Origin of the sequence: Limnohabitans sp. G3-2, from assembly GCF_002778275.1 — a bacterium.
Taxonomy (GTDB): Bacteria; Pseudomonadota; Gammaproteobacteria; order Burkholderiales; family Burkholderiaceae_C; genus Limnohabitans_A.
Window position 1 is genome coordinate 280,996 of the sequence record NZ_NESG01000005.1, and the last position, 55,306, is coordinate 336,301.

Here is a 55,306-nt window from a genome sequence, read left to right on the forward strand (position 1 = left end):
ATATGAGCACCACGTCGTAGGCGGTGCAGCCGCCTGTACCGGCCAAGAGCATTTCCATGGGGCGTGGCGCCAAGTTTTGGCCGCCGTTTTCAGGTTTCGCGGCGTCTGGTGCCCCATCCATGACGACCATGTGCCCAGAACCGGTCTCGGCCACAAAGCCCATGCCTGAGCGGGTACCGGCCGCGCCGGTCCAAGAAACTGTGCATTCCATGTCGTGGTTCCTAGAATTTGTCCGTGTTGACTGTGTTTTTCAGGGCCGCTCAGCTTTGCAGCGCTTTCCACATCTCCATGTCGCGCTCGGCGGTCCAGATGCGGGGGTTTTTGATGCCACTGGCTTCGTCATACGCGCGCGTCACGTCAAACGGCAGGCAGTGCTCATAAATGAACACATGGCCAAACACCGGGTCCATGCTCTTGCGGGTGTGGGCCATGGCCGCTTTCAGGTCCATCTTGCCTGCTACGGCTTCCTTGCCGGCCTTGTAGAGAGTCTCGACCCAGCGCTTGGTGTAGTCGAGCGCCTTGTTGACATTGGCGTTGCCCTTCATGGCCTCGCCGCGGCCGGGCACGATGAACTCGGCTTTCAGGGCGCGCAGGGCTTCCAGGGTGGCCGGCCACTCTTCGAGTTGGGCGTCGCCCGTGTACACCCCGGCTTCGTACTCGACCAGATCGCCCGAGAACAGCACTTTTTCTTCCTCGACCCAGGCGATGGTGTCGCCACGGGTGTGGCCGGGGCCTGGGTGCCAAATTTGCACCACCACGCCGCCCAAGTTGATGCTGAGCTTGCCGGGCACTTCGCCTTGTGTGGGCTTGCCGCCGCCCACCACCATGGTCGGCCAGGTCAGGCCCGGGATGCTGTCGGCACCCCGGAACAGGCGCGGGAAGCGCTCCATCTCGCTTTGCATGTCTTGCGCGCCGCGCTCTTGGATCAGGTCCAACGTGCCTTCGCTGGCGATGATCTCGGTCGCGCCTTCGGCGGCGTAGGCGTAAGCGCCCAGCACACGCACCGCGTGGTAGTGGGTCAGCAACACATATTTGATGGGCAGGTCACTGACGGTACGGATCTTCTTGATCAGGTCTTGCGCCATGGCAGGGGTGGCTGTGGCGTCGCTGACCATGATGAAACGGTCACCGATGATCACGCCCGAATTGGGGTCGCCCTCGGCGGTGTAGGCCCAGCAGTGCTGGCTCAGTTGCTCGAATGTGATCTTCTTTTCGGTCAAATCGGCTTGGCTGGCAAATGCCTTGGTTGGGGCCTTGGTTGGGGCCTTGGCAGGGGCTTTGGTGGGGGCGGTGGACATGGCAGTTTCTCCGGTCAATGAATGGGATCGATTTTACTTAAACGAAATGCGTTACGCATTGGTAAATTTGAAAGGTGGATGCTGTGGCACAACTCTGCACTGTGTGAGGCCCCCTCAGTGACCGATTGTCTGCTCTGCCTTGGCCCACATTCGCGAGCAGGGGCTCGCTCCTACTCAAATACCGCCTGAGCTGGCTTTCTTGGGGAAAACCCGCTCTGTGTGGGAGGCCGCCCCTGCGGCCGAATGTCTGCTCAGCCTGGGCCCACATTCGCGAGCAGGGGCTCGCTCCTACAGGGATGCCGCATCAGCTGGATTTCTTGGGGAAGACCCGCTCTTCGTGGGAGGCCGCCCCTGCGGCCGAATGTCTGCTCAGCCTTGGCCCACATTCGCGAGCAGGGGCTCGCTCCTACAGGGATGCCGCATCAGCTGGCTTTCAAAGGGAAGGCCCGCTCTTTGTGGGAGGCCGCCCCTGCGGCCGAATGTCTGCTCAGCCTGGGCCCACTTTCGCGAGCAGGGGCTCGCTCCTACGGGATACGGCATTCGCTCGGGTTTTGTGGGCATCCCACTCAACCCAGGCCCTTTTCCAGCATGCCAATCACCTCGTCGGCAAAAGCCGCGTAGCTGATCGGACCGCCCGGGCGCAGCCAGGTGAAGGTCCAGTTGATCATGCCCAGCAGCATCATGGTCAGCGCGGTCTGGTTGGTGGGGGTCAGGCGCTCGGGATAGGCCCGCTTCATGAATCGGGTCATGGCCGCGACGATGTCACGCTGGCGGTTCAGGATCAGCTCGCGCGGCGACACACCCGCGTGGGGCAAGGAGGCATCGGCGGCATCGCTCAAAAACTGTGTGTCGTTGAGCAGCGCCGCGTGGCGTGTGGCCGAGGTTTCGTACTCTTGCAAAAACGCCCGCACCAGCTCATGCAGGGTGGCGCGTTCGTTCAGGTCTTTGCGCTGGGCCGTTGCTTCGGTTTGCGCGATCACCGCCAGCAAGCGCTGGGTGTGGCGGTCCAGCAGGTCGAACAAAATGGCTTCTTTGCTCTCGTAGTAGTGGTACAGCCGCGCCTTGGAGGTGCCGCAGGCTGCCGCAATTTCGTTCATGCTCGCCGCTGGGTAGCTGCGCTGGGCAAAGCATTGCGCCGCGATGTCGAGGATCGCGTCGCGCTTGATGTCGTGGGTGGCTGATTTGGGTCGGGCCATGGTGTGCGAAGGGCGGCCTCAAACCGGCCACACCACCCCGTTGTCGTTCAAGATAGCGTCGAGCGGCTCGTCGTGGGCTTCGGGCTCCAGATCGTCCACAAAGCCTTGGGTAAAGCCCAAGCCCACGGTGAATGGCTTGGGCTGCAAGGTGGCCAGGGTGCGGTCGTAAAAGCCGCCGCCGTAGCCCAGCCGGTAGCCGCCTGTGCCGTAGCCCACGCAGGGCACAAACAGCAAGGTGGGCACAATGACTTCGGTGTCTTTGGGTTTGGGGATGCCGTAGGCGTCTTCCTCCATCGCACAACCGGGGTACCAGGTGTGGAAAGTCAGGGTTTTGTGGAGCTTGTTGACCACGGGCAAGCCAATTTGGCGGCGCTGGGGTGCACCATGCAGCTCCCCGTCCTCTTTCCAGCGGTGCAACACGGGCAAAGGGTCAAACTCGCCCTTGATGGGCCAATAAGCGCCGATCACCGTGTCCGGGCGGTCAAACAGCCAGATGCGCAGGATGCGCTGCAAGGCTTCGGCCCGCTCCAAACGGTCTGGCAGGTTCAACCTTTCTGCCACCAAGGCTTTTCGCAAGGCTCTTTTAACGTCAGCTTTGTCCATAATCGACCCATGAAATTCCATCCGATTCTGACACTGCTTTGTGCCATCGCCACGACAGGCTTGTGCAGCCCTTTGGCAAACGCCCAAGTTCCAGCCCCCAACAAGGGGGATGAGGTCATCCTGGACATGAGCCAGGCCTTCAAAAAGAACGACAAAACCCGCCTGTCTGCCCTGCTGCCCAAGTCCAGGGGCCATGTGCTGGAGCCCTTGGCGGCCTATTGGGAAATGCGCGCGCGGCTGGACACGGCCCCTGAATCGGAGATCCGCAGCTTTTTGAACAGCTACGCGGGCAGCTACTACGAAGACCGCTTGCGCAACGATTGGCTGCTGCAAATGGGCAAGCGCCGGGATTGGACAGGCTTCACCGCCGAATACCCCCGCTACCGCATGCGCGACGACCGTGAATTGCGCTGTTACGCCCTGGCCACCGAGGCCATGAACAGCAAAGCCGACGTGGCCGATGAAACCAAACGCCTGTGGTACAGCCTGCGCGAGGCCGACGACGGCTGCACCTACGTGGCCGACCACTTGCACTCGGGCAAACAAATCAACGGGCTGGACCTGTGGCGCAAGGCGCGCATCGCCATGGACGCCAACCGCCCTCGCGCGGCGCAAGCGGCGGTCGACATCGAAGCCCCCCGCTTGTCAGAGCAGGTGGCCCTCATCCACGCCGACCCGGGCAAATACCTGGACAAACGCATCCTGGCCATCACCAAGAGCCGCAAAGAGCTGGCGGTGTTGGCCCTGATCCGTTTGGCGGCCAAGGACCCGGACGAAGCGGCCGATTTGCTCAGTCGCCGCTGGTCCGTTCAGCTCAGCCCCGAAGAGCGCAACTGGACATGGGCTGTGATTGGCAAACAAGCCGCCTGGAAACTGCAGGACAACGCCGCCAGTCACTTTGCCAAGGTGCAAAAAGACAGTGACCTGAACGATGACCTGCTGAGCTGGAAGGTGCGCGCTGCGCTGCGCCAAGGCCAATGGCGACAGGTGTTGAGCGCCACCCAGGCCATGAGCCCAGAATCCCAAAAAGACCCCGCCTGGGTGTATTGGCGCGCCCGCGCCTTGACGGCCACGGCGCAAGACACGGCGCAAAAGCAAGAGGCGCAGGCTTTGCTGCGCAGCATCGCCAGCGTGAAGGGTTTTTACGAGCAACTGGCACTGGAGGATTTGGGCCAGCCCATCACCGTGCCCGAGCGCCCCATGGCTTTGACCCCGCAGGAGAAAGCGGCGGCCCTGGCCAACCCCGGACTGCAGCGGGCCCTTTATGCGATCCAGATCGGCCTGCGCCCCGAAGGCAACCGCGAGTGGAACTACAGCACCAATTTGCACACCCCAGGGGGCATGAACGACCGCGATCTGCTGGCCGCCGCCGACTTGGCCTGCCAGCGCCAGGTGTGGGACCGCTGCATCAACACCAGTGACCGGACCAAAGAGGCGATCGACTTTGACCAGCGCTTCCCGATGCCGCTGCGCGACATCGTGGTGCGCCGCGCGGGCGAGATCAAACTCGACCCGGCTTATGTGTACGGCCTGATCCGGCAGGAAAGCCGCTTCATCATGGACGCGCGCTCTCACGTGGGTGCATCCGGCCTGATGCAGGTCATGCCCGCCACCGCCAAATGGACCGCCAAAAAAATCGGCTTGACCAGCTTCACGCCGGAGCAGATCACCGACCGGGAAGTGAACGTGGCCATTGGCACGGGTTATCTGAAACTGGTGTTGGACGACTTTGAAGGCTCCATGCCCATGGCGACTGCCGCCTACAACGCGGGCCCCAGCCGTCCGCGCAACTGGCGCAACGGCCCGGTGCTCGAAGCCGCCATTTGGGCCGAGAACATCCCGTTCCAGGAAACGCGTGACTACGTGAAAAAAGTGCTGTCGAACACGACCAACTACGCGGCCATCCTGACGCGCCAGCCGCAATCGCTCAAAGCCCGGCTGGGGATGATTGGGCCGCGCAACTCGCCCTTGAGCGAAGTGAGCAAAGATTTGCCCTGAGGCCTGCAGATCAGGGCCAACCTGCCTTCGCGAGCAGGGGCTCGCTCCCACACACATACCGCTTCAGCGCTCTTCGGGCCTTCGCGAGCAGGGGCTCGCTCCCACACACATACCGCTTCAGCGCGCTTGGGGCCTTCGCGAGCGGGGGCTCGCTCCTACAGGCATGCCGCATCAGGGGGGTTCGGTGGGGAAGGCCTGCTCTTTGTGGGAGGCCGCCCCTGCGGCCGAATGGGGACTCAGGCCTGGGGCTCTGGCCCCAACAACGCATCCAAGTTGGCGTTGATTTTTTCGACGATCTTGCCGCTGTAGGCGCCCAACAAAAACCCCAGCTGGATCTGCAGGTCAAAACGGGTGTCGGTCACGGTCAGTTCGCCGCTCACGCCGCTGCGCTCAAAGCGCATGCGGTCCGCCGACTCACCGGGCGCTGAGGTGCAGCTCATGCCCCATTCTTGTTCCGCTTGTTCGCGCCAGCGCTGCGCAACCAGGCGTGCGCCAGCCATGCCCAAGGTGTGTTCGCGTTCGATTTTCAATTTGGGCATGTCGCCACCTCCACCAAACAGTCGTAAAACACGGGCGCTCGGCCCAAATCGGTCAGGTGCTGGCTGGTCAGTTCGTTCACGTTGGTGCCGTTCAGGCCCAGCTTGCGCCACCAGATGCCCAGGCCATGGACCACGCCTTGGCGCGCCCGCTGGTTCAGCCGCGCTTTGCAGTGGTACGTGCCACGGTCGTTGAACACACGCACCACCGCGCCGTCAGAAATGCCCCGCTGGGCCGCATCCTCGGGGTGCATCTCCAGCACGGGCTCGGCCTCGATGTCGCGCAGGCTTTGCACGTTGACGAAGGTCGAATTGAGGAAGTTGCGCGCAGGCGGCGAGATCATGGCCAGCGGGTAGCGCCCCCCGGGCGTGGCCAGCTCGTAGTTGGGCAGGTGGTCGGGCAGACCGTCCAGACCCTGATCGGCCAAGCGTTGGCTGAAAAATTCACAGCGCCCCGAAGGCGTTGGAAAGTCGCCCTGCGCAAACGGCGCATCGGGCACGGGCAGCGAAGCAAAGCCGTGGGCCAGCAGCTGCTCAAAATCCTGCGCATCACCGATGGCGCTGCGGCACAGGCTTTCGTCGCTTTCGGCAAAACACGGGTTGTCAAAGCCCATGCGCTGGGCCAGCGCCCGGAAGATGTCGGTGTTGGTGCGCGCACCGCCCACGGGCGCAATCGCGGGACGGTTGAGCAGCACATCGGTGTGGCCGTAGCTGGTGTGGATGTCCCAATGCTCGAGCTGCGTGGTGGCAGGCAAGATGAAGTCGGCGTAGTCGGCCGTGTCGGTTTGGAAATGCTCCAACACCACGGTGAACAGGTCTTCACGGCCAAAGCCCTGCACCACCCGGCCCGACTCGGGGGCCACGGCCACCGGGTTGCTGTTGTAGACGATCAAGGCTTCAATTTGCGGGCCAAACGTGGGCGATGACGGACGCAACAAGTCGTCGCCAATGGTGGTCATGTTGAGGGTGCGGGGGCGGCGCTCGCCCAGCAAATCAGGCCGCTGCAAAGCCGCCCGCCGCACGGGAAAATGCCCCGAGCTGCTGAGCAACACCCCGCCGGCCCGGTGTCGCCATGCGCCGGTCAGTGCAGGCAGGCAAGCGATGGCCCGCACCGCATTGCCGCCGCCGCGCACACGCTGCATGCCGTAATTCAGCCGAATGGCTGCGGGCTGGGTGGTGCCCCAGTCGCGAGCCAATTGCCGGATTTGCGCCACCGGAATGCCGCACACCTCGGCCGCTCGCTCAGGAGACCATTGCAAGGCACGCGCTTTCAAAGCGTCCCAGCCCAAGGTGTAGCGGTCAATGTAGTCGGGGTCGAGCCAGCCGTGCACGATCAGCTCGTGCATGACCGCCAGCGCCAGCGCGGCGTCGGTGCCTGGGCGCAGGGCGATGTGTTCGTGGCATTTTTCGGCCGTCTCGCTGCGACGGGGGTCGATGCACACCAGTTTGGCCCCCTGGCGCTTGGCCTCCTGGGCGATGCGCCAAAAGTGCAGGTTGCTGCCAATCGAGTTGCTGCCCCAAATGACGATCAGTTTGGATTCGGCGAAAAACTCGACCTTCATGCCCACCTTGTTGCCCAAGGTCTGTGTCAGGGCTTCGGCCCCAGCAGAAGCGCAAATCGTGCGGTCCAACAGCGATGCGCCGAGCTGGTGGAAAAACCGCGCGGCGATCGACTCGCTTTGCACCAGGCCCATGGTGCCCGCGTAGCTGTAAGGCAAGATGGCCTGCGGATCGCGTGCGGCAATGGTTGTGAGCCGAGCGGCGATGGCGTCCAAGGCTTCATCCCAGCCCACAGGCTCAAACTGGCCAGCGCCTTTGGGCCCCACTCGGCGCAAGGGCACAAGCAAGCGCTCAGGGTGGTAAGTGCGCTCGGCGTAACGCGAGACTTTGGTGCACAACACGCCATCGGTCGGCGCGTGCGCAGGGTTGCCCTGCACTTTGGTGGCGCGGCCGTTTTCAACGGTCGTGAGCAAGGCACAGGTGTCGGGGCAATCGTGCGGGCAGGCACCACGCACCACAGTGGCAGAGGTATCGTTCATGGGTCGGTGGCGAGCAACAGGTCAAAAGCCGATTGTCGCGCAGCCCGGCCATCTGTGGTCAGACCCTGGTTTCAGGGGCTGCCCAGGTACCCCATGCGCGCACCAGCTCTGCGCACATTCGCGAGCAGGGGCTCGCTCCCACAGGGATGCCCATCCACAGCACAGGGGTGGGCTTGTGGCTTGTGGCTTGTGGCTTGTGGCTTGTGGCTTGTGGCTTTGGCTTTGGCTTTGGCTTTGGCTTTGGTTTTGGTTTTGGTTTTGGTTTTGGTTTTGGTTTTAGTTTTGGTTTTAGCTTTAGGTTTTGGGCTTTTGTGGGAGGCTGCCCCTGCAGCCGAATGCGGGCACCTGCGGCGCGCTTCAATCAGGTACTGCGGCGCCTGGTCAACGCGGCTGCACCCGCTGACCCGCGACGCACTGCCCCACCGCCTGATCGCCGCGCTGCCAGCAGGGGCTGGCTGCGCGGTCGTCGCGCTCAGGCACACCATCCATGCGGATTTGGGCCACAAGGGTGTCGAACCCGCGCACGCCCTGCTTGTCCAGATCCAAGCGCAGCACCCAGCCCCGGCGCTGGTTGGCGTTGTCGGTTTCTTTCATGACAAAGTTGCCAACGCTGTAGATCACGGGCTTGCCCTCGATGTGCTCGATGTCTTGCGTCACATGGGGGTGCCCACCGATCACCGCGTCGGCACCCGCCTCGACCATCAAGCGGGCGAGTTGCCGCTGGCGGACATTGGCCACCAATTCGTTTTCCCAGCCCCAATGCATGATGGGGATGACCAGGTCTGCGCGGTGCACTTGGCGCGCCTTGCGGATGTCGTCCACCACCTGCTCGTCCTCGCTCCAGGCAACGCCTGGGGCGTTGTGGTCGGCTTCAAAGCTGCGGGGCATGAACTCGTTGTAGCTCAAAAAGGCGATGCGAAGGCCTTGTCGCTCCACGATCCACGGGGTGTGTGCTTCACGCAGGTTCATGCCGCCCCCCATTTGGGCCAGGCCTGCATGGCGCAACAAGCCCAGCATTTGGGCAAAAGCCTCCCGGCCAAAATCACCCGAATGGTTGTTGGCCAGCGCGACCGCATCGAAATGGGTCTTGAGCACAGGCAAAACGCGGGGGTGGGCCCGGAATGTGAAATTCTTGTCGCCCGAGCTGCCCACCGTGGCCACCACGCATTCCAGGTTGGCGATGCGGATGTCGGCAGCTGCAAACACCGCAGCAAACTCGGCAAAGGGGTCTGCACCACGGGCGATCAAGGCGCCCGGCGCATCGTCCAGCAAGGTGTCGCCTGCAAACACCAAGCGAATGGGCTTGTCCGACAGGGGGGCGGTTTCGGCCAGGGCCGGTGCCGCACCCCAAAGGGAGGCCCAGCAGGCCAACACCACCAGCCAGGGGGTGATGCAGGTGCTGGCCGAGGCTGGGAGTTTGGGAGCCTGTGTCATGGTGCCCAACCCTCCAAACGGCAGCTGTAGATCAATTCCCGCTCCAGGGGACCGCCGTAGACGTGGTTTTGCCCGGTGATCGGCACGGGCGTCTTGGACGCGGGGAACGGCGGCAAATATTTCACCTGGTGCACCAACAGCGGCTGGGTGGGCGTGTCCAGATAGCTGTAAATCACAATCCGATCGATCTTTTGGGCCGTGCCCACCACGATCGGTTTGAACCCAAATCGCCCGCCAATGTCCACCGAAGGCACCGGGTAAGGGTCCAGCACCGGGCGGGCCACCACGGTCTGCGTGGCCCCGGCATAAGTGACTTGGCAAGTGAGTTGGGGCTGGGCCTGAGCCTGCGCCGCGTTCCCCACCGCGAACATCAGGGCCAAGCCCCAAGCCCAAGGCAGAGGTTTTGGAAGAATTTTTTTCAACATCGAACCCTGATTTTGCACGCAGCCCAAGGCACCCAGGTGACAGCCCGAACCCAGCCGCTGTGTGGGGCGATTGGCAAAGGAAGGCAAGTCCCGCTAGACTGTCTTCATGAAAATCATCGATTCCATCCTCACCGACGCGGCCAGCATCGCGGCCATTCGCAAAGACATCCATGCCCACCCCGAGTTGTGCTTTCAAGAAGTGCGCACCGCCGATGTGGTGGCCCAGCAGCTGACCGACTGGGGCATCCCCATCCACCGCGGCATGGGCACAACGGGGGTGGTGGGCATCGTGCACGGGCGCGACGGCGGCGCTTGCGGGCGCGGCATTGGCCTGCGCGCTGACATCGATGCCCTGCCCATGCAGGAATTCAACACCTTTGCCCACGCCAGCCAACACCAAAGCAAGATGCACGCCTGCGGCCACGACGGCCACACGGCCATGCTGCTGGCTGCGGCCAAACACTTGGCCAAGCACCGTGACTTTGACGGCACGGTGTATCTGATCTTTCAGCCGGCCGAAGAAGGCGGCGGCGGCGCCCGCGAAATGATCAAGGACGGCTTGTTTGACAAGTTCCCGATGCAAGCCGTGTTCGGCATGCACAACTGGCCGGGCGCAGCGGTGGGCACTTTTGCCGTGAGCGCGGGCCCCGTGATGGCGTCGAGCAACGAGTTCAAGATCACCATCCGCGGCAAGGGCAGCCACGCTGCACTGCCGCACAACGGCATCGATCCGGTGCCGATTGCTTGCCAGATGGTGCAAGGTTTCCAGACCATCATCACCCGCAACAAAAAACCGGTGGACGCAGGCGTGATCTCGGTCACCATGATCCATGCGGGTGAAGCCACCAACGTGGTACCCGATTCCTGCGAATTGCAAGGCACGGTGCGCACCTTCAGCATCGAGGTGCTGGATTTGATCGAAAAACGCATGCAGCAAGTGGCCGAGTCGATCTGTACGGCTTTTGACGCGCAATGCGAATTTGAGTTCCACCGCAACTACCCGCCGACCATCAACAGCGCCGCCGAAGCCGAATTTGCACGCCAAGTGATGGGCGGCATCGTCGGTGCTGAGCAGGTGATGCAGCAAGAGCCCACCATGGGCGCAGAAGACTTCTCGTACATGCTGCAAGCCAAGCCCGGGGCTTATGTGTTCATCAGCAACGGCGACGGCGCCCACCGCGAAATGGGGCACGGCGGCGGCCCTTGCACCTTGCACAACCCGAGCTACGACTTCAACGACGACCTGATCCCGCTGGGCGGCACCTACTGGGTTGAATTGGCCACGCAGTGGCTGGCCCACCCCACACAAACCGCCTGACAGGACCCGCCCATGACCGACATCCAAACTGGCTTTTCCAAAAGCTACGCCCAAGCCCGCGAGAAATTTTTGAACGCCGCAAAAGCTGCAGGCCTCGCGGTGGATTCGAACATCCACCCTTTGAAGGGCCGTGACGGCGAAGAGCTGGCCATGGACGTGGTGCTGGACGGCGCGCCCGATGCCAAGCAACTGCTGATCATCAGCAGCGCCTGCCACGGGGTGGAAGGCTACTGCGGGTCAGGCGTGCAAATCCACGCCCTGCAAAACACCGCCTGGCGCGATGCCGCCAAGGCCAAAGGCGTGGCGGTGCTCTACATCCACGCGCTCAACCCGCACGGCTTTTCGCATGTGCGCCGCGTGACGCACGAGAACGTGGACATCAACCGCAACTTTCAGGATTTCTCCAAACCCCTGCCCGAGAACGCGCCCTACAAAGAAGTGCAGCCGCTCTTGTTGCCAGAGGTCTGGCCACCCGACAACGCCAATTTGACCGCCGTGCAACAGTACATCGCCGAGCGCGGCATGGACGCGTTGCAGGCGGCCGTCTCGAAGGGCCAGCACGACTTTCCGGAGGGTCTGTTCTTCGGGGGCAAAGCCCCCACCTGGAGCAACCTGACGCTGCGTCAAGTGCTTCAAAAATACGGCCAAAAATGCCAAAAGCTGGCGTGGATTGACCTGCACACAGGCCTGGGACCCAATGGCGTGGGTGAGCGGATTTTTGCCTGCGCCGACGACGCCGCAGCCTTTGCGCGGGCCAAAACCTGGTGGGGCCAGGGCATCACGTCCATTTATGACGGTTCATCCTCCTCGGCCTTCCTCACCGGCTTGATGTGGATGTCGGCTTACCAAGAGTGCGCGCAAGCCGAGTACACCGGTATTGCCATGGAATACGGCACGCAGCCGCAATTGCAGGTCATGAACGCCCTGCGCGGCGACCATTGGCTGCACTTGCACCCCGAAGCGCCTGAACCCCTGCGGCAAAAAATCAAGCAAGACCTGATGGACGCTTTCTACACCGACACAGACGCCTGGCGCACCCAGATCGTGGACCAGGCCATGGACGCGATGCACCAGGCCGTCACGGGGCTGAGCACCTGAATGGCCGCCCCTCGCGTTCTGGTTTTGGGTGGCAGCGGCTTTGTCGGTCGCCACGTCTGCGAACAACTCGCCCGCCTGGGCTGGCAAATCACCGTGCCGACCCGCCGTGCCGTGAATGCGGCCAGCGTGCAAAGCTTGCCCGGGCTGACGGTGATCGAGGCCCAGATTCACCAAGCAGCCGATTTGGCGCGCTTGATGCCCGGCCATGATGCGGTGGTCAATCTGGTGGCCGTGCTGCATGGCGATGAAGAGCGCTTCGAGCAGGTGCATGTGGACTTGCCCGGAAAAATCGCCAGCGCCATGAAAAAAGCGGGTGTGCAGCGCTTGGTGCACATCAGTGCCTTGGGCGCTGATCCGCAAGGCCCTTCGATGTACCAGCGCAGCAAGGCGCGGGGCGAGACGGTTTTGCACAACGCGGGGCTGCAGCTGACGGTCTTGCGCCCCAGCGTGATCTTTGGCGCCGAAGACAAATTCCTCAACCTGTTTGCCGACCTCCAAGCCGTGGCGCCCTTCATGCCACTCGCGGGCAGTGGCACGCGCTTTGCCCCGGTCTGGGTGGGCGATGTGGCGCGCGCCGTGGTCGTTTGCCTGCAAAAGCAGGACACCGTGGGGCAAACCTACGAACTCTGCGGCCCAGACGTGATGACCTTGGGCGAATTGGTGCAGCGCGCGGGTCAGTGGGCGGGTGTGAACAAGGGCCGAGGCCGCCCCGTCATGGGATTGCCGATGTGGGTGGGCTGGCTTCAAGCTGCGGCCATGGAGTTGGCCCCGGGTGAGCCCCTCATGAGCCGGGACAACCTGGCCTCGATGAAAGTGGACAACATCGCCACGGGCCAATATGCAGGCTTGTCCGCGCTGGGCATCACTGCGGCATCTGCCGCGGGTGTGGCGCCCAGCTACCTCGGTCACCGCGGCCCACGCAGCAAGTTGAACCGCTGGCGTGCGGGTGCGGGGCGCTGATTCCACTTGCAAGGGCTTGGGGTGGATGTGCGAGGGGAAGCGGCGTGCCCCTTTCCTGGCCTTTGACCGTTAACATGCAGGGTCTGATTTCCGGGAGAAACCCATGATCCAGCTCTACATTGCCAACAAGAACTATTCGTCCTGGTCCATGCGCCCTTGGGTGCTGCTGCGCCAGGCGGGCATTGACTTTGAAGAGGTCTTTGTACGCTTTGACAGCTTCGCGCCCGACTCCAACTTCAAGACCAGCCTCCAGGCCGTGAACCCTGTGGGCAAAGTGCCTGTGCTGGTGCACGATGGCCTGGCCGTGTGGGACACCTTGGCCATTGCCGAGTACGTGGCCGAGCAGTTCCCCGACAAACAGCTCTGGCCGCAAGACCGCGCCGCCCGTGCACGCGCGCGCAGCGTCTGCGCCGAAATGCACAGCGGCTTTGGGGGCCTGCGCAGCGCCTGCCCCATGAACATCGAGGCGCACTTGCCCGAAATCGGCGCTTTGGCGCTGCGCGACAAACCTGCTGTGCGCGCCGATCTGGCGCGCATCTGCAGCCTGTGGAGCGGGTTGCTGCAGGAACACGGCGGCCCCATGCTGTTTGGCCACTTCACCGTGGCCGATGCCTACTTTGCCCCGGTGGTCATGCGCCTGAAGACTTACGCGCTGCCTGTGCCACCCGATGTGGCCGCCTACATGGCGCGCGTGTGCGCCCTGCCCGGCGTGAAGGCCTGGATCGACGGCGCTTTGGCCGAGCAGGACTTCATTGACTTTGAAGAGCCTTTCCGGCTTTCTCGCTGAGCAAAGCGCTGGACATGAACGTGTTTGTCGTCGGCGGTGCGGTGCGCGATGCCTTGATGGGCCTGCCCGTCAACGACCGCGACTGGGTGGTGGTGGGCAGCACGCCTGAAGCCATGACCGCGCAGGGCTATGTGCCCGTGGGCAAGGACTTTCCAGTGTTTTTGCACCCCCAAACCCGCGAGGAATACGCCCTGGCCCGAACCGAGCGCAAAACAGCGCGGGGCTACAAAGGCTTTGCGGTGCAGGCTGCGCCCAACGTCACGCTCGAAGCTGACCTGGCCCGCCGTGACCTGACGCTGAACGCCATGGCCGTGCCACAGGCTTTGGCGCACCAGCCGCCCCACACATGGGCAGGCCACATCGTGGACCCCCATGGCGGCCAGCGCGACTTGCAGGCCAAGGTGCTGCGGCATGTGACGGGGGCCTTTGCCGAAGACCCCGTGCGCATCTTGCGGCTGACGCGTTTTGCGGCACGCTTTGCCGACTTCTCTGTCGCCGACGAAACCATGGCGCTGATGCGCCAGATGGTGGCGGACGGCGAGGTGGACCACCTGGTGCCCGAACGCGTGTGGCAGGAGCTGGCCAAAGGCCTGATGGCGGCCCAACCCTCGCGCATGTTCGAGGTGCTGCGCGCATGCGGCGCGCTCAAAATCCTGCTGCCCGAGTTGGACCGCCTCTGGGGCGTGCCCCAGCGGGCCGAATACCACCCCGAAGTGGACACAGGGGCTCACATGATGCTGGTGATGGACATGGCTGAGCGGCTGAACATGCCGCTGCCCGTGCGCGTGGCTTGCCTGATGCATGACCTGGGCAAAAGCACCACGCCCGCCGATGTGCTGCCCCGCCACATCGGTCACGAAGGCCGCAGCGTCAAGCTTTTGCAGAAAGTCTGCGCGCGCCTGCGCGTGCCGAGCGACTGCAAGGACCTGGCCGAGGTGGTGGCGCGTGAGCATGGCAACATCCACCGCAGTGGCGACTTGAATGCCGAAGCCCTGATGCGCTTGCTCGAGCGCTGCGACGCCATTCGGCAACCCGAACGTTTTGCGCGGGTGCTGCAAGCCTGCGAGTGCGATGCGCGAGGGCGACTGGGCTTGGAAGATGCGGCTTACCCCCAAGCCGCACGCTTGTTGAAAGCCCAACAGGCCGCGCTGTCCGTCGAAACGGGGCCGATTGCCCAGGCCGCGGCAACGCAGGGCCTCCAAGGCCCTCAAATTGGCGCGCAGATCACCCAAGCACGAATTCGAGCCATCGCGCAGGCGTCGCTATAACCGGGTCCTTGTGGGAGCAGGTCCTTGTGGGAGCAGGTCCTTGTGGGAGCAGGTCCTTGTGGGAGCAGGTCCTTGTGGGAGCAGGTCCTTGTGGGAGCAGGTCCTTGTGGGAGCAGGTCCTTGTGGGAGCAGGTCCTTGTGGAAGCGGGTCCTTGTGGAAGCAGGTCCTTGTGGGAGCGAGCCCCTGCTCGCGAACGTGCGTGTTGGCCATGCCTGCATTCGGCCGCTGGGGCAGCCGCCCACCAAGACAGGCAACCCTTACGCGTGAAGGCCTGAACAGTCAACACCCCTTCGAGAGCAAGGGCTCGCCCGTGCAAAGCAAAACCTCCATGGGTGCAGACGCCGATCTGCACATCCGCCTCAAAGGTGAGAACGTGTCCAGTCAGCGATGTCTTGTGCCGTGCGCAAAGCGCCCGCCTGACGGGCGACTTCTTTGCCGCCGACAAACAGCGCCAAAGTGGGGATGCTGCGGATGTTGAAACGGGCGGCGATGGCCTGCGCTTCTTCGGTGTTGAGTTTGGCCACCCGCACTTGGGGCTCCAAAAGGCCAGCGGCCTGCTCATAAGCCGGGGCCATCATCCGACAAGGACCGCACCAAGGGGCCCAGAAGTCGACCAGCACCGGCAGATGGCTGCGGCCGATGTGTTTGTCAAAGCTGCCAGCGTCCAGCGCCAGCGGATGGCCGTCAAAAAGCGGTTGGTGGCACTGTCCGCAATCGGGTGCGTTGTGCCTATCGGCCACACGCACCCGGTTGGTGGTGTGGCAATGCGGACAAACAATGTGCAAGGCGTTGGTTGTATCGGTCATGGCATCCCTTGTGGTTCAAAAGCACTTGGGGGCCTTGCTGCGCGATTCAAGGGCCTTGCGCGTTGACTCAGATCAACGCGAGGAACCAGACAAGATCAACGTGCTGGGGGGCGGCGAGGCGCCATGGGTGCACGGCCAGCCAGGTGACGGAAGCTGATGCGGCCTTTGCTCAAGTCGTAAGGCGAGAGCTCCAGGGTCACACGGTCACCCGCCAAAATGCGGATGTGGTTCTTGCGCATCTTGCCTGCGGAATAGGCGATCAATTGGTGGCCGTTGTCCAGCGTCACGCGAAAACGGGTGTCGGGCAACACCTCGTTGACCACGCCCATCAGTTCAATCAGTTCTTCTTTAGCCATTTAAAACGTCTTTCTCAAAGCAGGATCGGTTTCGTCGTCTGGCGCTCCACCCACAACATCCCTTCATCGAGGGCGTATTGGCTGGCGGCTGCCGGTGTGGCGAATTCGGGCACAAAGCGCATCACGCGGTCGGTGCTGGCGCTGCCACGGCCACTGGCCACGGACACTTGGGCGCCAAATGCGCCATTGGGCAAAGCCCTAGAGCACGGTTGAATTCGGAATTTTCCCATGGAGATGGGTTGGTGTGAACAGTAAAAGGTAGTCATGTATTTTAACGAAGGGGGTCGGGCCGCTTTTTTCGGCCCTCTTGGGGGCTGTGCAGCGGCACGGGTCTTGGCATGTCCTGCTGCCAAAAAAGCGCCTCCATACGCAGACCGCAAGGCCTGCCCAACAACAGCACCGTGCAGAGGTGTGTCAAAAAGGAAGCAAAAAAATCGTCTGGGCCCAGCTCTTCAAAAGCATGGCGGGCGATGTGCACAGTGGAGGACAAGACTGGCATCCCTCTGCCGGGATGCGCTATCGGCTCGCAAGGAGCTAGATGGGCATAAGTCGCCAATGGCGTGCCGCACTGTAACACGTTTGGCTCAAAAGCCCTTGAAGCCGGCCTCAAACCCAGCGCGCAATGGCCGCGGCCACCATGCTCAGCAGCAAGGTGCTGGTGATGGGAATGAAGAACTCACGGCCGAACAGGCGAAAGCGCAAATCCCCGGGCAGGCGACCAAAACCGAGTTTTTGCAGCCACTTTTGCAGGCCACTGAAAATGATCAGTGCCAAAAACACCACGATGAGCCAACGCAACATAGCCAGCCTTTGCGCCGCTCAAAGCCGGTGAGAGCGGTCACCCCGGGCAAAGCCCTGAGCGGCCCAATCGGTGGCGGTGGAAAAACCGATCACTTTGAACAACTCGCCCATTTCGTGCTCGTTGATCAAGCGCTGGGCTTGGCTGCGCTCGGCCAAAGGGGCGGCGGCCATGCCTTCGGCCAAACCCAGGTTCAGCAAAAACCAGGCTTGGCTGGCGTAACCCAAAACATTCAAGCCTGCGTTTTGCCCAGCCATGGCCACACCCGTGAAATTGACGTGCGCGGTGATGTCTTTTTGCCCCACCGCCACCAGCGGGTTGTCGTCGGCCTGGTGCAGCTGGTGGCACATCACGGTGCCCATGTGGCGCTGGGGGTGAAAGTACTCGGCCTCTGGGAAACCATAGTCCAGAAAGAACGCCGCCCCGCCTCGCCCTGCCAGCAGGCGCTCGGCCAGACTGGCCACAAAGGCCTCGGCCTGGGGATGGATCTCGGTCAGGTAATCGTGCGTCCCGCCCATGTCGAGCGGCGGGCGCAGGTCGGTGGGGCGGTCTTGCCATGCAAACGCCTCGCCTTGCCTCGTCACCCCACGCTCGTGCCAGACGCCGTTCGTGCGTTGCAACAGTTGCACGGGCATGGCATCGAGCACCTCGTTGCCCACCACCACGCCCTCGATCGCGTCGGGCCAAGCGTCCAACCAGCGCACTTTGTCGGCATGTTTCAGCAAGGCATCGGCCTGACGGGCGCGCAAGGTGCCCGACAAATCGATGATGGTGTACCGGCGCACCGCATCCCCCAAGTGGTCCAGCAACTGCAGGGCCAGTGCACCTGTGCCTGCACCAAATTCCCAGACTTCGTCCGTGCCTGTGGCGGCCAAGGCCTCTCGCACTTGCACGGCCAAAGTTTGGCCAAACAGGGGCGACATGCCCGGCGCGGTCACGAAATCGCTGCCCGAGGACGGCATCGCACCGAATTTCTGCAAGGCATTGGTGTAATAACCCAGCCCTGGCTCGTACAAAGCCATGGCCATGAAACGGTCAAAACCGATCCAGCCACCCGATTGCGCGATGGCTTGGTGGATGCGCAGGGTCAGCTCAGAGGAAAGTGGAGAAGCGTCGGTCACGCCTTGATTATCCTTGGTCTGACCGTGTGCAAGCCCCGCTCGCATACGCCCGCCATACCCATACACTCGCCGTCGGCCAGGTCCATCGCCGATAATTGCGCCTTTCCAATCTCCCTGCGGCCTCTCTTTGAAACATGTTCTGATCACTGGCGGCGCCTTGCGCCTGGGCGCCAAGCTCTGCCAAGCCTTCGCACACGCGGGCTGGCAGGTGTGGTGCCACTACCAGCGCTCGGCCCAAGCGGCCCTGGCACTTCAGGCATCGCTGCAGGCCACGGGCGCTGACGTGCGACTGGTACAGGCCGACCTCGCACAAAGCGCAGAAGTCGAACGCATGATGGCCTTCATCACCCAGACCACTGGGCCCCTCGACTGCCTGGTGAACAACGCTTCACTGTTCGAGCCGGATGCGGGCACCGACATGGATTTGCCCGGCGCGCGCCAGCAACTCGAAGTGAATTTGATCGCCCCCATGCTGCTGGCTTCCCTCATGGCCCAGCAAGCTGCGCCCGAAGCCCAGCCCGGCCAGCGCAGTGTGGTGCACATCTTGGACCAGAAGGTGTTCAACCTGAACCCGGACTATTTTTCCTACACCGTCTCCAAACTGGCACTGGAGCGTGCCGTGGCCTTGCAGGCGCAGGCCCTGGCCCCTTTGCGCGTGTGCGGTGTGGCCCCGGGCCTGATGTTTTTGAGCGGCCCGCAAACCCAAGAGAACTTTGACCGCGCCAGCCGCATCAACCTGCTGCGCGAACCGATCGACCCAGTGCAGGTGGCGGCCACTTGCCTGTTTCTGGCGCAAAACCCCTGCATCACCGGCACCACGGTGTGCGTGGACAACGGCCAGCACCTGGTGCCACTGGCCCGCGACGTGATGTTTCTGGCCGACCCCAAGGACGCCACATGAACGATGTTCTCAGTCAACTGGCACTGAACTGCCGTCGCCTGTTTTTGCGCAACCACACGGTGGATGTGCGCATCGGCGCGCACGACTTCGAAAAGCTCGGCCCCCAGCGCATCGTCTTCAACGTCGAGTTGTTTGTGCCCTACAGCGCATCGACCCCCACGCAGGACGAGCTGGCCGAGGTGGTGGACTACGACTTCATCCGCGAAGTGATTGCTCGGCGCGTGGCGCAAGGCCACATCGTGCTCCAAGAGACTTTGTGCGATGATCTGATGCGCGAGCTGATCGCGCACCCGCAGGTGCAAGCGGTGCGCCTGTCCAGCTGCAAACCCGATGTGTACCCGGACTGCGAAGCGGTTGGGGTTGAAATCTTTCAAACCAAAAGCCCGACATGAAAACCCCTGCCGGACACCAAACCCTGGAACTGACCGGTTTGCGTTTTGACGCCAACCTGGGCATCTTGGAACACGAGAAAACCGATCCGCAGCCGATCCAGGTCGATGCCGAGCTGAACCTGGGCACACAACCCCTGCTGCCGAGCGACGACGACATCCACTCGGTGCTCGATTACCGAAAGGTGCGCAAAATCATCATCGACGAATGCACGGCCGAGCACATCAACCTGCTGGAAACTTTGATCGGCAAAGTCTCGAATCGCCTGATGCAGTTGCCCGGCGTGCTGGGCGTGCGCGTCAAGATTGCCAAACTTGAAATTTTTGAAGACTGCGAAGTGGCCATTCGCATGGAAACCGGACAGTGGTGAACCCCATGAACACAGAAACCGACAACGCCTGGGTACAAGCGCAAGCAGAATCTGAGGCCGCCAAGGCCATCAAGATCGAGCGCGAAACCCACAAACTTGAAAAACGCTTGTGCCGCCAGATGGGCCAGGCGATTTCCGACTTCAACCTGATCGAAGCGGGCGACCGCATCATGGTCTGCATGTCGGGCGGCAAAGACAGCTACGGCATGCTGGACATCTTGCTCAAGATGAAGGCCCGTGCCCCGGTCGACTTTGAACTGGTCGCGGTCAACCTGGACCAAAAGCAACCTGGCTTTCCCGACCACATCTTGCCCGCTTACTTGAAAGAGTTGGGCGTGGAATTCCACATCGAGACGCAAGACACCTACTCGATCGTGAAGGACAAAATTCCCGAAGGCAAGACCATGTGCAGCCTGTGCTCGCGTCTGCGCCGGGGCATTTTGTACCGCGTCGCGCGTGAGCTCAAATGCAACAAGCTGGCCCTGGGCCACCACCGCGACGACATGCTGCAAACCTTCTTCTTGAACATGTTCTTTGGCGGCAAGCTCAAGGGCATGCCCCCGAAGCTGGTCAGCGACAACGGCGAGTTCATGGTGATCCGCCCACTGGCCTATGTGGCCGAAACCGATCTCATCCGTTGGGCAGAACACCGACAGTTCCCCATCATCCCCTGCACACTGTGTGGCAGCCAGGAGAACCTGCAACGCCTGCAGGTGGGCAATATGCTGCGCGAGTGGCAAAAGAAGCACCCTGGCCGGATTGAAAACATGTTTGCGGCTTTGCAAAATGTGGTGCCTTCACACCTGATGGACGCCAAACTGCATGGCTTCAAGGACCTGAAAATCACGGGCATCGAATCGGACGACGGGGACAAAGCCTTTGACGAGGAAGCGTTCAAAGAGCCCTCTTTGCCAGGCATTCAGGTCATCTCGTTGTAGTTCTCAAAGGGGCAGCGCATGCGCACAGCAACTCGGCAGCTCACGCGGTGGTTTTCGCTGGCCGTGGCTGCGTTGGCCTTGAGCTGGCTGACGGGCTGCGCCTCGATGCGGTTGATCGACAGCGATGTGGTGTCCGTCGCGGCGGTGCCATCTGGCATGAGCTTGCAGGGGGCCAAGTACCGTTTTGAACGACTGCCGACCCAAGCCCACAATCCCGAAGCCGGGCTGGCCGAGCAGCAAGCGCAGGCCGCCATGACCGCCGTGGGCCTGGTGCGCGACGACGCTGCAGCCAGCCTGAGCGTGCTGGTCGGCTTCAGCGACTCGCCCTACATGGCCGACCCTTGGGGCCGCCCGATGGGGCCGGGCTGGACGCCTCACGGCAGTGTGACCATCGGCTCGGGCTTGGGCACGCCTTGGGGCTTGGGCATGGGCATGCGTTTTCCACCGCCCACACATTACCGCCGCGAGGTCAGCCTGATCCTGCGCGACCTGACATCAGGCCAAGTGGTTTACGACACCCGCGCCAGCCACGCCGGCCCTTGGCGTGACAGCGTGCCCATTTTTGCCACCTTGTTCCAAGCGGCCATGGCCAACTTCCCCAACCCACCCGCAGGGCTGCGCCGGGTCAACATCGAACTGCCGCGCTGAGACGCCCTTCACGACATGTCTGAACCCACCCGAATTTTGGCGATTCGCCACGGCGAAACCGCCTGGAACGTCGACACCCGACTGCAGGGTCATCTGGACATTGCGCTCAACGAGGTGGGCTTGCGCCAGGCGCTGCATTTGGCCCAGTCGCTGAAGGGGCGAGACGCCATCGACGCGATTTATGCCAGCGACCTCTCACGCGCCCACACCACCGCTCAAGCGATTGCACAAGCGGTCGGTCAAACGGTGGTGCAACACCCCGGCTTGCGCGAGCGCCACTTTGGCGCTTTCCAAGGCCGCACCTTTGCCGAAATCGAAGTCGAGCTGCCCGAGCACGCTTGGCACTGGCGCAAACGCACACCCGACTGGACACCGCCCGATGGCGGCGAGTCTTTGCTCGCCCTGCGTGAACGGATTGTGGCCACCGTGGACGAACTGGCGGCCCGGCACCCCGGTCAACAGATCGTGATGGTGGCGCACGGTGGCGTGCTGGACATTCTGTACCGCGCCGCCACCCGACTGGACCTGCAAGCCCCCCGCACTTGGAATCTGACCAACACCGCCGTCAACCGACTGCTGTGGACACCGCAAGGCCTGTCGCTGGTGGGCTGGGGCGACACCTCGCACCTCGATGCGCTGGGCCAGGACGAGACAAGCGTCTGAATTGGCCAGGGTTCACACACCCATCCACCCCTATTGACCCTGTGTGAGGCCGCCCCTGTGGGAGGCCGCCCCTCTGTGAGGCTGCCCCTGTGGGAGGCCGCCCCTGCGGCCGAATGCTGGAAGTGCCAGAGCGGCCATTCGCGAGCAGGGGCTCGCTCCCACAAAAAACAAAACAGCTTGCGGCTTTAAATCCGTTCGCCAAACGATTTGGGCGGTGTGACGCCCAAATGCCTGAAAGCCGCCAGCGTGGCCATGCGCCCGCGCGGGGTGCGTTGCAAATAGCCTTGCTGAATCAAATACGGCTCGATCACGTCCTCGATCGTGTCGCGCTCTTCACCGATGCTGGCGGCGATGTTGTCCAGCCCCACCGGGCCGCCGTCAAAGCGGTGGATCACCGCCTCCAGCAACTTGCGGTCCATCAAATCAAAGCCTTCAGGGTCGACGTCGAGCATGACCAGCGCTTTTTGCGCCAGGCCTTTGTGGATGGTGCCGTCGCCCTTCACATCGGCATAGTCACGCACACGGCGCAGCAAACGGTTGGCGATGCGCGGCGTGCCGCGGGAGCGGCGGGCGATCTCGAACGAGCCTTCGGGGTCAATCGGCGCTTTGAGCAAACCGGCGCTGCGGGTCACGATGCGGGTCAGCTCTTCAGGCGTGTAAAACTCCAGGCGCGAGACGATGCCAAAGCGGTCGCGCAGCGGGTTGGTCAGCATGCCCGCTCGGGTGGTCGCACCCACCAGGGTGAAGGGCTGCAGATCGAGCTTGATGCTGCGGGCCGCTGGGCCTTCGCCGATCATGATGTCGATCTGGTAGTCCTCCAGTGCCGGGTACAAGATTTCCTCGACCACAGGCGAGAGGCGGTGGATCTCGTCGATGAAGAGCACATCGTTGCGCTCCAAGTTGGTCAGCAGCGCCGCCAAATCTTTGGGTTTTTCGAGCACCGGGCCACTGGTCTGGCGCAGGTTCACGCCCAGCTCGGCGGCGATGATGTGGCTGAGCGTGGTTTTGCCCAAGCCCGGCGGGCCAAACAGCAGCACGTGGTCCAGCGGCTCCTCGCGCATCTTGGCCGCACTGATGAAGATCTCCAATTGCTCGCGCACCTTGACCTGGCCCACATACTCATCCAGCAGCTTGGGGCGCAGGGCCCGCTCAATGGCCTCTTCTTGGTGGGACACAGGGGCCGCTGAGATGACCCGCGGTTCGGGTTGGGGGGCGAAATCGTCGGTGCGGATGCTCATGGCTCAGTTCATCTTCATTTGTTCAGGGCTTTGAGCGCCAGCTTGATGCCCTCGCTCACGCCCACGTCAGCGGGCAAACTCTTGAGGGCCGCGGCAGCTTCTTTGTCGTTGTAACCCAAGGCAATGAGGGCTTGCTGGATGTCACTTTGCGCGTCGGGGGTGTTGACCGCAAACAAGCCGCCCAGGTCGCCACCGAGCTTGCCTTTGAGCTCCAACAACAAACGCTCGGCGGTTTTTTTGCCAATGCCAGGCACCTTGACCAAACGCCCGACTTCTTGTGTGCTGATGGCCTGTGCCAGATCGGTCACGCTCATGCCCGACAGCACGCTCAGGGCCGTGCGCGGGCCGACGCCTGAAATTTTGATGAGCTGGCGAAAGGCTTCGCGCTCGGCCAAAGTGGCGAAACCGTAGAGGATTTGCGCGTCTTCACGCACCACAAAGTGCGTGACCAGACTGACTTTTTCGCCCGTGGCCGGCAAGTTGTAAAAAGTGCTCATGGGCACATTCACTTCATAGCCCACGCCATGGCAGTCCACGATCACCTCGGGTGGGTTTTTGTCGCTCAAGATGCCGGTGAGTTTGCCAATCATGGAGGAGGACGCCTTAAATGCCTGTGATGGGAGAAAATGCGCAGTCGCCCGGGCCATCCTGGCCAGAAACCGCGCACAGCTAGGATTATCAACTTGATCGTCAGACACACCTTCATCCCGCACAACAATACCCGCTTGTCGCACCTGTGCGGGCCCATGGACGCCCACCTGCGCACCATCGAAGCGGGCTTGCAAGTGAGCATCGCGCACCGCCATGAGCAGTTCAAAGTGGACGGCCCCAAGGCCGTGGCCATGCGGGCCATGGAGATTTTGCAGGCGATTTACGAACGTGCCGACCGCCCCATTGCGCCGGACATGGTGCAACTCATGCTGGTGGGCGACAGCGGGGGCGAAGAAGCCGACCTGCCCACCTTGCAAACCCGCCGCGCCGACCTGAAGGCGCGCACCCCCGTCCAAGCGGCGTACTTGGAAAGCATTGCCACGCACGACATCAGCTTTGGCATCGGCCCTGCGGGCACAGGCAAAACGTATTTGGCCGTGGCCTGCGCGGTAGACGCGCTGGAGCGGGCCAGTGTGCAGCGCATCGTGCTGACACGCCCGGCCGTCGAAGCGGGCGAACGGCTGGGCTTTCTGCCCGGGGACCTGTCGCAAAAGGTGGACCCTTATTTGCGCCCACTGTACGACGCGCTGTATGACCTGATGGGTTACGACAAGGTGCAAAAGGCCTTTGAGCGCAACGCGATCGAGATCGCGCCCTTGGCCTTCATGCGCGGGCGCACCCTGAACAACGCCTTTGTGATTTTGGACGAGGCGCAAAACACCAGCACCGAGCAGATGAAGATGTTTTTGACCCGCATTGGGTTTGGCGCCAAAGCGGTGGTCACGGGCGATGTGAGCCAGATCGACTTGCCCAAAGGCCAGCTGAGCGGGCTGATCGACGCGGAGCGGGTGTTGAAGCGCGTCAAAGGCATTGCCTTCACACGCTTTTCAAGTGCCGACGTGGTGCGCCACCCGCTGGTGGCCCGCATTGTGGACGCCTACGAAGCGCAAGGCAGTGCCGCCATGCGCGCGGGTGTCACGACCCGCCGCAAGCCTTTGCCCACAGACGATTGAAGAACCCACCCAAACCCCATGCCACTGCAACATCTCCAACTGTCCCTGCAATTTGGTGACATTCCCAACGCGGCGCGCCACCGCGCGGCCCTGCCCCGGCACGCGGTCACCCGCGCCATTCGCCATGCCTTGGCTGACGACGCCGAGATGACAGTGCGCATCGTTGGCGAGCAAGAAGGCCGCGCGCTGAACCAGAGTTACCGAAAAAAAGATTACGCCACGAATGTGCTGACGTTTGACTATGCGCAAGCGCCTGTGGTGCTGGCCGATTTGGTGCTGTGCGCTCCGGTGGTGGCGCGTGAGGCCAAGGCGCAAGGCAAGACGCTGGCCTCGCATTACGCGCATTTGCTGGTGCACGGAACTTTGCACGCGCAAGGCTGGGACCATGAGACCAGCGAGGCCGATGCCCAGGAGATGGAGGCCTATGAGGTGGCCATTTTGGCGGGATTGGGGTTGAAAAATCCCTATCGATAATGAGTGAGGTTTCGGTTTGGGTAGGGCCGGGTTCCTCATGACGGGGTACCGAAAATCGTCACCCGGCCCTACCCAAACCGAAACCGTTGTGGGCGTGAAACACTCTTAGGTTTTCCAATGACCACCAAGGGGAATCGGGCGATGCGGCGGGCGCCGATTTTCGGTACCCCGTCATGAGGCGCCCGCCGCATCGCCCCATTCACCGCTCTCAAAAAACAATCAGAGCAACCGAACCTTCACGCTCTTGCCCTTGATCTTGCCGTGCGACAGCTGCGCCTCCACCTTTTTGGCCAGTGCAGCCTGCACCGCCACATAGGTGGAGAACTCGTTCACATTGATCTTGCCAACCTGCTCGCGGGTCAGTCCACATTCGCCCGCCAAAGCGCCCATCACATCGCCTGCACGGATTTTTTCCTTGCGGCCACCGACGATTTGCAAAGTGCGCATGGGCGGCTGAAGCGGCCCACCCTCGGCAGGTGTCAACCCCGCCAAAGGCGCCCAGTTGGATTCGCGGCCCTGCATCAGCTCGATCTTGCCGACCGAGCCCATCTCGTCCATGCTGGCCAGTGTGAGCGCCAAGCCTTCGGCGTCCCCCCGGCCCGTGCGGCCAATGCGGTGAATGTGGATTTCAGGGTCGGGCGTCACGTCCACGTTGATGACCGCCTCCAAACCCTCCACGTCCAGCCCACGTGAGGCCACATCGGTGGCCACCAAGACCGAGCAGCTGCGGTTGGCAAACTGCACCAGCACTTGGTCGCGTTCGCGTTGCTCCAATTCACCAAACAGCGCCAGCGCGCTGTAGCCCTGCGCCTGCAGCACCGCCACCAGATCGCGGCATTGCTGCTTGGTGTTGCAAAAAGCGAGCGTGCGCTCCGGACGGAAATGCGCCAACAGTTTCGAGATGGCATCCAGCCGCTGGCTCTCGCTGACCTCGTAAAACACCTGGCGGATTTTGTGCGCGCTGTGCTGCGCCTCGACTTTCACGGTCTGCGGCGCGCGCATGAACTGCGCGGCCAGCTTGGCAATGCCCTCGGGGTAAGTGGCGGAGAACAGCAGCGTCTGGCGGTCTTTGGCGCACTGGCGCACGACCTTCGCGATGTCGTCAAAAAAGCCCATGTCCAACATGCGGTCGGCTTCGTCCAACACCAGCGTGTTCACGCCCGCCAAACTCAGCGAGCCCCGCTCCAGGTGGTCCAGGATGCGGCCGGGCGTGCCCACCACCACATCGGCGCCGTGCTCCAAACTCACGGTCTGTCCCCTCAAAGCCACGCCGCCACACAAGGTGACCACTTTCACGTTTTGTCGGGCACGCGCGAGGCGTCTGATTTCTTGGGTGACTTGGTCGGCCAACTCGCGGGTGGGGCACAAAATCACCGCCTGAATGGCGGCGCTGGGCGAACCCGCCGTTTGCAAACGTTCTATCAAGGGCAAACCGAAAGCGGCCGTTTTGCCACTGCCGGTGCTGGCTTGGGCGATCAGGTCTTGCCCTGCCAAGGTCAAAGGCAAGCTGGCCGCCTGGATGGGCGTCATCTGGGTGTAGCCCAGTTGTTCGAGGTTTTGAAGGGTGGCAGGTGACAGCGCGAGCTGGTCAAAACGAGAGGTCATCGAGGCGGGAGACACAGCGGGGAATTTTTCAGTCATGCCCCGATTATCGGCGGGCATCGGCCTCAGCTCAGACTCAAGCCGTCATGCGCATCGGAATCGTGATCGGTCCATCGTTGACCAGCGCCACCTTCATGTCGGCGGCAAAGCGGCCGGTTTGCACCACCGGGTGTCCTTTTTGGGCCTGTGCCACAAAATAAGCATAGAGACGGCGGGCATCGTCCGGCGCTGCAGCCCCTGAAAACCCCGGGCGCGTGCCCGAAGACACATCGGCCGCCAGCGTGAACTGGCTCACCAGCAGCAGGCCACCGGCCACGTCTTGCACACTGAGGTTCATTTTTCCAGCGGCGTCATTGAAGATGCGCAGCTTGAGCATCTTGGCCAGCATCCTGTCAGCCACCGCTTCGGTGTCGCCTTTTTCGGCACAAAGCAGCACCAACAAGCCCGCGCCGATCCGGCCGATGACCTCGCCCTCCACGCGCACGCTGGCTTCGCTCACCCTTTGCAGCACAGCGATCATTTCAAATCCCGCGCATCGTTGAAGTGCACCTCGACATCGCTGGGCAACAGCTGAATGGTGGCGCGCAAACCGGGCACTTCGCTCATCAGGGCTTGCTCGACACTGCCGCGCAAGGCTGCAGCTCGGCCCAAGGTCCAACTGGCGGGCATGTGCATGTGGACGTCCACAAAACGACGTTGCCCGGCTTTGCGGGTGTGCAAGTGGTCAAAACGGATGATCTCGGTCTCGCCGCGCTGGTGGGCAAAACCATCCAAAACTTTTTGCACCTCGGCCAACACCTCAGGCTCCAAGGCCTCGTCCATCAAGCCTTGCGAAGACAACCAGATCAGGTGCCCGCCTTCTTTCAGGATGTTCAGAGCGACGCCGATCGCCACCACCGCGTCCAGCCACAGCCAACCGGTCACACCCACCAAAGCAATGCCGATGACCACGCCAGCGGAAGTCCAGACATCGGTCACCAAATGGCGGGCGTCGGCTTCCAGCGCCAAAGAACGGTGCTGTTTGGCCGCGCGAAACATCAGCCAAGCCAGCAAACCGTTCAGGGCCGAACTGCCCACCGACAAAGCCAAACCCAAGCCCACTTGTTCAATGGGCTGGGGGTCCAACACCCGGTGTGCCGCGGCCCAAATGATGCCCAAAGCAGCCACCACGATCAGGATGCCCTCAAAGCCTGAAGAAAAATACTCGGCTTTGTGGTGCCCGTAGGGGTGCGCATCGTCCGCTGGCCTGGCGGCCACGGTGACCATCATCAAACCAAAAATGGCACTGGCCAGGTTGACCAGGGACTCCATCGCGTCAGACAGCAAGCCCACCGAATCGGTGAGCCACCATGCCAAGGTTTTCAGACCAATGGTGATCAACGCCACCACCACCGAAGCCCAGAGCATGCGTTTGGGCGTCATCCAAGCGTCAAAATTTTTCATGGGCTCAGGATACGCCTGGGGGATGAAGCGCCGATGAACAGGACAAGGCTCAAGACAGCGTCACTTTGGCAAATTTACGCTTGCCCACCTGAACAATGTAAGTGCCTGCTTCCAGTTTCAAGCCCTTGTCGCTGACCACGCTGGAGTCCACACGCACACCGCCGCCGTCCACCAAACGCCCAGCTTCTGTGGTCGAAGGGGCCAAACCTGCCGATTTGAGCAAGGCGCCAATGCCCAGCGGGGCACCTGACAAAGACACTTCAGGGATGTCATCTGGCACGCCGCCTTTGCTGCGGTTGATGAAATCCTGCTCCGCGGCATCGGCAGCGGCTGCGCTGTGAAAACGTGCGGTGATTTCCTTGGCCAGCATGACTTTGGCGTCTTTCGGGTTGCGCCCGCCGTCCACCTCTTTTTTGAGCGACTCGATCTCGGCCATGGACTTGAACGACAGCAAGGTGTACCAACGCCACATCAGCACATCAGAAATGCTGAGCACCTTGGCAAACATGCTGTTGGGTTCTTCGGCAATGCCGATGTAGTTGTTCTTGGACTTGGACATTTTGTCCACGCCATCCAGACCCTCGAGCAAGGGCATGGTCAAGATGCATTGCTGCGCTTGCCCGTATTCGGCTTGCAGGTGACGGCCCATCAGCAGGTTGAACTTTTGGTCGGTGCCGCCCAACTCCAAGTCGGACTTGAGGGCCACCGAGTCATAGCCCTGCATCAGCGGGTACAAAAACTCGTGCACGCTGATGGGCGTACCCGCCTTGAACCGGTCATGAAAGTCGTTGCGCTCCATCATGCGCGCCACGGTGTACTTGGCGGCCAACTGGATCATGCCCATGGAGCCCAGGGGCAAACTCCACTCGCTGTTGTACCGAATTTCGGTTTTGGCCGGATCCAAGACCAAGCTCGCTTGCTTGTAATAAGTCTCGGCGTTGAGCTTGATTTGCTCGGGTGTCAAAGGCGGCCGGGTGCTGTTGCGGCCCGAAGGGTCACCGATCAAGCTGGTGAAGTCGCCAATCAAAAAGATGACCTGGTGCCCCAAATCCTGCAACTGGCGCATCTTGTTCAGAACCACCGTGTGACCGATGTGGATGTCGGGCGCCGTCGGATCCAGGCCGAGTTTGATGCGCAGTGGCACCCCTGTGGCCTCGGATTTGGCGAGCTTTTGTAGCCAATCTTCCTTGGGAATCAGCTCATCGCACCCCCGCAAAGTGACCTCCATGGCCTCCAGGGCCTTGTCCGTCACAGGAAATTTTGTAACAAGCGCTTGATTCATAAGGGTTTTTTCTAAAGTCAAATGGCCATAGACCAGTACAATGGTCCGATATTCCCAAGTCGCCCATTTTAGGGGTGCCTTGACTGTGAACATCGTGCCAGGCTCTCCCACTGAGAACTGGCCACGAAACACCCATCCATTTGATGTCATTTTTAGTTTCCATTCAGACCCGTCTGGTGTCTTTCTTAGTCGGCTTTTTGTTCCTGTGCACAGCCGCGCTCGGCGCGGTGCTGCTGGGCACACAACGCCTGCTCGCTTGGCTGGATGGTCAGCACCCCCAGCTGACATCGGTCCTTCAGGTGTGCAGCCGCTGGCTCCAGCGACACCCCAAAACCATCAGCGCCACTTTGGCTTCGGTTCTGCTCGCAGGCGGTGGTGGTGCATTCGCCATTGCCAATTTAGGTCCCGACATTGCCGACCAACCCGTGGTCATGGTCACGGTTCCCGTAGAGTCGCCGTCTTTGCAAGCCCAGGCCCAAGCACTCGATTTGGTGAACATGCGCCTGACGCGCACAGACAGCACCCGTTCCTCAGACACCCCAGAGAGTTTGCTGCGCCGTCTGGGCATGGTGGATCCTGAAGCGGCGGCCTTCTTGCGCAAGCACCCCTTGGCCAAACAGGCCCTCAAACAAGCAGGCCGTTCGGTTGTGGCCGAGGCAGACGACCAAGAGCGCTTGAGCCAATTGCATGTGCGTTGGCTCAACAACGAAAGCGATACGTTCTTCCAGCGTCTGGCCATCAAGCGCACGAACTCAGGTCTCCAAGCAGTCTTGGAAACCTCGCCCATGAACACCAGCCTGCGCATGACAGGCGGCACAGTGGCCAGCTCACTTTATGACGCGGCCGACGAAGCCCGCTTGCCCGATGCCATCGTGGGCCAGCTGACCCAAATCTTCTCCAACCAAATCGACTTTCACCGCACGCTGCGCAAAGGCGCACGCTTTGCGGTGGTTTACGAAGTCCTGGAAGCCGATGGAGAGCCCATCCGCACCGGCCGTGTTTTGACGGCAGAATTCAACAACGGCAACAAAACCTACGAAGCCGTTTGGCACCAAGAACCGGGCCAAAAGGGCAATTACTACAGCTTGGACGGCAAAACCCTCAGCCGCACCTATTTGGCTTCTCCCGTCGCGTTCTCGCGCAAAACCAGTGGTTTTGCCATGCGCTTGCACCCCATTTTCCAAACCATGAAAGCCCACTTGGGCGTGGATTACGCTGCGCCCACAGGCACGCCCGCACAAACTGTGGGCGATGGTGTGGTTGAATTTGCTGGGGTGCAAGGCGGCTTTGGCAATGTGGTCATCGTGCGCCACGGCAACAACCACTCCACCGTGTACGCCCACCTCAGCCGCATTCAGGTTCGCAAAGGCCAATCGGTCCAAAAAGGGCAAACCATTGGTGCGGTGGGCTCGACAGGTTGGTCCACAGGCCCTCACCTGCATTTTGAGTTCCGCGTCAATGGCACTCACGTGGACCCCCAAAAAGTGATTCAGCAAGCGCAAAGCGTGCCGCTCAGCCCATCCGCCATGGCACGGTTCAAAACGGTTGCATCACAAGCCCGTTCGCAGCTCCAGGCGGCCGCGCAGATGCGAGAAGGCAACGTTCAGTGATCCACAAGGGCCGCAAGGCCCTTTTTTGATGCACGGCCTGCTTATGTCAGTGCGCCCAACTGAACCTCGACCCAAGCCCTAGCGCCTCGTCCTCACATGCCTACCCCCCAGAACTTCATTGGCCTGATGTCTGGCACCTCTTTGGACGGTGTGGACGGCGTGCTGGCTCGCGTCAACCCTCAGGGGCAGTTGGCCGTTCAGGCGCACGCCTTCACGGCTTTCAATGCGCCATTCAAAGCCGAACTGATGGCGCTGAACCAAAGCGGCCCCAATGAGTTGCACCGCGCTGCCTTGGCGGGCAACCACATTGCGCGTCATTACGCCGATGTGGTGCACCAATTGCTGTCTTCCAGCGGCCTTCAGCCCCAAGACATTGCGGCCATTGGGGCTCACGGTCAAACCGTGCGGCATCGCCCACTGGAATTCGATGGTGATGCGGCCCTTGATCGCCCACCGGTCGGCTATACCCTGCAACTGATCAACCCCTCTTTGCTGGGTGAACTGACAGGCATCGATGTGGTGGCCGATTTTCGCAACCGCGACCTGGCAGCTGGCGGGCAAGGAGCCCCCTTGGTGCCCGCTTTTCACCAAGGTGTGTTTGGACGCCCAGCGTCCTGTGTGACGGTGCTCAACATCGGCGGTATTTCCAATTTGAGCGTGCTCCACCCGGACGGCACCGTGCTGGGCTGGGACTGCGGCCCTGGCAATGCGCTCATGGATCATTGGTGCAACGCCCACACGGGCGCACCCTTTGACCACAACGGCACTTGGTCGGCCAGCGGGCAAGTCATCCCGCATGTCTTGGCGGGCTGGATGGCTGAAGATTTTTTACAGCGCACGCCCCCGAAAAGCACAGGCCGTGATTTGTTCAACCCGGCTTGGCTGAAGGCCCGCTTGCCCACCGACACCTTGGCGCCTCAGGACGTTCAGGCCACCTTGACCGAATTCACAGCTTTGGCGTGCGCCAACGATGTGAGGCGCCATGCACCTGCTGCACAAGAGCTGATTGTGTGTGGGGGCGGTGCTTTGAATGGGCAACTCATGCAGCGCCTGGCTCGGCATCTGCCCGGGGTGCAAGTGATCGGCAGCGAACAGCGGGGCTTGCCGCCATTGCAAGTCGAAGCCGCCGCCTTTGCCTGGCTGGCCGCCAAAACCCTGCGGCGTGAAACATCGAGTTTGCCAAGCGTCACGGGCGCCCAAGGCGCCCGTGTTTTGGGGGCCATTTACCCCCGTTGAGATGCAAGCGAGCCAAGCTCGCCGTTCAAGCCATCACGTCGAGAAAGAAGAGCCGCAGCCGCAGGTGGAGGTGGCGTTCGGGTTTTTGATGACGAACTGTGCGCCTTGCAGGTCTTCCTTGTAGTCGATCTCGGCACCAATCAGGTACTGGTAGCTCATGGCATCGATCAGCAAAGACACGCCATTTTTGCTCATGGTGGTATCGTCTTCGTTGGTGATTTCATCGAAGGTGAAACCGTATTGGAAGCCCGAGCAACCGCCACCTTGCACAAACACGCGCAGCTTCAAATCGGGGTTGCCTTCTTCGGCGATCAGGTCGGCGACTTTGGCGGCCGCGCTGTCGGTGAAGACAATCGGGGCGGGCATTTCGGTCTGGATATTTTCAGCAAGAGCGCTCATGGTGTTTCTCCGGTTCAATGCCAAATAGTATAGCGCGCTGGTCGGGAATTACACCCCTTGGGCGCAGTAACGCTACTGCTCACATGGGCTTTGCCGGTTCACGGCATCGCGCCCCAAGCAGCCCCCCAAAAAAGCAAAAAGCCGCTGCGGCGAACCGAGCGGCTTTTTGTCGAAGCAGAAAAAGCGGATTAACGCTTGGAGAACTGCTTGCGGCGGCGGGCTGAGTGGAAGCCGACCTTTTTACGTTCCACTTCACGGGCGTCGCGAGTGACAAAACCAGCTTGGCTCAGCACGGGCTTGAGCGATGCGTCGTAGTCAATCAGGGCGCGGGTGATGCCGTGGCGCGATGCACCGGCTTGACCGGATTCGCCACCGCCGTGCACGTTGATCATGATGTCGAAAGTTTCGGCATGGTTGGTCAACATGAGGGGTTGTTTGGCGATCATGATCGAAGTTTCGCGGCCGAAGTAGGCTTGGATGTCCTTGCCGTTGACCGTGATCTTGCCAGTGCCTTTTTTCAGAAACACGCGGGCGACGCTCGATTTGCGACGGCCGGTGCCATTGTTCCATTCACCAATCATCTCAAGGCTCCTTAGATGTCCAGCACTTTAGGCTGTTGGGCGGTGTGTGGGTGCTCAGCGCCACCATACACCTTGAGTTTCTTGATCATGGCGTAACCGAGTGGGCCCTTGGGCAGCATGCCCTTGACAGCCTTCTCGAGTGCGCGGCCAGGGTGCTTGGCTTGCATGTCGCGGAAGTTGGTTGCAGTGATACCGCCGGGATAGCCCGAGTGACGGTAATACACTTTGTCGATGGTCTTGGTGCCAGTCACTTTGAGCTGGGCAGCATTGATGATGACGATGAAGTCACCGGTGTCGACGTGAGGCGTGTAAATGGCCTTGTGTTTGCCGCGCAAACGGAGAGCAACTTCGCTGGCTACTCGTCCGAGGACCTTGTCGGTCGCGTCAATCACAAACCACTCGTGCACGACCTCAGCGGGTTTGGCGCTGAAAGTTGTTGTCATGAGTTTTCTCTTAAAAAGAAAGGTTTGGCGGGTCCTTTTCCACGGTCGGTGCTCCTCTTTTGGGAGCCTCTTAGGTGGGAATTTGCGTGAGCCTTGCGGCTGTCAGCGTCTTCGCCGCGGGACCACTGAATCGCTGCGAAGCCTTCTATTATACGAAAAATCAAGGACTTGCGGGCGTTATTGGTTACCATCAAGGCATGTTCAGTTACCGACACGCTTTTCACGCGGGCAACCATGCCGATGTGCTCAAACACATCACCTTGCTCGCCACCATGCGCCACCTCATGCAAAAAGAGGCCGGCATCACCCTGATTGACACCCATGCGGGGGCCGGTTTGTACCGCTTAGACGGCGATTACTCCCAAAAAGGGGCGGAAGCCGAAGACGGCCTTTTCAAGCTTTTGGAGGCGGCAGAAAAGCTGGAGGCCCTGCCTGATCCGGTGCAGGACTACCTGGAGCAGATCGCCAGCTTCAACCCCAATGGGCAGGCCAAGATTTACCCTGGCTCGCCCTTTTTGATGCACAAATTGATGCGCCACGCGTCCCGCGACCGCTTGCGTCTGTTTGAATTGCACCCCACCGACAGCAAATCCCTGACGTCCAACATCGCCCAGCTCGAAGCCGGACGCACCGTCACCGTGAGCCGAGAAGACGGCTTTGAGGCGCTCAAAAAACTGCTCCCGCCCCCGCCATCGGCCACAGGCTCCAAGCGCGCGATGGTCCTGATCGACCCCAGCTACGAGATCAAATCCGATTACGCCAAAGTGGCCAACGTGATTCAGGAGTACCTCAAACGCTTCTCAACAGGCACGTACCTGGTTTGGTACCCCATCATCCCGCGCCCTGAAGCGCACGACTTGCCCAAGCGGCTGCGCACCTTGGCCAACCAGTCGCAAAAACCATGGCTCAATGCCACCTTGGCCATTGGCCGGGGCCCTGGCGACGAAGGCGGCTTGGTGGCCAGCGGCATGTTTGTCATCAACCCCCCCTTCACCTTGAAAGACCAGATCCGCAAGGCGCTGGACGTTGTGGGGCCGGCTCTGGCGCGTGGGTCCGGCAAAAACTGGGCGGTTGAATCGTCCTGATGGGGGCATGGGCTTCAGGGAAAGACCTGAGCCGCCACCCAAGAAGTTAACCGACCGCTTGGTCGGTTAATGGGTATACTGGCACCCGCGCCAAGATCATCCCATCCTGTTTGGCGCAGGAGACCTGCCATGTACACCCAATCTTTCAGCGTCCCGGAAGCATCCGACGACGCCAAGTCGGCCAGCCTGAAGGCGGTGCCCAAAGCCCTGAGCGCACAAGACGCTGCTTTGCAAGCCCAGTTTGACGCCCGCATCGATGCGGATGGCCGCATCGAACCCCGCGAATGGATGCCTGAGGCTTATCGCAAGACCCTGGTGCGCCAGATCAGCCAGCACGCCCACAGCGAAATCGTCGGCATGCTGCCCGAGGGCAACTGGATCAGCCGCGCGCCCAGCTTGAAACGCAAAGCCATCCTGATCGCCAAAGTGCAAGACGAAGGCGGCCACGGCCTGTACCTCTACAGCGCTGCCGAAACCCTGGGCACCAGCCGTGACCAGATGCTGGACGCCCTGCACACCGGCAAAGCCAAATACAGCTCCATCTTCAATTACCCCACGCTCAACTGGGCCGATGTGGGCGTGGTCGGCTGGCTGGTCGATGGGGCAGCCATCATGAACCAGGTGCCTCTGTGCCGCTGCTCGTATGGCCCATACGCCCGTGCGATGGTGCGCGTGTGCAAAGAAGAAAGCTTTCACCAACGCCAAGGCTACGAAGCCCTCTTGGTGATGATGCAAGGCACCGCCGAGCAAAAAACCATGGTGCAGGATGCCGTGAACCGTTGGTGGTGGAAGTGCCTGGCCATGTTCGGGCCGCCTGACGCCGACAGCCCCAACAGCGCGCAAGGCATGCGCTGGGGCATCAAGCGCATCAGCAACGACGACCTGCGCCAGAAGTTTGTCGATGCCACTGTGCCCCAAGCCAAGGTGCTGGGCGTGACCTTGCCCGACCCTGATCTCAAGTGGAACGAAGCGCGTCAAGCCCACGACTACGGCCAGATTGACTGGGACGAGTTCTGGGCCACGGTGAACGGCAACGGCCCCTGCAACAAAGAACGCTTGGGTGCACGCGTCAAGGCCTGGAACGATGGCGCCTGGGTGCGCGAAGCGGCCCTGGCCCACGCCCAAAAACAACAGCAACGTCAGATGAAGGAAGCAGCATGAGCACGCCCGCACTCAAAGAATGGCCCCTGTGGGAAGTGTTCGTGCGCAGCAAACAAGGCCTGGAGCACAAACACTGCGGCAGCCTGCACGCGTCGGACGCCGAGCACGCTTTGCAAATGGCGCGCGATGTCTACACCCGCCGCCAGGAAGGCGTGAGCATCTGGGTCGTCCCCTCGGCCAGCATCTCGGCCAGCGAGCCCAATGACAAGCCCGAGTTCTTCGATCCGGCCAGCGACAAGGTGTACCGCCACCCCACCTTTTACGTGATCCCCGACGAAGTCGGTCACATGTGAGCGGCGATGAGTGCCCCTATGAATGCCCCCATTGACTATCTCCTGCACCTGGCCGACAACGCCTTGATCCTCGGTCAGCGCAACGCCGAATGGTGTGGCCACGGCCCCATCCTCGAAGAAGACATCGCGCTGTCCAACAACAGCCTGGACTTGATCGGTCAAGCACGCATGCTGTACCAGCACGCGGCCGAGTTGCAAGGCAACGGCGCCACCGAAGACACGCTCGCCTATTTCCGCGATGTGCCCGACTTCAAAAATTACACCCTGTGCGAATTGCCGCACAGGCCTTTGATGGCCGCCACCTCAGCGGGCGACCGCGACTTCGCCACCACCATCGTGCGCAACTTTTTGTACAGCAGCCTGATGGTGCTGGCCTGGGACCAATTGCAAGCCTCCAAAGACGCGCAACTGGCCGCCATTGCCGCCAAATCCCTCAAAGAAGTGCGCTACCACCTGCGGCACTCGCGAGATTGGCTGGTGCGCCTGGGTGATGGCACCGAGGAGTCACACGCCAAAGCACAAGCCGCGCTCGACCAATTCATGCCCTACACGCAAGAGTTCTGGACGAACAGTCCCGCAGAAACGGCAGCGCTGAGCCATGGCACCGGCATCGACATGGCGGCCCTGCAAAACGACTGGAACCAGATCGTGGACGCGGCACTGCAAGAAGCCACGCTCCAGCGCCCGGCCCTTGGCGGCTTTGTGCCCACCGGCAAGCAAGGCGTCCATTCGGAGCACCTGGGTTTTGTCTTGGCAGAAATGCAAAGCCTGGCCCGCGCGCACCCGCAAGCGACCTGGTGATTCATGCCGATGGTGCCCACTGCTTTGCCCGCCTCTGCCCCCCCACGCAGCGCCGATGTGGCCCACGCTTGGGCACTGCTCGAGCAGCTGACCGACCCGGAAATCCCGGTCGTCACGCTGCGCGAGCTGGGCATCTTGCGTGAGGTGCGCACTGGCGCCGCAGGACTCGAAGTGGTGATCACCCCCACCTACAGCGGCTGCCCGGCCATGGGCCAGATCGAGGACGATGTGAAAGCGCTGCTGCAAGCCCACGGGCTGCAAGGCAAAGTGGTCACGCAACTGGCCCCGGCTTGGACCACCGACTGGATGACAGAGGCCGCCAAAGACAAGCTGCGCGCCTACGGCATTGCCCCACCGCACGCCTGTGCCAGCGCACCCACTGGCGCGGCCAACGTGGTGCAGTTTGCGGCCCGCAGTGCCAAGCCCGAGGTGGTGAACTGCCCGCAATGCGGCTCGGCCAACACCACCGAAACCTCACACTTTGGCTCCACCGCCTGCAAGGCCCTTTACCGGTGCTTGGCGTGCATGGAGCCTTTCGATTACTTCAAACCTTACTGAACTGCCTTGCAGCAGCCATGCACCATGTCCGCTCCCCGCTTTCATGACCTTCAGATTTCACGCATCAGCCCGGAAGCGGCCGGTGCCGTGGCGATCACACTGAGCGTGCCTGCCGACCTGCGCGGCAGCTTTGACTTCCAGCCCGGCCAGTTCTTGACACTGCGTGCCAGCATTGGCGGAGACGATGTGCGCCGCAGCTACTCCATCAGCTCGGCGCGCAGCCAGCTGCACAATCACGGCGTGCTCGAAGTGGGCATTCGCCCCGTGGAAGGTGGCGTGTTTTCCAATTGGGCTGCGACACAACTCCAAGCGGGCGACACGCTGCGCGTGATGCCGCCCGATGGCCGCTTTGTGGTGCAACGCCCCCGCGCCATCCACCGTGTGGGTTTTGCCGCAGGCTCGGGCATCACCCCCATCCTGTCCATCTTGTCAAGCACGCTCGAAGAGCAAGCCGACGCCAAGTTCACCCTGGTCTATGGCAACCGCCGCATGGACAGCGTGATGTTCAACGAGGCCCTGCAAGACCTGAAAGACCGCTACCCCGACCGCTTGACGCTGATCCACATCCTCTCGCGCCAGGCCCAAGAAGTGCCGCTGCTCGAAGGCCGCATTGATGCCGCCAAAGTGCAGGCCATCATCGACGCTTTTTTGCCCGTGGGCAGCATGGACGAAGTGTTTGTGTGCGGCCCCGAGGCCATGATCGAAGCCACCGAGCAAGCCCTGCTGAGCGCTGGCGTCAAACCCGAGCGCATCCGCACCGAGCGCTTCAGCTCGCCCACACTCGACGCGCTCAGCCCTGAGCAGCGCAGCCAAGCGGTGCTGGGTCACCCCGCCATCCGCGAGACAGGTGAAGTGCAACTGACCGTGGTGCTGGACGGCAAGCCATATGACATGCCGATGAACCGGAACGAGAAGATCCTGGACATCGCCTTGTCACTGGGCCTGGACCTGCCCTACTCGTGCAAAGCTGGTGTGTGCTGCACCTGCCGCTGCAAAGTCATGGAGGGCAGCACCGAGATGGAGAAAAACTTCACCCTCGAAAAACCCGAAGTCGCGCAAGGTTTCATCCTGTCGTGCCAAGCCCGCCCCACCAGCGACCGGGTGGTGATCAGCTTCGACGAGCGCTGAAGCCCTTCACGGCGGCTGCGGGGCAGGTGCGCGGGGGTACACAGTTCCTGCACCAACACACCACCCGCGCGCGTTGGCCGGCTGTTTGGCCGTCGCCCCGCCCTCAGGGCGAGGGTCTTGCCTTACTTCAAGCGCTCGACAATGTCCAAGGTCGCCGCGCTCTGGTTCATGGTGTAGAAGTGAATCGCCGGCACGCCGCCGTTGACCAGCTGCTCGCACAGGTCCGACACCACATCCAGGCCGAAGGCCTTGATCGAGGCGATGTCATCCCCATAGCCTTGCAGGCGAAGGCGAATCCAACGCGGTATTTCTGCGCCGCATGCGTCAGAAAAGCGCAGCAACTGCGAGGAGCTGGTGATGGGCATGATGCCCGGCACCACGGGCACATCGACACCCAGTTTGTAGGCGTCGTCCACAAAACGGAAATAAGCGTCGCTGTTGTAAAAATACTGCGTGATGGCCGAGTTGGCGCCCGCCTTCACCTTGGTGGCAAAGGCCTGCAAGTCGGACTCGGGCGACTTGGCTTGTGGGTGAATTTCGGGGTAGGCCGCCACTTCGATGTGGAAGTCGTCGCCCGTCTCCGTGCGAATGAAAGCCACCAAATCGCTGGCGTAGTGGAACTCCCCCCCTGCGCCATAGCCGCTGGGCAAGTCGCCACGCAAAGCCACCAGGCGTTTGACGCCCATGGCTTTGAGGGTGGCCAATTCTTCGCGCACCGAAGCCTTGGTGGCACCAATGCACGAGAAGTGCGAAGCCGCGGCCACGCCCTCAGCCAAGATGGCACTCACGGTGGAAAACGTGCCCTCTTGGGTCGATCCGCCCGCACCGTAGGTGACCGAGCAAAACTCAGGCTTGAGGGTGTAGAGCTTGTCGCGCACCACGCGCAGCTTCTCTGCGCCCTCAGGCGTTTTGGGTGGGAAAAATTCCAGGCTGATCGGCAGCTTCAAACCAGACATCACAACACCTTCAAAAATCAATCGTCGTTGGCCTTGGCATAAGCCTTGGCGGCCAGATCGGCCTCGTGCGCCACGCGCGCGGCCTCGCGTGCGGGCTGCACCGCAGCAGGGTCAGGCCAGCAGGCTTGCACAAAAAATTCGTGGTTCCCGTCACCCCCCGCAATCGGGCTGTCCAGCCAGGCCGTCACTTGCATGCCCAATTCGGTCAGTGCCGTGCGCACGCGGTTTTCGATGAACGGGAAATGCGTGTCGTCTTTCACGATGCCGCCCTTGCCCACCTGTCCCGGCTGCAATTCAAACTGGGGTTTCACCAGCATGAGCAGCTGGCCCGTGGGCTTGAGCAAATGCACCACGCCAGGCAAGACCAGGGTGAGCGAAATGAACGACACATCGCCCACCATCAGGTCAAAGCCTTCGAGCGCATCGGGGATGCGTTCGTCGCCCGGCGCCAACTCTCGCGCATTCACGCCTTCGATGCAGACCACACGCTCGTCTTGGCTGATGCGCGGGTGCACCTGGGCATGGCCCACATCCACCCCCACCACCTCGGCCGCACCGTGCTGCAGCAAGCAGTCGGTGAAGCCACCCGTGCTTTGACCCACATCCAGGCAGCGCAAGCCATCGACCTGCACGCCCGTGGCCTTCAAAGCGCCTTCGAGCTTGAGGCCGCCTCGCGAGACATAACGCGACTCGGCGTCATCGAGCAACTCCAAGGCGGCGCTCTCAGGTACCTCGTCGCGGTTTTTGACGACGGTGCGCCAAGCCCCGTCGGGCTGCTGCCAATTCACGCCCCCCGCAATCAGCCGCTGGGCTTGCGAGCGAGAAGCGGCCAGGCCACGTTCGACGAGCAGTTGGTCAATGCGCATGGCGTGGATTTCAATAACGGTAAGTGTCGGCTTTGTACGGGCCGTTCTTGGACACGCCGATGTAAGACGCTTGCTCGTCGCTCAGTTCGGTCAGCATGGCGCCGACTTTCTTCAGGTGCAAACGGGCCACCTTCTCATCGAGGTGCTTGGGCAGCACATAGACCTTGCCGGACTCGTACTGGTCTTGCTTGGTGAACAACTCGATCTGGGCAATGGTCTGGTTGGCGAACGAAGACGACATCACGAAGCTGGGGTGGCCGGTGGCGCAACCCAGGTTCACCAAGCGGCCCTTGGCCAACAAAGTGATCTTCTTGCCATCGGGGAAGATGACGTGGTCGACTTGGGGCTTGATTTCGTCCCACTGCAGTTTTTCCAGCGAAGCGACGTCGATTTCGTTGTCGAAGTGACCGATGTTGCAAACAATGGCTTCGTCTTTCATGGCGGCCATGTGCTCGTAGCGGATCACGTTCTTGTTGCCGGTGGCCGACACGAAGATGTCGCACTTGTCGGCAGCGTATTCCATGGTCACGACTTTGAAGCCTTCCATCGCGGCTTGCAAGGCGTTGATCGGGTCGATCTCGGTCACCCAGACTTGGGCGCTCAGGGCGCGCAAGGCTTGGGCCGAGCCCTTGCCCACGTCACCGTAGCCGGCCACCACGGCCACTTTGCCGGCGATCATCACGTCGGTGGCGCGCTTGATTGAGTCCACCAAGGACTCGCGGCAGCCATACAGGTTGTCGAACTTGCTCTTGGTCACCGAGTCGTTCACGTTGATGGCGCGGAACATCAGGCTGCCCTTGGCGGCCATCTCGTTCAGGCGCAGCACGCCGGTGGTGGTTTCTTCGGTCACGCCAATGATCTGCGCGCCCTTGCGGCTGTACCAGGTGGGGTCCACGGCCAGCTTGGCCTTGATGGCGTTGAACAGGCAGGTCTCTTCTTCGCTGGTGGGGTTGGCAATCAGGCTGGCGTCTTTCTCAGCGCGCTTGCCCAGGTGCATCAGCAAAGTGGCGTCGCCACCGTCGTCCAGGATCATGTTGGGGCCTTCGCCAGGTGTGCCTGCCGCGCCGAAGTCAAAAATGCGGTGGGTGTAGTCCCAGTAATCGGCCAAGGTTTCGCCTTTGATGGCAAACACGGGTGTGCCCTTGGCGGCAATCGCTGCTGCAGCGTGGTCTTGGGTCGAGAAAATGTTGCAAGAGGCCCAACGCACGTCAGCGCCCAAGGCTTGCAAGGTCTCGATCAGCACCGCCGTCTGAATGGTCATGTGCAAGGAGCCCGTGATGCGCGCGCCCTTCAGGGGCTGGGCTTTGTTGAACTCTTCGCGGATGGCCATGAGGCCGGGCATTTCGGTCTCGGCGATTTTGATTTCTTTGCGGCCCCAATCGGCCAAGCCGATGTCGGCGATCACGCAGTCAGCGTTGACGGTGGAAGGCATACGTGCATTCATGAGAAAAGCTCCAAGCAATGTGAATGAACCACACCCATGGGCAAAGCACTGAAGGGGAAAAACAGGCTCACCGCACGTCGTGTGGATGAGCGTCGTTGCTGTTGAAGTGTTCCGAGCCTCACGCCCCGCTGCCAGCTTTTGTTCAAAGCCAGGGGGCGCTGCAACGCTCCTCGGAATGCCGGATTCTATCGCAGTCTTTTCCACACGGCGGGCCTTGGACGACAAGATCCCCCGAACCGCGGGGTTGAACCCCGAGCATTTGCTAGACTGAGCCCATGCCCATGCCCATGAACACCACCGCACCATGCCCCAACCGATGCCCTTTTTGACCGACTACTGGCATTTGGGCTTGGTGGCCGCCGTGATTGGCCTCATTGCGCTGGATTACGCCAGCCGCTTCATGGTCCCGGCGCTGAAGCTCAAAACCAGCCTGAACCGAGTCCATGCGCAGCTCATCGACTTGATCGCGCAGCGCCCCTCGCAGTCCATCGACTTGGCCCAACTCAAAAGCCAGGTCATGACCTCCCCCTCGCTGCAGCACGCTTGGCAGCAATACGCCAGCACGCTCCAGCCTCAGTGGCAAGCCGCTGACGGCGGGCCTCTGGGCGCGGCGCGCCAGCGCGTGAGCCACTTGTCGCGGGCATTTTTTGGGCACATGGGGCAAGCCTCGGGCGGCGGCCGATTGGACCTGTCCAACATCGAGCAACTGTCCCAAAACGATCCCCAGCTGGCCCAGGTCTGGCGCGAATACAGCCAAGCCCTGGAGTCTTTGCAACAACTCGAATCGTCCGCGGCCACCACGGCCGGCAAATGGCAGGCCAGCAGCCACGCCGACTTGTATTTCACCGACCAGGCCTTGGTCGACACGCCATTGCAATCGAACTTCTACAAACACATCCCCGGCATTCTGACGGGCGTGGGCATCATTGGCACCTTCACGGGCCTGATCGCCGGCTTGATCGGTTTTGACGTTTCGAACCCCGAACGCGTGCAGGCCGAGTTGAGCCAACTGGTGCAAACCGTGGGCCATGCTTTTTTGGTCTCGGCCTTGGCCATCACCTTGGCCATGGTGTTCACCTGGATCGAAAAGTCGGTCCTCACGGGCCGTTACCGCCAGGTCGAAGAATTGCAGCAAGCGCTCGACACCCTGTTCACGCCCCAAGGGGGCATGCCATCGGTGGAGCGCCTGACCTTGGCCACCGAGATGCAAGCGGCGCTGTCCTACAAAATCTTGACCCAGCTGCGCGCCGCTGCCAACGGTTCACCGCAGCAGCGCTGACACCCGATGCTCGGCTCCCGAAGAACGCCTGCCAAAAGGCACCGCGACGAGGCAGAAAAACCCTTCTGGATCTCGTTCTCCGACCTCATGACCGCGCTGATGGTGCTGTTTCTGGTGGCCATGGCGGTGGCCCTGCTCAGCGTCACACAAGGCCTGCGCAAGATGGACGAAGGCCGGGCCCAGCGCGACACCGCGATCTCGGCTTGCCTGGACGGCATTCGCGAGATCACCCGGCAAACCAGCTTTCCCGGCTTGAAACTGCGCGGCCAAACGCTGGAGTTCGGGTCTCTGGCCGAATTTCCCAAAGACAGCAACGAACTCGACGCCCAGCGCGCCAGTGACTTGCGCGGGTTTGTGCCCCACATGCTGCACATCGCCCGCACGCCCGAATGCCAGAACTGGCTCAAACGCTTTGTGCTGGAAGGCTATGCCAGCCCCGAAGGCTCCTACCTCTACAACCTCAACCTGAGTCTGGAACGCTCGCAGCGCGTGCTGTGCGTGCTGCTCGACAAGCAATCGGCAAACGCCCTGAGCCCGGAAGACCGCCACGCCATCCGCGAGCAGTTTTTCGTCGGTGGCTCCTCCTTCAACTCGGCCATCCTGAACCAGCCCGAGAAAAGCCGACGGGTGGAGCTGCGGCTGGAATTCAAAGAGCTGCGCCCCCGCTGCGAGGCCGGCACCGCCGACTGCGAGGCCGACGACCTGCACCCCTTGCCCTGGGACGACGACGCCAAATGCCCTGCGGCCCCACGATAAGCCGGCACCCCAGCGCCCAGTCCAGGCGGCACGTGGCCCGGTAAAATCAGCACTTTCGCCAGCCCGCCCGGGCCTGGCCAGCACGGCGGCCCTTGGCCGACCGCACGATTTCAGGACCCCTTGTGACCTACGCCCACGAAACCCGGCGCCGCCGGACGTTTGCCATCATTTCGCACCCCGACGCGGGTAAAACCACGCTGACCGAAAAGCTGCTGCTGTTCTCGGGTGCGATCCAGATCGCCGGCTCGGTCAAGGCACGCAAGGCCTCGCGCCACGCCACCAGCGACTGGATGGAAATCGAAAAGCAACGCGGCATCTCGGTGGCCTCCTCGGTCATGCAGATGCTCTACCGCGAGCACGTCATCAACCTGCTCGACACGCCTGGCCACAAAGACTTCAGCGAAGACACCTACCGGGTGCTGACCGCCGTGGACTCGGCCCTGATGGTGATCGACGCGGCCAACGGCGTGGAAGCTCAAACCCGCCGCCTGATCGAGGTCTGCCGTCAGCGCGACACGCCCATCATCACCTTCGTCAACAAGATGGACCGCGAAGTGCGCGACCCGCTGGACATCCTGGACGAAGTCGAGCGCGAGTTGGGCATGCCCTGCGTGCCCATGACCTGGCCTGTCGGCCAAGGCAAATCCTTTGGCGGCATCGTCAACCTGCGCACACAGGCCATGACGGTGTTCGACTCCGGCAGCGAACGCTTGCCACAAGACTTCGAAACCATCCCGCTGACCGAACAGGCCCAACTGGCCGAGCGCTTCGGGCTGGAATGGCAAGCGGCCATGGACAGCATGGAGTTGGCCACCGGCGCATCGCCCGCGTTTGACGAAGCGGCTTTTTTGGCCGGCAAGCAAACGCCCGTCTTCTTTGGCTCGGGTGTGAACAACTTCGGTGTGATGGAAGTGCTGGACGCCTTGGTCGACCTGGCCCCGCCACCACGCCCGCGCACCAGCTCGGTGTGGGTGAACAAGCAGCCCGTGGTCAAAGAGATTCAGCCCGAAGACAGCGCGTTCTCGGGCGTGGTGTTCAAGGTGCAGGCCAACATGGACGCCAACCACCGCGACCGCATCGCCTTTGTGCGCATGGCGTCCGGCAAATACACCCCGGGCATGAAACTCAAGGTGCAGCGCACCGCCAAAGAACTGCGCCCCACCAGCGTGGTCACCTTTTTGAGCCAGCGCCGCGAAGCGGTGGACGAAGCGTATGCCGGCGACATCATCGGCTTCACCACCCACGGCGGCGTGCAGCTGGGTGACACGATCACCGATGGCGCGAACCTGCTGTTCACCGGCCTGCCGTTTTTTGCACCCGAGCTCTTCATGACGGTGATTTTGAAAAACCCCCTGCGCACCAAGCAACTGCAACAAGGGCTGGACCAGTTGGGCGAAGAAGGCGCGATCCAGGTCTTCAAACCTGAAATCGGCGGCCCCATGCTGCTCGGCGCTGTGGGTCAATTGCAGTTTGAAGTGGTGCAGCACCGCCTGAAAGCCGAATACGACTGCGACGTCCGACTGGAGGGCTGTCAGTACACCGGCGCCCGCTGGATCACCGCCGACACCCCGGCCGAACTGCGCGAATTCACCAACGCCTACCCGCAGCGCATGTCGCTCGACGCGGCAGGCACGCTGGCGTATTTGTGCACCTCGCCATACGATGTGCGCCTGGCGCAAGAACGCTTCCCCAAAATCCACTTCCACCCGCTGCGCGAGCACGCCGGTTTGGCGCTGGGCTCGGCGGGTTGAGTCTCATGCGCCCGCTGGCCCCATGGGCGCCGCGCCACATCCTCGGCGTCTTCACCGACATCGACGACACGCTGACCACCGATGGCGCCATCACCCCTGAGGCCCTGCAAGCGCTGGCGGATCTGAAAGCCGCCGGTCTGCACGTGGTGCCCATCACCGGGCGGCCTGTGGGTTGGAGCGAGGCGTTTGCACAAAGCTGGCCGGTGGATGCCATCGTGGCCGAAAACGGGGCGGTGGGGCTGCAGCACACCGCCGCGCAGGGCCTGCGCAAGCTGTACCAACAAGACGCCGCCACTCGGGCAAGCCACTTTGCACGCCTGCAACAGGTGCTGGCGCACATCGAGCAGCGCATCCCTGGCGCTCGCCGATCTCAAGACAGCGCTGGGCGTGAAACCGACATCGCCATCGACCACAGCGAGTTCACGCAGCTGCCGCAGCACGCCATCGAGGAAGTGGTGCGCCAGATGCAGGCCGCAGGCATGACCGCCACCGTCAGCAGCATCCACATCAATGGCTGGTTGGGCACGCATAGCAAACTCACCGGCGCACGCTGGATCGTGCGCGAGTTGTGGGGGCGCGATCTGGATGCCGAAATCGAGCGCTGGGTTTATGTGGGAGACTCGACCAATGACCAGGTGATGTTTGAACACTTCCCGCACAGTGTGGGTGTGGCCAACATCCGCCGTTTTGAGTCGCAGCTCACCCACCCGCCGCGCTACATCACGCCCAGCGAACGTGGCGCAGGCTTTGCCGAATTGGCCAGGCACCTGCTGACGCGTCTGCGCTGAAACTCCGTTAAACCCCCTTCGTGGCCATCTGCGCGATACACACACACACACCGACTGGACCTGCGCATGAACGCCCCCACCCTTTTGACCTGGTCTGAAAAAGACACCCCACGCGCTGCTTTGTGGCGCTCCGACCAAGTGCTGCCCAAAACCGTGGTGTTGGCCGACGACACCATGAGCGCCGACACGGCCTACCGCCTGGCTTGCGCGGGCACAGGCTTGCTGTGGCGCAGCGACTTTCAGAATGCGCGGCAAATGCTGCAAGCGCTGACACGGCGGATCGACAAACCCAAAAAGGTTCGCGCCAAAAAGCAAGATCCCAACGCGCCCGTGATCGCCGGCGCGGCCTTCCACACCCACCGCCAGGCGCAAGCCCAACGCACACGCATCCTGAGCCAGGTCTTGATTGAACTCGATGGCGACTATGGCATTGACCTGCGCCGCGCCCCCGATGCCAAAGCGGCCTGTGTACAAGCCTTTGGAGCCGCCCCTGGACAAGCCTCGGTGATCTCGCTGCGCAGCTTGCAAGGCGTGATTGGTGCGTTTGAATGGCGCAAAAATGGCGTAGAGGTGCCCGCCATGGGCGAAGCCTTGCGCATTTACCCGCACTACGGCGTGTTCTCACCGGTGCGCGGCGAATATGTGGAACTTGTCGCCAAAGCCCCGCTGCCCGAAGCGCTCAAGACCCATTCTGTGGCCTTTGACATTGGCGTGGGCACCGGCGTTTTATCGGCGGTCTTGGCGCGCCGTGGTGCGGCGCAGGTGGTGGGCACGGACCTGTCCGAACGCGCCTTGGCCTGCGCCTTGGACAACCTGCAACGCTTGGGGCTGCAAAACCAAGTGCAACTGGTGCCCACCAGCTTGTTCCCAGAAGGCCGAGCGGCCGTGGTGGTGTGCAACCCGCCTTGGCTGCCCGCCCGCCCCACCACCTTGCTGGAACAAGCGGTGTACGACGAAGGCAGCCAAATGCTCAAAGGCTTTTTGAAGGACCTGCCCGAGCACCTGTGCGATGGCGGCGAAGGCTGGCTGATCTTGTCCGATCTGGCCGAACACCTGGGCCTGCGCACACGCGAAGCCCTGTTGGGCTGGATCGCGGACGCGGGCCTGCAGGTGCTGGACCGCATGGATGTGAAGCCTGTGCACGCCAAAGCCCAGGATGCCACCGACCCGCTGCATGCCGCACGCTCGGCCGAAGTCACCTCACTCTGGCGCTTGGGCGTGGCAAGCTAAGCCCGCCCTTCGGCCGCAGGTGGGGGCCTTCCACCACAGTCAAAAGACAGGTGCCCATCGCATCCACTTCAACGGCCATCGTGGGCGCGAGCCCCTGCTCGCGAATGCTGGAACCACCGCTCGCACTCCAAACAGGCCTCAGCACCGAACGACCATTCGGCCGCAGAGGCGGCCCCTACAAAATCCGTCATTCAACACTCGCAATACCCACCCCATGGCTCAAGCCCACGCTGCTGCCGATCTTGATGCCGTTGGCCGCTGCTGCACCAAGGTTGGTTTTGCCGTCGGCACCTGCCAGCAAGGCGCATGAGCAGGCCACATCGCTGGGCTGAACCCCCGCAACAAATGCAGCTTCAATCTGGGCCCATGGCAGGACTTAGGCCAGAGCCACCAGTCGGTGACTCATATCGATCATCTGATCGAGGCGGCTGCATAAAAATTTGGGCGTATTTGCGATGGTGTCCGCCATGTTAAATACACTCCAGGAACTACCCCAGATCAAATCGAAACTTGAGAGTTTCGGACACCAACAACTGCACTGCGTGCCAGTTGCGGACATTTGGCAGAGACAACTACATGAGGCTTATAAAGGGGCATAGATAGGCCTCATTTTTGAATATGGCCAAGCCAATCAAGGTAGAACTTTGAGCAGATGTGCGTTTTGATCGTATTTCATCAGGTAATCACTGATGCGCTCGAAGGTCGCTGTCACAGGTTTTCCTGGATGATCTGTTGTGGCTACCTCTGCACTGAAAATCGAACCCAGCATCAATTTAAAGGGATTGACTTCTACAGCTTGCGCAACAAAATATTTTTGCGCCACTTCTTTTAGCTTATGAATATCCGTTGTTTGATAAATTGCAGAATTGATGACATCGAGTGTGAATTCCGTACAGTTTTGACGTCCTTGGGTAAATGGATTGGCAATGACCGAATAGCGCGGCTCATGCAATTTTTTGTAATCTGAAGATGCGATGACCTTGAGTAAACGCTGCTGGAGTTCGGCAGAAGGGATGAGTATTCCAGCCTCCAATTGCGCAACGCCAGAGAAAAAATCGACCGGAAAATCTTGTACCAAGCGGCTTTTGTCTGGCTGGTCATCGTATTGATAAAGATTGTAAATTGAGTACCCCGGCAGAGTGCGTCCATCGGCCGTCTGGATGCTGGAGTAGACGATGAAGGCCGCGTGTGTGAAATGCATGCCGGGAGGCATTTCAGACAACGGTCGCCCCATGCGCGCCAGGATGGCGACATGCACCCCTTTTGCAGCCAAGGTTTGCTCGACTTTTTTTGCAAAAGCGATGATTTTTTCTGCCTCGAAACGATTCGTTTCCCCTGCAAAACTGCCCGCAGAACTGAATCCAGCAGCAGCCCAAGCGGTTGAACAAAAAAACCAAAAACCAAAAAAGCATGTGAAGAGTAAGCGCATGATGTATCTCAATTGGTGGGGGTATTGTGGATTTGAAGCGCTTTGTTGGGCGGCAAAATCGAGATGGTTTCATCGGTGATAGGCAGTGGTTTGCCTACGGATCGGGATGCCGCATCGACCAGAGCCCCACCGGATTGCACTGCAGCACCTCCCGCCCCCAAAGCAATCAGTCCACTGGCCAAAATTGGGGTGGCGATGATGCCAGATGCCAATTGACCCGTAGCTGCCAAACTGTGACCTGCGCTCGCGCTGGTGTTGCCACTCGCCTGAGTGCCTGCCCTGACCGCCTGACCAGCATGTTCTGCTGGATTTGCAAAAGCCACGGCCGTCCAAATGGATAAACCTAAAGGCCAGGCGCTTGAAAAAGTTATTGATTTCATGTTGATTTCCTCTCCTTAAAAAATATGCTTTTGGACTACGCCAATCTCCCATTCATTAGCCATTCAACATGTTGGTGCCCAAGTTGATGCCGCTGCTGGAGACGCTAGTTCCCATGATGATGTTGATGACCCCGTTGAATTGGACGTCGAACTGGCTGTAAACGTTGCGGCTGATGTCGCCTGCGCTTGGGCCTGGATGTTGACTTGCCGAAAGCCATTGACTTTGCTCAAGATGGTGGGCTGTGGGCTACCGGGGTCGCTGCGGTCAGCAAAAATTTGTGTCCATGCCTGCGATGGCACGGACCATGCCAGGCCCAATGCGATCCGTAGTGCGCGAACCGTTTGCGGCAGACCCGGCGTGCACCCCCGTGCTGGAGTGGGTGACTTTGTCTTGCTACCGATGAAAGACATTAAGGACACTGGTACCCGCGCTTTGCCGTCTATGTTCACGTAGCCCATGTCGCTCTTTCACTTGCCCTGCGGATTGTTCTTGAGCCAATCGAACATGATCGATTGCGTCTGCGGTTTGGTGATGTATTTTTCCAATGCGTGGTAATAGTTAATTCCGTAAACAATCGCACCACCACCCAAACCACCACCCAAACCACCACCCATAAGCGCAGCCCCATAGGTGTACAAACTCCCCCCACCCGTTGTAGGCGCGAGTGCAACGCCTGCTACTGCGCCACCAACAAGTGCGGCACCAGAGCCCAGTACCCAGAGCTTCGGATTGGTCACCGGATCCCGCCAATCATTGACCTGGCCAAGGTAAGCGGCCCCCGCGCTGCTCACGCTCTGGCGCATGATGCTGTTGCTCACCGGCGAGCCCAGTGACACAAAGCTCAGGTTTTCATAAGCCTTGCCGTACAGCGCACCCGCTTGCAACGCCTTTCTTGCGTCTTCGTTGCCCGCACTGTGTGTCACCACCAGCGTCGGCCCCTGTGCGTTGAGCGTTCTGTAGGTGTATTCGTTGAGCACGTCCTTCTTGCTTAGACTGTTGGGCAAGTATTCGCCCACATCCTTGTCCAAGCCTTGTGTGCTGTTGAGGATGAAGCCCGTGTTCTCGCCCCCCAGCACCTTGGACAAAGCTTGCGCACTTGCAGCTGCAGTCTCAGGCTTGTTTTGCATGCCCGTTTGCACGAATACCCGCGCTTTGCCGTCTATGTTCACGTAGCCCATGTCGCTCTTTCACTTGCCCTGCGGATTGTTCTTGAGCCAATCGAACATGATCGATTGCGTCTGCGGCTTGGTGATGTACTGCGGGAAAGGGTGCACATACTGAATACCTGCACCTGCTGCACCTGCTGCACCTGCTGCACCTGCCGCAATTGAACCGCCTGTGTATAGGAGTGCAGGATTGGCAGTAAAGATTCCTGTAACAAACAAAGCTCCGCCAGCCAAGAAACCACCACCCCCAACGATTGCCGCCGTCTTGCTGTAAGTCACCGGATCCCGCCAATCATTGACCTGGCCAAGGTAAGCGGCCCCCGCGCTGCTCACGCTCTGGCGCATGATGCTGTTGCTCACCGGCGAGCCCAGTGACACAAAGCTCAGGTTTTCATAAGCCTTGCCGTACAGCGCACCCGCTTGCAACGCCTTTCTTGCGTCTTCGTTCCCAGCGCTGTGTGTCACCACCAGCGTCGGCCCCTGTGCGTTGAGCGTTCTGTAGGTGTATTCGTTGAGCACGTCCTTCTTGCTTAGACTGTTGGGCAAGTATTCGCCCACATCCTTGTCCAAGCCTTGTGTGCTGTTGAGGATGAAGCCCGTGTTCTCGCCCCCCAGCACCTTGGACAAAGCTTGCGCACTTGCAGCTGCAGTCTCTGGCTTGTTTTGCATGCCCGTTTGCACAAATACCCGCGCTTTGCCGTCTATGTTCACGTAGCCCATGTCGCTCTCCTTGGCAATTTCTGCTCTGTCTTTGGGGTTGTTCAGGTCCTGAATACCGCTGCTGGTCATGTTTTGCGCCGAGCTGTCTTTGACCAAGATCGGCGTATCGGTTTTGCCAATGCCTGCGATCAGCTGATTGAGGACTTCGGGGTTTTCTGCAGCCAGCTTGCGCAAATCGTTGTCCGTGAGGTTGATGATTTTGTCGTTGTCATTCTTGTCCCGCGCAACGATCTTGCCTTTGTAGTGATACAGGTAGTTGTTGTCGGTGGCATTGAATGCCGTAGCCGCACCAACTGCGCCACCCGTAGCTGCACCGACAGCCGTGCCCGCCGCCAAAACCAAGGCTTGCTTGAGTTGTGCGGGCATGTCGCTGGTCATGAGCGCCTGTCCTATTTGGTCAATCACGGCCTGGCTGCTGGCCGCGCCCACCGCACCTTGCATGCCCCCCGTTAAACCACCCACCACCGCATGCAGAGCTAAACGGTTCTTGCCGCCTTCACGCCAAGCGGTAATGCCCGCCTGGTCGCCGGATGCAAGCGCCTGGTCGTATTGCTTTTGGGCGTAGTCCCCCACCGCCTTGCTCGCTTGCTTGCCAAACTCTTGAGTGATGGTGACTTGCGCTTCAATCTCTTTTGTGACTATTTCTGCGTCAAAGGTCATGGGTAAAGACAGCGAGGATCGCAATGTTCCAGATATATGTAATCTTTGGCCCGCATGCATGAATGCACCTGAAGAGTATGTTTATTCAAGCCTTTAAAGTAATCTGCTGTTGTTTGGTTGCGCTGTATTTCATAACCCGCTTTAAAAGTAACTGGATCACCACCGCAATCAATGAAATCCTCTTTGCGTCCCTCCCTCGTCATCCCTGCTTTAACCCAATGGGCTCCGTAGGGTTTTATGGATTGAACAATCCTCGCGTGCTCAAGCGCACATGGTCCGTTGATGCACTGACCATACAAACAGCCTGATAAAAGAAAAGGCATAGCAATCAGTCCGCATAAAAAAATCAGAGATCGATTTTTCATTTTCCAGCTCCCAATAAAATCCCAATAGCTTTCCAAACCTCTGGTGACATACCTTCCGCAGCTGCAAAAGGCGCGGCAAGCGGAATTGCGGCTTCGCTCCAACGGTCTTGAAGAATTTTCAAGGAATCACTTCGCGCCCGTGCTGCGTTCCCCTGTTCGTCGTATAAGCCACTGGCCTTGCCGCCAATGTAGTCATGCGATCCAGCAAACGATTCGATCAACTTGTCTTGCCAACTTCCTGCGGCATAAGGCAGACCGAATAACGTGCCTTTGGCACCCTGTAAACCACCGGTAGCACCCACCATTTTTTGACCTTCGAGAGTTTTCAGGAAATCATCAAATGTTTCTCGTGTCCCGTCTGGTTTTACTCTGCCATCGAATGTCACTGGCTTGCTGGTATCAATAGTCCCATCCTGATTCTTGACAAACGTACACCGACTGCTATCTGGCCCACACAACACATCCAAATCTAACCGCGTACCGCCCACCTTGACCCCATCCCCTCTGACACCCTCGCTGGGGCCGCTGACGTTGCTCAGCACTTTGCCCGTGCTGTCCACCACCCCGGCAAACTTCTTGGAGTCTTCGATCATCAAGTCCCGCATCTTCTCTGCCGCCGTTGACAGCGCTTCTTTAGTGATCACGCTGCCCACCATGCCCGTCAGGGCTCCGGTCAGGATGTTCAAGGCCCGCTCTTGCATGTTCACGTCTTTGATGGCTTGTTCTGCTTTGGCCTTTTCCTCCGGTGTGCTGGCGTTCTTAGCCTGCTCTTGCAAGGTCTTGCGCTGGCCGTTGGTGTATTCCGTGATGGCTTTACCCGCCTGTTTGCCAAACTCTTGCGTGATGGTGACTTGCGTTTCAATCTCTTTTTTGACTCTGTCTGCATCAAAGATGGTCTTGATGCCGGCTTCTTTGTCTCCCGTTCTTGCTGCTGTGTTGCCCGCTACGCCGCTGATGCCTGCTGTGCTGGTGCTTTGAGCACTGTCCTTGTCGCTGCCAAAGCCCACTCCGCTCATCCCTGCGCTGGCGCTCTTGCCGGGAAGTGACCCTGCGCCCAGACCCACACTCACGCTCTTGGCTTCATAGCTTGCACTGTTTTGCAGGTCGGTCGTGGCGAGCGTGCCGCCGGTTTGGAAGCTGTTCTTGTTGTTGTCCTTGTTGTTGTCGATGGCCGTTTTCGTGCTGGTGATCTGGCCGCCTGTCAAGGTGGTGTTGCCTTTGACTTCAACTTGGAAGCCGCCGTCTCCCGCCCTGATCGCGCTTTGCTCATTGACGCTGGTGAAGGTGCTGTTGATCTTGCTTTGGCCTATGTTCAAGCTGCCGCTAAAGCCCGCTCCAACCATGATGGAGCCGCCTGCGCTTTTGCTGCTTTCTTTGTATTGGTTTTGATCCTGCAGGCTCTCGATGGTGAGGTTGCCGCCCACTTGGGCTGTCACCTGGTCTGCTTTGACCACTGCACCTTTGAGCGTGGTGTCACCGCCTGATTCGATGCCCACCGCACTGCCCGCCACTTGCGTGTTGGTGTAGGTCACGCCGTTGCCCGCGCCTTGGCCTGTGGCTTTGCTGGCACTGGCCGTAAAACCCATGCCGCCCCCGCCAGCACCCAACTGGATGGCCACGCCCACGCTGGCGCTCTTGCTTTGGTCGCTGCTGCTTTCGTGCGTGGTGTTTTGTGCGGCCAGCAGGTTGACTTGGTTGTCGGCTTTGAGTGTGGTGGTGCCTGCGGCTTGGATGCTGCTGCCTTGCACCGTGAGGTTGCTGACCTGTCCATCGCCTGTGGCTTGGATGGTGATGTTGCCGCCTGCGTTGATGCTGGAGCCTCGGGCGTTGTCTGCGCTGGAGCTTTGTTTGGACTGGCTGCTGCTGGAGCCCAGGCTGATGCTGATGCCTATGCCACCTGCTTTGTCGGCGGCGTTGCCTTCAACCAAGTTGCCCTTGGCGTCTTTGACCATGCCGTTGGCGTCGCCTTGTCCGGCCTTGACCGCGTCTGCCGCTTGTTTGAGGTTGAACGCCGCGTTGGCCCCAGCCAACGCTTGCATGCGGCCACTGCTGGTGTTGCCTGCCGCTTGCAGTTGGCTTTGCACAGTCTGTAGGGCCGAGACCACCGGGCTGGTGATGGCCACCGTCAGGCCGCTTTGCTTGAACTTTTGTTCTGTGCTTTGGCTGCCGGTTTCGCGCGCTTCGGTGATGTCTACTTTCTGGGCGGTGATGGCGATGTCGCCTTTTGGCGTCATCACGTCACTGCCGGTCTGGGTGAAGGCCCCGCCTGCTTTGATGGTGACGTTGCCATTGATCGCCCCGATGGTCGATGGGGCTGCGCTGGTGCTTTGGCCCTGTTGATCCAAGCTTTGCTGGCGCTTGCCCACCGTAAAGCCAATTCCGCCACCGCTCATGAGGCCGCTTTTGGTCTCTTGCCGATAGTCGGTTTGGTTTTGCGTGTTTTGCGCCGCTAGGGTGGTGACGTTGCGCATGGCGCTCAGGTTCACAGCTTGGTCGGCCAGCACGTTGGAGCCTGTGACGGTGAGGTCTTGGCCCGCCGCAATGCTCACGCTGGCACCTTCGAG

General features: G+C 61.0%; 57 protein-coding genes and 1 riboswitch (2 of these 58 running past the window's edge). Of the genes, 27 read left to right on the top strand and 30 right to left on the bottom strand.

What is annotated here, in order from left to right; genetic code table 11:
* From B9Z31_RS09910 to B9Z31_RS09925, 4 genes are all read right to left on the bottom strand, one after another.
* Positions 1–211 carry the 5' end (the start) of an OsmC family protein gene (locus B9Z31_RS09910; RefSeq protein WP_100119395.1) on the bottom strand. Its footprint begins 242 nt before the window's first position, so the window shows 211 of its 453 coding nt (coding positions 1–211); its start codon is at positions 209–211; its stop codon lies off the left edge, out of view.
* A 49-nt stretch (positions 212–260) separates the two neighbouring features.
* Positions 261–1,298, bottom strand: a complete 1,038-nt coding sequence (locus tag B9Z31_RS09915; protein WP_100119396.1) for an MBL fold metallo-hydrolase — start codon at positions 1,296–1,298, stop codon at positions 261–263.
* A gap of 566 nt (positions 1,299–1,864) precedes the next feature.
* Positions 1,865–2,494: a TetR/AcrR family transcriptional regulator gene (locus B9Z31_RS09920; RefSeq protein WP_100119397.1), complete on the bottom strand. Its 630-nt coding sequence runs from the start codon at positions 2,492–2,494 to the stop codon at positions 1,865–1,867.
* Between the two features lie 18 nt (positions 2,495–2,512).
* A complete protein-coding gene (locus B9Z31_RS09925) occupies positions 2,513–3,097 on the bottom strand; it encodes a 5-formyltetrahydrofolate cyclo-ligase (RefSeq protein ID WP_100119398.1) in 585 nt (194 codons plus the stop codon).
* 9 nt (positions 3,098–3,106) lie between these two features.
* Between B9Z31_RS09925 and B9Z31_RS09930 the strand changes: the two genes are divergently transcribed.
* The gene (locus tag B9Z31_RS09930) at positions 3,107–5,095 is read left to right on the top strand and encodes a lytic transglycosylase domain-containing protein (protein WP_100119399.1); all 1,989 of its coding nucleotides are present in this window, start codon (positions 3,107–3,109) and stop codon (positions 5,093–5,095) included.
* A gap of 236 nt (positions 5,096–5,331) precedes the next feature.
* Here B9Z31_RS09930 and B9Z31_RS09935 read toward each other — a convergent pair whose 3' ends face one another.
* From B9Z31_RS09935 to B9Z31_RS09950, 4 genes are all read right to left on the bottom strand, one after another.
* A complete protein-coding gene (locus B9Z31_RS09935) occupies positions 5,332–5,634 on the bottom strand; it encodes a polyhydroxyalkanoic acid system family protein (protein WP_100119400.1) in 303 nt (100 codons plus the stop codon).
* Positions 5,622–7,670 (bottom strand): molybdopterin-dependent oxidoreductase, encoded by a 2,049-nt coding sequence (locus B9Z31_RS09940; RefSeq protein ID WP_100119401.1) that lies wholly within the window; start codon positions 7,668–7,670, stop codon positions 5,622–5,624. The genes B9Z31_RS09935 and B9Z31_RS09940 overlap by 13 nt, the downstream gene beginning before the upstream one ends.
* Before the next feature lie 381 nt (positions 7,671–8,051).
* Entirely contained in the window at positions 8,052–9,104 is a 1,053-nt protein-coding gene (locus B9Z31_RS09945; protein ID WP_100119402.1) for a CapA family protein, read from the bottom strand.
* The gene (locus B9Z31_RS09950) at positions 9,101–9,529 is read right to left on the bottom strand and encodes a hypothetical protein (protein ID WP_233200886.1); all 429 of its coding nucleotides are present in this window, start codon (positions 9,527–9,529) and stop codon (positions 9,101–9,103) included. Before B9Z31_RS09950 ends, B9Z31_RS09945 begins: the two co-directional genes overlap by 4 nt.
* A 106-nt stretch (positions 9,530–9,635) precedes the next feature.
* Between B9Z31_RS09950 and B9Z31_RS09955 the strand changes: the two genes are divergently transcribed.
* The 5 genes from B9Z31_RS09955 to B9Z31_RS09975 all read left to right on the top strand — a co-directional run bounded on the left by B9Z31_RS09955 (position 9,636) and on the right by B9Z31_RS09975 (position 14,960).
* Complete coding sequence (locus tag B9Z31_RS09955; RefSeq protein WP_100119403.1) at positions 9,636–10,847, top strand: M20 aminoacylase family protein; 1,212 nt, start codon at positions 9,636–9,638, stop codon at positions 10,845–10,847.
* A gap of 12 nt (positions 10,848–10,859) precedes the next feature.
* Positions 10,860–11,945 carry a M14 family metallopeptidase gene (locus B9Z31_RS09960; protein ID WP_100119404.1) on the top strand — a complete coding sequence of 362 codons (1,086 nt, stop codon included), beginning with the start codon at positions 10,860–10,862 and terminating at the stop codon, positions 11,943–11,945.
* Positions 11,946–12,905: a complex I NDUFA9 subunit family protein gene (locus B9Z31_RS09965; RefSeq protein WP_100119405.1), complete on the top strand. Its 960-nt coding sequence runs from the start codon at positions 11,946–11,948 to the stop codon at positions 12,903–12,905.
* Positions 12,906–13,008: 103 nt separating this feature from the next.
* The gene (locus B9Z31_RS09970) at positions 13,009–13,692 is read left to right on the top strand and encodes a glutathione S-transferase family protein (protein ID WP_100119406.1); all 684 of its coding nucleotides are present in this window, start codon (positions 13,009–13,011) and stop codon (positions 13,690–13,692) included.
* A gap of 14 nt (positions 13,693–13,706) precedes the next feature.
* Positions 13,707–14,960, top strand: a complete 1,254-nt coding sequence (locus B9Z31_RS09975; RefSeq protein WP_100119407.1) for a multifunctional CCA addition/repair protein — start codon at positions 13,707–13,709, stop codon at positions 14,958–14,960.
* A gap of 360 nt (positions 14,961–15,320) precedes the next feature.
* On the opposite strand, the gene trxC is transcribed toward B9Z31_RS09975, so the two are convergent.
* From trxC to B9Z31_RS10005, 5 genes are all read right to left on the bottom strand, one after another.
* Positions 15,321–15,767: a thioredoxin TrxC gene (trxC, locus tag B9Z31_RS09980; RefSeq protein WP_100119408.1), complete on the bottom strand. Its 447-nt coding sequence runs from the start codon at positions 15,765–15,767 to the stop codon at positions 15,321–15,323.
* A gap of 95 nt (positions 15,768–15,862) precedes the next feature.
* Complete coding sequence (gene infA, locus B9Z31_RS09985; protein WP_019426546.1) at positions 15,863–16,123, bottom strand: translation initiation factor IF-1; 261 nt, start codon at positions 16,121–16,123, stop codon at positions 15,863–15,865.
* A 14-nt stretch (positions 16,124–16,137) separates the two neighbouring features.
* Positions 16,138–16,353: a hypothetical protein gene (locus B9Z31_RS09990; protein ID WP_231624533.1), complete on the bottom strand. Its 216-nt coding sequence runs from the start codon at positions 16,351–16,353 to the stop codon at positions 16,138–16,140.
* Between the two features lie 376 nt (positions 16,354–16,729).
* Positions 16,730–16,924 carry a DUF2905 domain-containing protein gene (locus tag B9Z31_RS10000; RefSeq protein ID WP_100119410.1) on the bottom strand — a complete coding sequence of 65 codons (195 nt, stop codon included), beginning with the start codon at positions 16,922–16,924 and terminating at the stop codon, positions 16,730–16,732.
* 18 nt (positions 16,925–16,942) lie between these two features.
* On the bottom strand, positions 16,943–18,043 hold the full coding sequence (locus tag B9Z31_RS10005) for a class I SAM-dependent methyltransferase (RefSeq protein ID WP_100119411.1): 1,101 nt from the start codon (positions 18,041–18,043) through the stop codon (positions 16,943–16,945).
* A 127-nt stretch (positions 18,044–18,170) separates the two neighbouring features.
* Between B9Z31_RS10005 and B9Z31_RS10010 the strand changes: the two genes are divergently transcribed.
* From B9Z31_RS10010 to B9Z31_RS10035, 6 genes are read left to right on the top strand one after another with little or no spacing between them, the layout of a single operon-like run.
* Positions 18,171–18,944, top strand: a complete 774-nt coding sequence (locus B9Z31_RS10010) for an SDR family oxidoreductase (RefSeq protein ID WP_100119412.1) — start codon at positions 18,171–18,173, stop codon at positions 18,942–18,944.
* A complete protein-coding gene (locus tag B9Z31_RS10015) occupies positions 18,941–19,336 on the top strand; it encodes a dihydroneopterin aldolase (protein WP_100119413.1) in 396 nt (131 codons plus the stop codon). The genes B9Z31_RS10010 and B9Z31_RS10015 overlap by 4 nt, the downstream gene beginning before the upstream one ends.
* Entirely contained in the window at positions 19,333–19,704 is a 372-nt protein-coding gene (locus B9Z31_RS10020) for a dihydroneopterin aldolase (protein WP_019426540.1), read from the top strand. Before B9Z31_RS10015 ends, B9Z31_RS10020 begins: the two co-directional genes overlap by 4 nt.
* A gap of 5 nt (positions 19,705–19,709) precedes the next feature.
* Entirely contained in the window at positions 19,710–20,642 is a 933-nt protein-coding gene (gene ttcA / locus B9Z31_RS10025; protein WP_100119414.1) for a tRNA 2-thiocytidine(32) synthetase TtcA, read from the top strand.
* Between the two features lie 18 nt (positions 20,643–20,660).
* Positions 20,661–21,290, top strand: coding sequence for a hypothetical protein (locus B9Z31_RS10030; protein WP_100119415.1), 630 nt, complete (start codon positions 20,661–20,663; stop codon positions 21,288–21,290).
* Positions 21,291–21,305: 15 nt separating this feature from the next.
* Positions 21,306–21,953 (top strand): histidine phosphatase family protein, encoded by a 648-nt coding sequence (locus B9Z31_RS10035; protein ID WP_100119416.1) that lies wholly within the window; start codon positions 21,306–21,308, stop codon positions 21,951–21,953.
* A gap of 185 nt (positions 21,954–22,138) precedes the next feature.
* On the opposite strand, the gene ruvB is transcribed toward B9Z31_RS10035, so the two are convergent.
* Positions 22,139–23,191 (bottom strand): Holliday junction branch migration DNA helicase RuvB, encoded by a 1,053-nt coding sequence (ruvB, locus tag B9Z31_RS10040; protein ID WP_090044825.1) that lies wholly within the window; start codon positions 23,189–23,191, stop codon positions 22,139–22,141.
* Positions 23,192–23,205: 14 nt separating this feature from the next.
* The gene (gene ruvA, locus B9Z31_RS10045; RefSeq protein ID WP_100119417.1) at positions 23,206–23,781 is read right to left on the bottom strand and encodes a Holliday junction branch migration protein RuvA; all 576 of its coding nucleotides are present in this window, start codon (positions 23,779–23,781) and stop codon (positions 23,206–23,208) included.
* Between the two features lie 93 nt (positions 23,782–23,874).
* On the opposite strand from ruvA, the gene B9Z31_RS10050 reads away from it, so the two are divergent.
* Positions 23,875–24,855 carry a PhoH family protein gene (locus tag B9Z31_RS10050; RefSeq protein WP_100119418.1) on the top strand — a complete coding sequence of 327 codons (981 nt, stop codon included), beginning with the start codon at positions 23,875–23,877 and terminating at the stop codon, positions 24,853–24,855.
* A gap of 18 nt (positions 24,856–24,873) precedes the next feature.
* Positions 24,874–25,329 (top strand): rRNA maturation RNase YbeY, encoded by a 456-nt coding sequence (ybeY, locus tag B9Z31_RS10055; RefSeq protein ID WP_100119419.1) that lies wholly within the window; start codon positions 24,874–24,876, stop codon positions 25,327–25,329.
* 219 nt (positions 25,330–25,548) lie between these two features.
* Here the strand turns inward: ybeY and dbpA are convergent, their stop codons facing one another.
* From dbpA to tyrS, 4 genes are read right to left on the bottom strand one after another with little or no spacing between them, the layout of a single operon-like run.
* The gene (gene dbpA, locus B9Z31_RS10060) at positions 25,549–26,970 is read right to left on the bottom strand and encodes an ATP-dependent RNA helicase DbpA (RefSeq protein ID WP_100119420.1); all 1,422 of its coding nucleotides are present in this window, start codon (positions 26,968–26,970) and stop codon (positions 25,549–25,551) included.
* 37 nt (positions 26,971–27,007) lie between these two features.
* A complete protein-coding gene (gene dtd / locus B9Z31_RS10065; protein WP_100119421.1) occupies positions 27,008–27,451 on the bottom strand; it encodes a D-aminoacyl-tRNA deacylase in 444 nt (147 codons plus the stop codon).
* Positions 27,448–28,374, bottom strand: coding sequence for a cation diffusion facilitator family transporter (locus tag B9Z31_RS10070; protein ID WP_100119422.1), 927 nt, complete (start codon positions 28,372–28,374; stop codon positions 27,448–27,450). The genes dtd and B9Z31_RS10070 overlap by 4 nt, the downstream gene beginning before the upstream one ends.
* A gap of 49 nt (positions 28,375–28,423) precedes the next feature.
* Positions 28,424–29,656 carry a tyrosine--tRNA ligase gene (gene tyrS / locus B9Z31_RS10075; protein WP_100119423.1) on the bottom strand — a complete coding sequence of 411 codons (1,233 nt, stop codon included), beginning with the start codon at positions 29,654–29,656 and terminating at the stop codon, positions 28,424–28,426.
* Positions 29,657–29,799: 143 nt separating this feature from the next.
* Here tyrS and B9Z31_RS10080 point away from each other — a divergent pair, with 143 nt between their 5' ends.
* Together B9Z31_RS10080 and B9Z31_RS10085 are read left to right on the top strand one after the other, a co-directional pair.
* Complete coding sequence (locus B9Z31_RS10080; RefSeq protein WP_100119424.1) at positions 29,800–31,266, top strand: M23 family metallopeptidase; 1,467 nt, start codon at positions 29,800–29,802, stop codon at positions 31,264–31,266.
* 96 nt (positions 31,267–31,362) lie between these two features.
* The gene (locus tag B9Z31_RS10085; RefSeq protein ID WP_100119425.1) at positions 31,363–32,502 is read left to right on the top strand and encodes an anhydro-N-acetylmuramic acid kinase; all 1,140 of its coding nucleotides are present in this window, start codon (positions 31,363–31,365) and stop codon (positions 32,500–32,502) included.
* 33 nt (positions 32,503–32,535) lie between these two features.
* Here the strand turns inward: B9Z31_RS10085 and erpA are convergent, their stop codons facing one another.
* From erpA to rplM, 3 genes are all read right to left on the bottom strand, one after another.
* The gene (erpA, locus tag B9Z31_RS10090) at positions 32,536–32,901 is read right to left on the bottom strand and encodes an iron-sulfur cluster insertion protein ErpA (RefSeq protein ID WP_100119426.1); all 366 of its coding nucleotides are present in this window, start codon (positions 32,899–32,901) and stop codon (positions 32,536–32,538) included.
* 188 nt (positions 32,902–33,089) lie between these two features.
* Positions 33,090–33,482 (bottom strand): 30S ribosomal protein S9, encoded by a 393-nt coding sequence (gene rpsI / locus B9Z31_RS10095; RefSeq protein ID WP_100119427.1) that lies wholly within the window; start codon positions 33,480–33,482, stop codon positions 33,090–33,092.
* Positions 33,483–33,493: 11 nt separating this feature from the next.
* Complete coding sequence (rplM, locus tag B9Z31_RS10100) at positions 33,494–33,925, bottom strand: 50S ribosomal protein L13 (RefSeq protein ID WP_089953382.1); 432 nt, start codon at positions 33,923–33,925, stop codon at positions 33,494–33,496.
* A 197-nt stretch (positions 33,926–34,122) separates the two neighbouring features.
* Between rplM and B9Z31_RS10105 the strand changes: the two genes are divergently transcribed.
* From B9Z31_RS10105 to B9Z31_RS10130, 6 genes are all read left to right on the top strand, one after another.
* The gene (locus tag B9Z31_RS10105; RefSeq protein ID WP_100119428.1) at positions 34,123–35,010 is read left to right on the top strand and encodes a 23S rRNA (adenine(2030)-N(6))-methyltransferase RlmJ; all 888 of its coding nucleotides are present in this window, start codon (positions 34,123–34,125) and stop codon (positions 35,008–35,010) included.
* Between the two features lie 129 nt (positions 35,011–35,139).
* The gene (gene paaA, locus B9Z31_RS10110; RefSeq protein ID WP_100119429.1) at positions 35,140–36,171 is read left to right on the top strand and encodes a 1,2-phenylacetyl-CoA epoxidase subunit PaaA; all 1,032 of its coding nucleotides are present in this window, start codon (positions 35,140–35,142) and stop codon (positions 36,169–36,171) included.
* Complete coding sequence (gene paaB / locus B9Z31_RS10115; protein ID WP_100119430.1) at positions 36,168–36,464, top strand: 1,2-phenylacetyl-CoA epoxidase subunit PaaB; 297 nt, start codon at positions 36,168–36,170, stop codon at positions 36,462–36,464. Before paaA ends, paaB begins: the two co-directional genes overlap by 4 nt.
* 18 nt (positions 36,465–36,482) lie before the next feature.
* Positions 36,483–37,265 carry a 1,2-phenylacetyl-CoA epoxidase subunit PaaC gene (gene paaC / locus B9Z31_RS10120; RefSeq protein WP_100119431.1) on the top strand — a complete coding sequence of 261 codons (783 nt, stop codon included), beginning with the start codon at positions 36,483–36,485 and terminating at the stop codon, positions 37,263–37,265.
* Between the two features lie 3 nt (positions 37,266–37,268).
* Positions 37,269–37,823 carry a 1,2-phenylacetyl-CoA epoxidase subunit PaaD gene (gene paaD, locus B9Z31_RS10125; RefSeq protein WP_369804687.1) on the top strand — a complete coding sequence of 185 codons (555 nt, stop codon included), beginning with the start codon at positions 37,269–37,271 and terminating at the stop codon, positions 37,821–37,823.
* Between the two features lie 24 nt (positions 37,824–37,847).
* On the top strand, positions 37,848–38,951 hold the full coding sequence (locus tag B9Z31_RS10130; protein WP_100119433.1) for a 2Fe-2S iron-sulfur cluster-binding protein: 1,104 nt from the start codon (positions 37,848–37,850) through the stop codon (positions 38,949–38,951).
* A 122-nt stretch (positions 38,952–39,073) separates the two neighbouring features.
* Here B9Z31_RS10130 and metF read toward each other — a convergent pair whose 3' ends face one another.
* The 3 genes from metF to ahcY are packed head-to-tail and all read right to left on the bottom strand — an operon-like array spanning position 39,074 to position 42,217.
* Positions 39,074–39,907 carry a methylenetetrahydrofolate reductase [NAD(P)H] gene (metF, locus tag B9Z31_RS10135; RefSeq protein WP_100119489.1) on the bottom strand — a complete coding sequence of 278 codons (834 nt, stop codon included), beginning with the start codon at positions 39,905–39,907 and terminating at the stop codon, positions 39,074–39,076.
* Positions 39,908–39,924: 17 nt separating this feature from the next.
* Positions 39,925–40,773 carry a TlyA family RNA methyltransferase gene (locus B9Z31_RS10140; RefSeq protein ID WP_100119434.1) on the bottom strand — a complete coding sequence of 283 codons (849 nt, stop codon included), beginning with the start codon at positions 40,771–40,773 and terminating at the stop codon, positions 39,925–39,927.
* 10 nt (positions 40,774–40,783) lie between these two features.
* Complete coding sequence (gene ahcY / locus B9Z31_RS10145) at positions 40,784–42,217, bottom strand: adenosylhomocysteinase (protein WP_100119435.1); 1,434 nt, start codon at positions 42,215–42,217, stop codon at positions 40,784–40,786.
* Between the two features lie 80 nt (positions 42,218–42,297).
* A riboswitch (S-adenosyl-L-homocysteine riboswitch) is annotated at positions 42,298–42,395 on the bottom strand.
* Between the two features lie 126 nt (positions 42,396–42,521).
* Between ahcY and B9Z31_RS10150 the strand changes: the two genes are divergently transcribed.
* The 5 genes from B9Z31_RS10150 to B9Z31_RS10170 all read left to right on the top strand — a co-directional run bounded on the left by B9Z31_RS10150 (position 42,522) and on the right by B9Z31_RS10170 (position 48,021).
* Positions 42,522–43,496, top strand: coding sequence for a hypothetical protein (locus tag B9Z31_RS10150; RefSeq protein ID WP_100119436.1), 975 nt, complete (start codon positions 42,522–42,524; stop codon positions 43,494–43,496).
* Positions 43,497–43,502: 6 nt separating this feature from the next.
* Positions 43,503–44,252 carry a flagellar motor protein MotB gene (locus B9Z31_RS10155; RefSeq protein WP_143473840.1) on the top strand — a complete coding sequence of 250 codons (750 nt, stop codon included), beginning with the start codon at positions 43,503–43,505 and terminating at the stop codon, positions 44,250–44,252.
* A 122-nt stretch (positions 44,253–44,374) separates the two neighbouring features.
* Positions 44,375–46,003, top strand: a complete 1,629-nt coding sequence (locus tag B9Z31_RS10160; RefSeq protein WP_100119438.1) for a peptide chain release factor 3 — start codon at positions 44,375–44,377, stop codon at positions 46,001–46,003.
* Positions 46,004–46,008: 5 nt separating this feature from the next.
* Positions 46,009–46,791, top strand: coding sequence for an HAD-IIB family hydrolase (locus tag B9Z31_RS10165; protein WP_100119439.1), 783 nt, complete (start codon positions 46,009–46,011; stop codon positions 46,789–46,791).
* 66 nt (positions 46,792–46,857) lie between these two features.
* Positions 46,858–48,021, top strand: a complete 1,164-nt coding sequence (locus B9Z31_RS10170) for a class I SAM-dependent methyltransferase (RefSeq protein WP_100119440.1) — start codon at positions 46,858–46,860, stop codon at positions 48,019–48,021.
* Between the two features lie 631 nt (positions 48,022–48,652).
* Here the strand turns inward: B9Z31_RS10170 and B9Z31_RS10175 are convergent.
* The 5 genes from B9Z31_RS10175 to B9Z31_RS10195 form a co-directional block, all read right to left on the bottom strand.
* Positions 48,653–49,450, bottom strand: a complete 798-nt coding sequence (locus B9Z31_RS10175) for a DUF2145 domain-containing protein (RefSeq protein WP_100119441.1) — start codon at positions 49,448–49,450, stop codon at positions 48,653–48,655.
* An 848-nt stretch (positions 49,451–50,298) separates the two neighbouring features.
* Positions 50,299–51,009, bottom strand: coding sequence for a hypothetical protein (locus tag B9Z31_RS10185; RefSeq protein WP_100119443.1), 711 nt, complete (start codon positions 51,007–51,009; stop codon positions 50,299–50,301).
* A 9-nt stretch (positions 51,010–51,018) separates the two neighbouring features.
* Positions 51,019–52,377, bottom strand: coding sequence for a hypothetical protein (locus B9Z31_RS10190; protein WP_100119444.1), 1,359 nt, complete (start codon positions 52,375–52,377; stop codon positions 51,019–51,021).
* Complete coding sequence (locus tag B9Z31_RS15380) at positions 52,374–52,742, bottom strand: hypothetical protein (protein ID WP_143473838.1); 369 nt, start codon at positions 52,740–52,742, stop codon at positions 52,374–52,376. The genes B9Z31_RS10190 and B9Z31_RS15380 overlap by 4 nt, the downstream gene beginning before the upstream one ends.
* On the bottom strand, positions 52,739–55,306 hold the end of the coding sequence (locus B9Z31_RS10195) for a hemagglutinin repeat-containing protein (RefSeq protein WP_100119445.1). 6,294 nt of this gene lie beyond the right edge of the window; 2,568 of the gene's 8,862 nt are visible here — the last part of the coding sequence; its start codon lies off the right edge, out of view; it ends in the stop codon at positions 52,739–52,741. The genes B9Z31_RS15380 and B9Z31_RS10195 overlap by 4 nt, the downstream gene beginning before the upstream one ends.

Coding starts and splice junctions, on each gene's coding strand:
- paaA (WP_100119429.1), top strand. CDS start 35,140: ATGTACACCCAATCTTTCAGCGTCCCGGAAGCATCCGACGACGCCAAG.
- B9Z31_RS10140 (WP_100119434.1), bottom strand. CDS start 40,773: ATGCGCATTGACCAACTGCTCGTCGAACGTGGCCTGGCCGCTTCTCGC.
- B9Z31_RS09945 (WP_100119402.1), bottom strand. CDS start 9,104: ATGACACAGGCTCCCAAACTCCCAGCCTCGGCCAGCACCTGCATCACC.
- B9Z31_RS09950 (WP_233200886.1), bottom strand. CDS start 9,529: ATGTTGAAAAAAATTCTTCCAAAACCTCTGCCTTGGGCTTGGGGCTTG.
- paaB (WP_100119430.1), top strand. CDS start 36,168: ATGAGCACGCCCGCACTCAAAGAATGGCCCCTGTGGGAAGTGTTCGTG.
- B9Z31_RS10000 (WP_100119410.1), bottom strand. CDS start 16,924: ATGTTGCGTTGGCTCATCGTGGTGTTTTTGGCACTGATCATTTTCAGT.
- rpsI (WP_100119427.1), bottom strand. CDS start 33,482: ATGATTGGTGAATGGAACAATGGCACCGGCCGTCGCAAATCGAGCGTC.
- B9Z31_RS09925 (WP_100119398.1), bottom strand. CDS start 3,097: ATGGACAAAGCTGACGTTAAAAGAGCCTTGCGAAAAGCCTTGGTGGCA.
- B9Z31_RS10015 (WP_100119413.1), top strand. CDS start 18,941: ATGAACGATGTTCTCAGTCAACTGGCACTGAACTGCCGTCGCCTGTTT.
- B9Z31_RS10070 (WP_100119422.1), bottom strand. CDS start 28,374: ATGAAAAATTTTGACGCTTGGATGACGCCCAAACGCATGCTCTGGGCT.
- B9Z31_RS09930 (WP_100119399.1), top strand. CDS start 3,107: ATGAAATTCCATCCGATTCTGACACTGCTTTGTGCCATCGCCACGACA.
- B9Z31_RS09940 (WP_100119401.1), bottom strand. CDS start 7,670: ATGAACGATACCTCTGCCACTGTGGTGCGTGGTGCCTGCCCGCACGAT.
- B9Z31_RS09975 (WP_100119407.1), top strand. CDS start 13,707: ATGAACGTGTTTGTCGTCGGCGGTGCGGTGCGCGATGCCTTGATGGGC.
- B9Z31_RS10150 (WP_100119436.1), top strand. CDS start 42,522: ATGCCCCAACCGATGCCCTTTTTGACCGACTACTGGCATTTGGGCTTG.
- B9Z31_RS10190 (WP_100119444.1), bottom strand. CDS start 52,377: ATGACCTTTGACGCAGAAATAGTCACAAAAGAGATTGAAGCGCAAGTC.
- B9Z31_RS10130 (WP_100119433.1), top strand. CDS start 37,848: ATGTCCGCTCCCCGCTTTCATGACCTTCAGATTTCACGCATCAGCCCG.
- B9Z31_RS10035 (WP_100119416.1), top strand. CDS start 21,306: ATGTCTGAACCCACCCGAATTTTGGCGATTCGCCACGGCGAAACCGCC.
- B9Z31_RS09935 (WP_100119400.1), bottom strand. CDS start 5,634: ATGCCCAAATTGAAAATCGAACGCGAACACACCTTGGGCATGGCTGGC.
- B9Z31_RS15380 (WP_143473838.1), bottom strand. CDS start 52,742: ATGAAAAATCGATCTCTGATTTTTTTATGCGGACTGATTGCTATGCCT.
- B9Z31_RS10080 (WP_100119424.1), top strand. CDS start 29,800: ATGTCATTTTTAGTTTCCATTCAGACCCGTCTGGTGTCTTTCTTAGTC.
- metF (WP_100119489.1), bottom strand. CDS start 39,907: ATGTCTGGTTTGAAGCTGCCGATCAGCCTGGAATTTTTCCCACCCAAA.
- B9Z31_RS10155 (WP_143473840.1), top strand. CDS start 43,503: ATGCTCGGCTCCCGAAGAACGCCTGCCAAAAGGCACCGCGACGAGGCA.
- B9Z31_RS09960 (WP_100119404.1), top strand. CDS start 10,860: ATGACCGACATCCAAACTGGCTTTTCCAAAAGCTACGCCCAAGCCCGC.
- ttcA (WP_100119414.1), top strand. CDS start 19,710: ATGAACACAGAAACCGACAACGCCTGGGTACAAGCGCAAGCAGAATCT.
- ruvB (WP_090044825.1), bottom strand. CDS start 23,191: ATGAGCATCCGCACCGACGATTTCGCCCCCCAACCCGAACCGCGGGTC.
- B9Z31_RS09965 (WP_100119405.1), top strand. CDS start 11,946: ATGGCCGCCCCTCGCGTTCTGGTTTTGGGTGGCAGCGGCTTTGTCGGT.
- paaC (WP_100119431.1), top strand. CDS start 36,483: ATGAATGCCCCCATTGACTATCTCCTGCACCTGGCCGACAACGCCTTG.
- B9Z31_RS10030 (WP_100119415.1), top strand. CDS start 20,661: ATGCGCACAGCAACTCGGCAGCTCACGCGGTGGTTTTCGCTGGCCGTG.
- B9Z31_RS10170 (WP_100119440.1), top strand. CDS start 46,858: ATGAACGCCCCCACCCTTTTGACCTGGTCTGAAAAAGACACCCCACGC.
- B9Z31_RS09915 (WP_100119396.1), bottom strand. CDS start 1,298: ATGTCCACCGCCCCCACCAAAGCCCCTGCCAAGGCCCCAACCAAGGCC.
- B9Z31_RS09970 (WP_100119406.1), top strand. CDS start 13,009: ATGATCCAGCTCTACATTGCCAACAAGAACTATTCGTCCTGGTCCATG.
- B9Z31_RS10020 (WP_019426540.1), top strand. CDS start 19,333: ATGAAAACCCCTGCCGGACACCAAACCCTGGAACTGACCGGTTTGCGT.
- rplM (WP_089953382.1), bottom strand. CDS start 33,925: ATGACAACAACTTTCAGCGCCAAACCCGCTGAGGTCGTGCACGAGTGG.
- B9Z31_RS10085 (WP_100119425.1), top strand. CDS start 31,363: ATGCCTACCCCCCAGAACTTCATTGGCCTGATGTCTGGCACCTCTTTG.
- B9Z31_RS10165 (WP_100119439.1), top strand. CDS start 46,009: ATGCGCCCGCTGGCCCCATGGGCGCCGCGCCACATCCTCGGCGTCTTC.
- paaD (WP_369804687.1), top strand. CDS start 37,269: ATGCCGATGGTGCCCACTGCTTTGCCCGCCTCTGCCCCCCCACGCAGC.
- ahcY (WP_100119435.1), bottom strand. CDS start 42,217: ATGAATGCACGTATGCCTTCCACCGTCAACGCTGACTGCGTGATCGCC.
- infA (WP_019426546.1), bottom strand. CDS start 16,123: ATGGCTAAAGAAGAACTGATTGAACTGATGGGCGTGGTCAACGAGGTG.
- trxC (WP_100119408.1), bottom strand. CDS start 15,767: ATGACCGATACAACCAACGCCTTGCACATTGTTTGTCCGCATTGCCAC.
- B9Z31_RS10175 (WP_100119441.1), bottom strand. CDS start 49,450: ATGCGCTTACTCTTCACATGCTTTTTTGGTTTTTGGTTTTTTTGTTCA.
- B9Z31_RS09955 (WP_100119403.1), top strand. CDS start 9,636: ATGAAAATCATCGATTCCATCCTCACCGACGCGGCCAGCATCGCGGCC.
- ybeY (WP_100119419.1), top strand. CDS start 24,874: ATGCCACTGCAACATCTCCAACTGTCCCTGCAATTTGGTGACATTCCC.
- ruvA (WP_100119417.1), bottom strand. CDS start 23,781: ATGATTGGCAAACTCACCGGCATCTTGAGCGACAAAAACCCACCCGAG.
- erpA (WP_100119426.1), bottom strand. CDS start 32,901: ATGAGCGCTCTTGCTGAAAATATCCAGACCGAAATGCCCGCCCCGATT.
- B9Z31_RS10185 (WP_100119443.1), bottom strand. CDS start 51,009: ATGGGCTACGTGAACATAGACGGCAAAGCGCGGGTATTCGTGCAAACG.
- B9Z31_RS09990 (WP_231624533.1), bottom strand. CDS start 16,353: ATGGGAAAATTCCGAATTCAACCGTGCTCTAGGGCTTTGCCCAATGGC.
- dbpA (WP_100119420.1), bottom strand. CDS start 26,970: ATGACTGAAAAATTCCCCGCTGTGTCTCCCGCCTCGATGACCTCTCGT.
- B9Z31_RS10105 (WP_100119428.1), top strand. CDS start 34,123: ATGTTCAGTTACCGACACGCTTTTCACGCGGGCAACCATGCCGATGTG.
- dtd (WP_100119421.1), bottom strand. CDS start 27,451: ATGATCGCTGTGCTGCAAAGGGTGAGCGAAGCCAGCGTGCGCGTGGAG.
- tyrS (WP_100119423.1), bottom strand. CDS start 29,656: ATGAATCAAGCGCTTGTTACAAAATTTCCTGTGACGGACAAGGCCCTG.
- B9Z31_RS09920 (WP_100119397.1), bottom strand. CDS start 2,494: ATGGCCCGACCCAAATCAGCCACCCACGACATCAAGCGCGACGCGATC.